This window comes from Cronobacter condimenti 1330 (assembly GCF_001277255.1).
GTDB classification, from domain to species: Bacteria; Pseudomonadota; Gammaproteobacteria; order Enterobacterales; family Enterobacteriaceae; genus Cronobacter; species Cronobacter condimenti.
The window spans coordinates 1-56,897 of sequence record NZ_CP012264.1 but is presented as its reverse complement, the minus strand read 5'-3'; the positions used below and the strand labels follow the sequence as shown (position 1 = coordinate 56,897).

Sequence of the window (56,897 nt, the reverse complement as noted above, 5' to 3'; positions counted from 1 at the left end):
TCACTTCTTCAGGCTGGATGTGCAATACATCGGCCAGCGACTTCACACCTGTGCCTTTGGTGACGCGCTTATCGAGGATTTCAAGAAAGTACGGCGCGCTTTTCAGCACGGTGTATTTCTCTTTCACTTCTTGCGGAATGCGCGTGATGGCTTTGTCGAGGATCTCCGGCTCGTCGATCATCATGACCTTCAGGAAGGTTTTGTTCGGGTCCATTTTTTCCGGCTCGCAGAACACCAGCGGAATAGTGGCGACAAAAGATTCATGAACGGTATAGCGGCTGATATCGCGATTCGCGGTATAGAGCGTGGTGCGGTCCAGCGCGTGGAAATGCGACCCCACCTCGCGCGAAAGTTGCTCCAGGTAACGGTAATCGTCATAGCTGAGCGGCGTTTGCGCGACGGTGCTGCCATCGCTCGCCTTCTGCACCAGCGCGCCGTTATACGTGATGCAGTAATCGCCGGGTTTATCCATATGCAGCTCGCGCAGATAACTTTCCACGCCAGCGTAAGGACGGCCGGTTGTCAGCACCACATTGATGCCTTGTTCACGGGCCGCAGCGATAGCGTTTTTCACGCCGGGTGAAATGGTGTGATCGGGCAGCAGTAACGTGCCATCCATGTCGATTGCAATAAGTTTGATAGCCATGAGGTCCTCTGCATAAATGAGTCTTTTCGCATGCTAACGCGATTCCGCTCAAAAAACAGTAGCAGCCAGGAGGAGAAAAGGGGATGGATCTGCAGGGAAAATGCCGGTTAAGGCAGGCGCATGTCAGGGTGGACGCGCTGCGCTTATTCTCTACGACATAACATTCTACGTCGCATGCAGGCCGGATAAGCAAAGCGCCACCCGCCGTCAGGGATGATTAAAAGAAAAGGTGGGTACGCTGCACGCACCCACCTTACAAAACGACATTCTGCGTCGTACGCCAGGCGGGTCAGCAACGCGCTACCCGCCATCAGGCGTTATCAGATATCGATGTTCGCCGCTTTCAGGGCGTTTTCTTCGATAAAGGCGCGACGCGGTTCAACAGCATCGCCCATTAACGTCGTAAAGAGCTGATCGGCAGCGATGGCGTCTTTTACGGTGACGCGCAGCATACGGCGGCTTTCCGGATCCATTGTGGTTTCCCACAGCTGCTCCGGGTTCATCTCGCCGAGACCTTTATAACGCTGAATAGAGAGACCGCGACGGGACTCTTTCACCAGCCAGTCCAGTGCCTGTTCAAAGCTCGCTACCGGTTGACGGCGTTCGCCGCGCTCGATAAACGCATCTTCTTCAATCAGACCGCGGAGCTTCTCGCCGAGCGTGCAGAGACGACGGTATTCGCCACCGGTCACGAACTCATGATCGAGCGGGTAATCGGTGTCAACGCCGTGCGTACGCACACGCACGACCGGCTCGAAACGACGCGTTTCAGCGTTTTCGCGAATATCGTATTTCCATACGCTACCGTGCTGCTCGTTGTCATTAAGCGTCGTGATAAGCGCAGAGACCCAGCGGGTCACGGTCGCTTCATCCGCAAGCGCCGCTTCCGACAGCGTCGGCTGATAAACCAGCTCTTTTAGCAGCGCGCGTGGATAGCGACGCTCCATGCGGTTGATCATCTTCTGGGCGCCGTTGTACTCAGACACCAGTTTCTCCAGCGCTTCACCGGCGATAGCAGGCGCGCTTTCGTTGGCATGCAGCGTCGCGCCGTCAAGTGCGATAGAAATCTGGTACTGATCCATCGCCTCGTCGTCCTTGATGTACTGTTCTTGTTTCCCTTTCTTCACTTTGTAGAGCGGCGGCTGCGCGATATACACATGGCCACGCTCAATGATTTCCGGCATCTGGCGGTAGAAGAAGGTCAACAGCAGCGTACGGATGTGCGAGCCATCGACGTCCGCATCGGTCATGATGATGATGCTGTGATAGCGCAGCTTGTCCGGGTTGTACTCGTCGCGACCGATGCCGCAGCCGAGCGCGGTGATAAGCGTCGCCACTTCCTGGGAGGAGAGCATTTTGTCAAAGCGCGCTTTCTCCACGTTCAGGATTTTCCCTTTCAGCGGCAGAATCGCCTGATTCTTACGGTTACGGCCCTGTTTAGCAGAACCGCCCGCGGAGTCCCCTTCCACCAGGTAGAGTTCAGAATGCGCCGGGTCGCGTTCCTGACAGTCCGCCAGTTTGCCAGGCAGACCCGCCAGATCCAGTGCGCCTTTACGACGCGTCATTTCACGCGCTTTACGGGCAGCTTCACGGGCGCGCGCAGCGTCGATGATTTTGCCGACCACGATTTTGGCATCAGACGGATTTTCCAGCAGGTATTCCGCCAGCAGTTCGTTCATCTGCTGCTCAACCGCCGATTTCACTTCGGAGGAAACCAGTTTGTCTTTGGTCTGAGAGGAGAATTTCGGGTCCGGCACTTTCACGGAGACGACCGCAATCAGCCCTTCGCGCGCGTCATCGCCGGTGGCGCTGACTTTCGCTTTTTTGCTGTAGCCTTCTTTATCCATGTAGGCGTTCAGCGTACGGGTCATCGCCGCACGGAAGCCTGCCAGGTGCGTACCGCCGTCGCGCTGCGGGATGTTGTTAGTAAAGCAGTAGATGTTTTCCTGGAAGCCGTCGTTCCATTGCAGCGCCACTTCCACGCCAATCCCGTCTTTCTCGGTAGAGAAATAGAAGATGTTCGGGTGGATCGGCGTTTTGTTCTTGTTGAGGTACTCAACGAACGCCTTAATGCCGCCTTCGTAATGGAAGTGATCCTGTTTGCCGTCGCGTTTATCCACCAGACGAATAGAAACGCCGGAGTTCAGGAACGAGAGTTCGCGCAGGCGCTTTGCCAGGATGTCATATTCAAATTCAGTGACGTTGGTAAAGGTTTCGTGGCTTGGCCAGAAGCGAACCTGCGTACCGGTCTGTTCGGTATCGCCGGTCACGGCCAGCGGCGCTTGCGGTACGCCGTGCACGTAAGTCTGCTGGTGGATTTTGCCTTCGCGGCGAATCACCAGTTCCAGTTTCTGCGACAGGGCGTTCACCACGGATACGCCTACGCCGTGCAGACCGCCGGAGACTTTATAGGAGTTATCGTCAAACTTACCGCCTGCGTGCAGAACGGTCATGATAACTTCCGCTGCCGAAACGCCTTCTTCCGGGTGAATACCGGTCGGAATGCCGCGCCCGTCATCCGTTACCGAAACGGAGTTGTCGGCATGGATGGTCACGACGATATCTTTACAGTGACCCGCGAGCGCTTCGTCGATAGCGTTATCTACCACCTCGAATACCATGTGGTGCAGACCGGTGCCGTCATCCGTGTCGCCGATATACATACCCGGGCGCTTACGCACCGCATCCAGCCCTTTCAGGACTTTGATACTGGAGGAGTCATAAGAATTCGACATCAACGTTTCTCGCTCATTTTAACTTGGGTTAATCCGTTATTTTACCCTGATCGACAGCGAACATCTTCGAATTTTTGTCCGTCATGTCGAGAATATGTTCGGCGCTAATCGCGCTGACAAAGACTTGCGACTGCGTGGCCTTCAGGCGCTGCGCCAGAAGCCCACGTCGGGCGTCGTCGAGTTCAGAGGCAAAATCATCTATCAGATAAAGACAGCGGCGTCCGCTTTCGCGGGTGAGAAATTCACCCTGCGCCAGGCGCAGCGCGCACATCAGGAGCTTAAGCTGCCCACGCGATAGCGTATCTTCCACCGGCGCGCCGTCGGCGCGAATGCGGAAATCAGCCTTGTGCGGGCCATGCGCGGTGTAGGTCAACATCCGGTCGCGCTCGAAACCACGTTCCAGAATGTCGGCATAATCACTCTCTTTCTCCCAGCCGCGCTGGAAAGAAAACGTGAGCGTAAATTCCGGCAAAAACTGAGCGCAGGTATCAGCCATATCGTTAGTGATCGCCTCGCTATAGCTGGCGCGCCACTGACTTATCTGTTCGGCCAGCGGAACCAGTTCCCGGTCCCACGGGCGCAGTTGTTCATAGCGGGTCACCTGTCGCAGCGCGGCGTTGCGTTGCTTGAGCAGGCGTTTTAAGTTGCTCCAGGCCACAAAGAAGCCCGGCTCGTTATGGAAGCATCCCCAGTCGAGGAACGCTCTTCTGTATTTGGGGCCGCCGCCGAGCAAAGTAAACCCCTCGGGGGTAATTAATTGCATCGGCATCAGTTGCGCCAGTTCGGCCACTTTATGACCGTCGCTACCGTCGATACGCACCGTGCTGTCGCCGTTGCGATCTTTCGTCAGGCCGACCGAGACTTCGCGTTCGTCGCCCTGCAGCCGCCCATGAAGAATAAAGGAATCCTGTTCGTGGCGAATCACGCGCCCGATTTGCAGGCTGCGAAACGCGCGTCCGTGGCCCAGCGTGTAAATCGCTTCCAGCACGCTGGTTTTCCCGCTGCCGTTCGCGCCAACCAGAAAGTTAAAACCAGGAGAGAGCGCGAGATCCGCATTTTCAATATTGCGGAAATCTTTGATAAGGAGACGCGTCAGTGACATTAAGAACTTTTCCGGTCCAGGGCGTGCATACTCTCAGAGACAGGGGTGTTGGTGTCACAGCCAGTTCGGCCACCGCCAGCGCGCAGAAAGCGGAGCGTACACATAGTACGTGAGCATTTCGAGCACTGCCGGGAGGCGAAATGGCAAGTAAACCAGCCCCTTTTGGAAACTCTACAGACGCATGGGCATAACAACATACGCTGCGGAACTACTCGCCGCGTCTTCAATCTGCACGCTCGACACCGAATCCGTCAGCAGAATGCGCACATTTTCGCACTTCAGCGCGTTCAGCACGTCCAGCACATAACTGACGTTAAAGCCGATTTCCATTTCTGTGCCCGCGTAGGTGACATCAAGGATCTCTTCCGCCTCTTCCTGCTCCGGGTTATTGGCGGTGATTTTCAGCTGGTTTTCACTTACGTAAAGCCGCACCCCGCGGAATTTCTCGTTCGAGAGGATCGCCGCACGGGCAAACGCCTGCTTGAGAATATCGCAGCCTGCCTCCAGCGTTTTGTCCGGGTTTTTCGGCAACACGCGACGGTAATCCGGGAAGCGGCCATCAACCAGCTTGGAGGTGAAAATAAAATCACCAACGTGTGCGCGAATATTATTGCTGCCAATCTGAATACGCAGCGGTGCGTCGCCACCATCCAACATACGCATCAGTTCCAGCACGCCTTTACGCGGCACGATCACCGAATGGTTCGGCAATGGCTGGCCAACCGGCATCGCGCAGACCGCCAGACGGTGGCCGTCGGTCGCAACGGTACGCAGATCTTCGCCTTCGGTTTCAAACAGCATGCCGTTTAAGTAGTAACGCACATCCTGATGCGCCATCGAAAACTGCGTGGCTTCGATAAGACGTTTCATGGTCGCCTGCGGCAGCGTAAATTCGACTTCGCTTTGCCAGTCGTCCAGGTTCGGGAAATCTGCCGCCGGGAGCGTGGAGAGCGAAAAACGGCTGCGCCCTGAGCTCACGCGCATGCGATCGCCATCCAGTTGAACGGCGATTTCCGCGCCTTCTGGCAGACCACGGCAAATATCAAAGAATTTACGGGCCGGTACGGTCGTGGCACCCGGCTCATGCGGTTGCACCAACGCGACGCGCGCCACCATTTCCATTTCCAGATCGGTGCCGGTCAGCGACAGCACACCGTCCGCGACCTGAAGCAACAGGTTGCCAAGAATAGGCAGCGTCGGACGACCGCCCAGCGGGCCGCTGACCTGCTGGAGCGGCTTTAATAAATGTTCACGTTCAACGGTAAATTTCATAGCGTCACGAAGATAATGTTCTGATTAAATTGGAGAAATCTTCTTTGATATCGTGGCTTTCCTCACGCAGCTGCTCTATTTTGCGACACGCGTGCAGCACCGTGGTGTGGTCGCGGCCGCCAAAGGCATCGCCGATTTCCGGCAGGCTGTGGTTGGTCAGCTCTTTGGCGAGCGCCATCGCCATCTGGCGCGGACGCGCGACCGAGCGGGAACGCCGCTTGGAAAGCAAATCCGCCACCTTGATTTTGTAGTACTCGGCCACCGTCTTTTGAATATTGTCGATAGTGACGAGTTTTTCTTGCAGCGCCAGCAGATCGCGCAGCGCTTCGCGTACGAAATCGATAGTAATAGCGCGACCGGTGAAGTTGGCGTTCGCGATAACGCGGTTCAGCGCGCCTTCCAGCTCACGCACATTGGAACGCAGACGCTTTGCAATAAAGAAGGCCACTTCGCCCGGCAGACGGATATCGTTCTCATCCGCCTTTTTCATCAGAATCGCCACGCGTGTTTCCAGCTCTGGCGGCTCAATGGCGACCGTCAGACCCCAGCCAAAGCGCGATTTCAGACGATCCTCAACCCCGTTGATCTCTTTTGGATAACGATCCGAGGTAAGAATTATCTGTTGATTGCCTTCCAGCAGGGCGTTAAAGGTGTGGAAAAACTCTTCCTGGGATCGCTCTTTATTGGCGAAGAACTGAATATCGTCAATAAGCAGCGCATCCACCGAGCGGTAGTAGCGTTTGAACTCTTCAATGGCGTTGTTTTGCAGCGCTTTCACCATGTCCTGTACGAACCGCTCAGAGTGCATATACACCACTTTCGCGTTCGGCTTGCGGGCCATGATGCCGTTACCGACAGCGTGCAACAGGTGCGTTTTACCAAGACCCGTGCCGCCATAAAGGAAGAGCGGGTTGTACGCGCCGCCTGGGTTATCCGCCACCTGACGCGCCGCCGCGCGGGCCAGCTGGTTGGATTTACCCTCAACGAAGTTATCGAAGGTATGTTTGACGTTAACATTAGAACGGTAGGACGGCTCCGCCGGTGCAGGCACGTTGTCCCATGCCGGACGCATGGGCGCCGCGGCTGGCGCAGCCTGGGCAGGCTTTACCGCCTGGCTTGCGGGCGCGGCTGTCGTCTGCGTCAGCGGTTTCGTGCCGACTTCAAAACGCAGCAACGGCGCGTCAGAGCCGCAGAAATCATTCAGTAATCCATTAATATTATTGAGGTATTTGTCCCTTACCCAATCGAGCACAAACCGGTTTGGCGCATACAAAGCCAGCGTGTTATCGCTCAGTTCCGCCTGTAGGGGGCGTATCCACATACTGAATTCAGTGGCTGGTAACTCATCCTGCAATCGGGCAAGACACTGCTGCCAAAGCGAAAGTGACACGGCGGACTCCACTCGAACAAAAGTCGATAAAAGACGAAGACTGAAACATTCATGATTGTTGACACACGCCGACAAGCCCCGAGCCGGGAGGCGTGCGAACCGCTATTTGCGGTTTTTTACCCGATGCCTGAGATCAGGGATCCCGATCGGGACCGCGGATCATAGCCTAAAGCGAGCCAGAGATCTCCTGTTTCTCACAGATTCTTCCTGATTTATCCACAGGCCTGCGTCAGGACGCTTAAGTGTAATCGATCCTTTCATGGCTGCGGCACGATTTACCCGGCATATCGGAAAAATTAATGACGATCGCGAAAATTTTGCTTTATCGATCTAACGAAGATCCTGGACGATCCTTGCGCTTTGCCAACGAGCCCGTATAATTCCCCACCCGGTGCGTAAAGCGCGGTTTATCGCCTGAATTTTGCGCGTTTTTCATCCTCAGACTGAGGGGAAAAGCGCGGGAAATAAGGAAAGTGAATTGACTCCGGAGTGTACAATTATTACAATCCGGCCTCTTTAATCGTCGATTACTTTGGCGTAAGTCGTCCGGCAGGCCGTTCGCGCATACGCAAAGTCAGTGAATTTATTCAAGTTTAGGTAGAAATCGCCATGAAACGCACTTTTCAACCGTCTGTACTGAAGCGCAACCGTTCTCACGGCTTCCGTGCTCGTATGGCTACTAAAAATGGTCGTCAGGTTCTGGCACGTCGTCGTGCTAAAGGCCGCGCTCGTCTGACCGTTTCCAAGTAATAGCTAACCATTTAGTGGTTAAGCTCGCATTTCCCAGGGAGTTACGTTTGTTAACTCCCGCTCATTTCACCTTCGTCTTCCAGCAGCCACAACGGGCTGGCACGCCGCAAATCACCATCCTCGGCCGCCTTAATTCGCTGGGGCATCCCCGCATCGGTCTTACCGTCGCCAAGAAAAACGTTAAACGCGCTCATGAACGCAATCGGATTAAACGTCTGACGCGTGAAAGCTTTCGTTTACGTCAACATGAACTTCCTCCAATGGATTTCGTGGTGGTGGCGAAGCGCGGGATTGCCGACCTCGATAACCGGGAGCTTTCGGAAGCTTTGGAAAAATTATGGCGTCGTCATTGTCGCCTGGTTCGCGGCTCCTGATAGCCCTCATCCGGGTCTATCAACGCTTCATTAGTCCGCTTCTCGGGCCGCATTGCCGTTTTCACCCCACCTGTTCGCAGTACGGAATTGAGGCATTGCGCAGGTTTGGTGTGTTAAAAGGCAGTTGGTTGACAGTGAAACGCGTATTAAAATGCCACCCTTTGAACCCGGGTGGAGACGACCCCGTCCCGCCAGGACCTTTTGATACCAGAGAACACTAACGATGGATTCGCAACGCAATCTTCTTGTCATCGCTTTGTTGTTCGTGTCTTTCATGATCTGGCAAGCCTGGGAGCAAGATAAAGCTCCAAAACCCCAGGTTCAGCAGACCACGCAGACTACGACCACCGCAGCGGGTAGCGCCGCAAGCCAGGGCGTACCGGCCAGTGGCCAGGGGAAACTCATTACCGTTAAGACCGATGTCCTTTCTCTTACCATCAATACCCGTGGTGGCGACATCGAGCAGGCGCTTCTGCTGGCATACCCGAAAGAACTGGGCTCCAGCGAACCTTTCCAGCTGCTGGAAACCACGCCGGAATTTGTCTACCAGGCACAGAGCGGCCTGACTGGTCGTAACGGCCCGGACAACCCGAATAACAATCAGGGTCGCCCGCTTTATAATGTCGATCGCGACACCTACGTTCTGGCTGACGGTCAGGACGAGCTGCTGATCCCGATGACCTTCACCGACGCCTCAGGCAACACCTTCACCAAAACGTTCGCCCTGAAACGCGGCCAGTACGCGGTGTATGTGGGTTATAACGTGAAGAATGCCGGCACGCAGCCGCTCGAAGTCTCTACGTTCGGCCAGCTGAAGCAGACTATCGATCTGCCGAGCCATCGCGATACGGGTAGCAACAACTTTGCTCTGCATACTTTCCGCGGCGCGGCCTACTCCACGCCGGACGAGAAGTATGAGAAATATAAGTTCGATACCATCGCCGACAATGAAAACCTGAACGTGAACGCCAAAGGCGGCTGGGTAGCAATGCTTCAGCAGTACTTCGCGACCGCGTGGGTACCAGCAGGCAACGGCACCAATAACCTCTATACCGCAAACCTGGGTCACGGCGTTGCCGCTGTCGGTTACAAGTCTGAACCGGTTCAGGTTCAGCCAGGCCAGACGGCGTCGCTTTCCAGCACCCTGTGGGTGGGTCCGGAGATTCAGGACAAAATGGCCGCTGTCGCGCCGCACCTTGACCTGACCGTTGACTACGGCTGGTTGTGGTTCATCTCTCAGCCGCTGTTCAAGCTGCTGAAATGGATCCACAGCTTCCTTGGCAACTGGGGCTTCTCGATTATCGCCATCACCTTTATCGTTCGTGGTGTGATGTACCCGCTGACAAAAGCGCAGTACACCTCCATGGCGAAAATGCGCCTGTTGCAGCCGAAGATTCAGGCTATGCGCGAGCGTATGGGCGACGACAAGCAGCGTATGAGCCAGGAAATGATGGCGCTGTATAAAGCGGAGAAAGTGAACCCGCTGGGCGGCTGCTTCCCGCTGCTGATTCAGATGCCTATCTTCCTTGCGCTTTACTACATGCTGATGGGCTCGGTGGAACTGCGTCACGCGCCGTTCGCACTCTGGATCCACGACCTTTCCGCACAGGACCCGTACTACATCCTGCCGATCCTGATGGGCGCGACGATGTTCTTCATTCAGAAGATGTCGCCGACCACCGTGACTGACCCGATGCAGCAGAAGATCATGACCTTTATGCCGGTCATCTTCACGGTCTTCTTCCTGTGGTTCCCGTCCGGCCTGGTGCTGTACTATATCGTCAGCAACCTGGTGACCATCCTTCAGCAGCAGCTGATTTACCGTGGTCTGGAAAAACGCGGTCTGCATAGCCGCGAGAAGAAAAAGTCCTGATCCGGTAGTTGTCCGGATAAGGCGAAGCCGCCATCCGGCAAAGGGAACATCACGTTAAGGGCGGTCTGATGACCGCCCTTTTTATTGGTATTAAAGAGACAGACCATGAGCCATAACGACACTATTGTCGCCCAGGCAACGCCTCCCGGACGCGGCGGCGTGGGCATTCTGCGCGTTTCCGGCCAACAGGCGCGGGACGTGGCGCACGCCGTTTTGGGCAAGCTGCCCAAGCCCCGTTACGCCGATTATCTGCCGTTCAAAGATGCTGACGGCACCGCGCTCGATCAGGGTATCGCGCTGTGGTTCCCCGGCCCCAATTCTTTTACCGGTGAAGATGTGCTGGAGCTGCAGGGCCACGGCGGCCCGGTAATTCTGGATTTGCTGTTAAAGCGCATCCTGACGTTGCCCGGCGTACGCATCGCGCGTCCTGGCGAATTCTCCGAACGGGCGTTTCTGAACGACAAACTCGATCTCGCCCAGGCAGAAGCGATTGCCGACCTTATCGATGCCAGTTCTGAGCAGGCGGCACGTTCAGCGCTAAACTCGCTTCAGGGCGCGTTTTCTGCGCGCGTGAATCATCTGGTAGAGGCGCTGACTCATCTGCGTATTTTTGTCGAAGCCGCAATTGATTTCCCGGATGAAGAGATCGATTTCCTCTCCGATGGCAAAATCGAAGCCCAGCTTAACGACGTTATTGGCGATCTCGACGCTGTACGCGCCGAAGCGCGTCAGGGCAGTCTGCTGCGCGAAGGGATGAAAGTGGTCATTGCGGGCCGCCCGAACGCCGGGAAATCCAGCCTGCTGAATGCGCTGGCAGGCCGCGAAGCGGCGATTGTGACCGACATTGCGGGCACAACCCGCGACGTATTACGCGAGCACATCCATATTGACGGTATGCCGTTGCATATCATCGACACCGCCGGTCTGCGCGAGGCGAGCGATGAAGTGGAACGCATCGGTATTGAGCGCGCCTGGCAGGAAATTGAGCAAGCCGACCGCGTGCTGTTTATGGTCGACGGCACCACGACGGATGCCACCGACCCGGCGCAAATTTGGCCCGACTTTATTGCCCGTCTTCCCGCGAAATTACCGATTACCGTAGTGCGTAACAAAGCAGACGTTACCGGTGAGCAGCCGGGCATGAGCGAAGTAAATGGTCACTCACTTATTCGTCTTTCCGCACGCACCAGCGAAGGCGTTGAAGTATTACGCAGCCATCTCAAACAAAGCATGGGCTTTGATACCAGCATGGAAGGCGGCTTCCTGGCTCGCCGTCGACATCTGCAGGCGCTGGAAGACGCGGCGAATCACCTGCAACAGGGCAAAGCGCAATTGCTGGGCGCCTGGGCAGGCGAACTGCTGGCCGAAGAGCTGCGTCTGGCGCAGCAGGCGTTAAGTGAAATCACCGGTGAATTTACCTCTGACGATTTGCTGGGCCGTATTTTCTCGAGCTTCTGTATTGGTAAATAACGCCGGCGGATTGTCGTCTGTAAGCATCCACTAACCCGTATTAACAGCTTGTTAATGCGGGTTTTTATTGTCAGCCGGGATGCCAGAGAGCCCTGCGGGTTCGCTGTAGAGATTAGCTTTCGTTTATCGCTTCAGAGGCCGCTGCGGCAATTTTTTTGCAAAGCGCGGCGTGCCCCGATGGGCATTGCGTTTTAGCGTTATCCTCTGTCTTTTGCAGATCGTCAGAATCGAGCGTCGAATCAATATGGCTGAGCACCCACTGCTCAAATGCGGGCTGGCGTTTTACGAGGGCATCTAAAGCCGGCAACGTGCGCCACTGGTCAGCTAAAAGACGGATAACGGCTTCCGACTGACCTTCGCCAGGACTGCCCTCATCACATGACGAGTAACGCACATAACTGTCGTATACCGCAGCCCAGGTATTGAGATGATCGACGGCATTTTCTGCGGCTTGCGCTTTCTCTTTCGTGCATTCACTGGCCTGCGTGACAGGGCAAAAAAAGGCAAAAACGAGGCAAAACAGGAGAGATTTGTTCATAGTCCGATACACGCCCATCATACATTCGGGATGCCGCCTCTGAGAGGCGTATTCATCCACGCATTGTTCCCTAAAAACATCACATTACCGCTTACCGGCTTTACAAAAAAGTCTTTCATATTGTGCCTGTTAGCGTCATTACCAACGTTTCAGGAAAAGCTGAAGGGAGCGAAAGCAATGAGGCCTGCTTTTACGCTCGTCTTTCGCTGCTGATGTTCGCCATCCCTGGCTTTGTGTAGTAAGCATTTACTAACCTGCATTAACGCGTTGTTAATGCAGGTTTTACAGGTTTATACCACCACGTCCACGCTGCGTTCTTCAATAAACGTATTGCGCTTTTGCGCCCAGCTATAGAACGCCAGGCCAATAAACAGGCACACCGCGCCGGTTATCACAATACCGCTGCTGACAGGCACCAGCTCAAACAGCATTCCCAGCAGCAAAGAGCCTGCCGCGCCGCCGCACGAGCCGATAGTAAACCAGTAGCTGATCACCTTCCCGACATGTTCCGCCGGGATCTGCTTCTGAATCACCGTCAGCAGCGGGATATCAATGGTCGCGGCCGCGACGCCAATCAGAATCACCGCCGAGAACAGCCAGAGGTAAGTGAACGGCAGCCACAGGCTCAGCGCCAGCAGCAGCAGGCCGCTTCCGAGCAGCACTTCGCAGGAGTAGGTAAACAGCAGCGGACGCTGGAAGAACCGCTTCCCGACCCACAAATTCGCCAGCAGCTCCGCAAGCCCGTTGGCAAACATCAGCGCGCCGTAGAGCCACGGCGGGCTTTCCAGCGTGCGCAGGATAAGGATCGGGATGCAAATTTGCAGGCTGCCGCGCCAGAAGAACGTAAACGCGCCATACAGCCAGACGCGGGTGCGCATCACCGGGTCAACATGCAACACCTGATAACCGTTGCGCAGCTCCTGGAAAAACACGCCGGGCGTCAGGCGGTTCGTGGGGGCGGTGCGCGGCGCGCTCTTCGGCATCGTCCACAGCAGCAGGCTGGAGACGCCGAAAACCACGCCGGTCACCACAAACAGCATCTGAGAAGGAATGCGGTCCTGGAGTACCGCCAGCAGGCCGGAGCCGAGGAAAAACGCGGGCCAGGTAACGGTCTGGATCAGTCCGTTCGCCAGCTGCAGGCGTTCCGTCCCGGCAAGCGTCGGGATCAGCGCTTTGGCCGCCGGTACGGAAATCGCAAACAGCGTGGAGATAAACACGCCGATAGCCGACAGCCCGTAAATATTCAGCAAGCCCGCATAATAGAGCGCCGGGATCGCCAGTACGCTCAGGGTGCGCAACACTTCAAGGCAAATTACGTAGCGGCGGCGGTCGAGCCGGTCGCTAATGACGCCGCCCAGCGGGCCGAGCAGGCCGCGCGTCAGCGTAATAGCAAACACGATGGCCCCAAGCGTCGCCGAAGACGAGCCAATCTTCAGCGCGTAATAGATAAGCGAAACGGAAAACAGCCCATCGCCCAGGTTCGTCAGGATCTGGCTGTAAAAGAACGGAAAGAAGCGTTTTTCGCGCAGCAGCTCCCCGTAGCCTTTTTTCTGTACCGTTGTGGTCATCTCAATGTCCTCGCAGCAGAGTGCGTAATGCCTGTAACAAAGCGCTTTCCTGCTCCTGAAACTGTCGGGCGCGCGTCGCCAGGTCGGCAATATCCAGCCGCTGGGTAATGCGCGCTTTCACCACCAGGCTTTTCAGAATAAAGGCCTGCTGGCCGAGCTGGCGCGCCAGTTCAGTCATGGCGTCCTGGTCGGGATGCTGAAGCGATAAATAGTGAGCGAACAGCGTTCGCGATCCTGATAGTAAACTGAATCCGTCATGTAATAACTGCAATTTAATTTCACGTGCTTCAAAATTATCTTTCAGGTAGTCCTCAATGCCGGATAAAAATTGCTGGCTGTCCTGATAATGGGCGAGGTAATCGCGCAGCGCCTGATGGAAATAGCGTGTTGCATCGTCGCTGTTGTAATGATCAAGCGTAAACCAGCGCGCCAGCCGGTCGCCGTTATTATCAAAAAAGCCCGCCACCTCCTGTAATCCATACTGATACTGGCACAGCACGCTGGCCGGGTTATCATCCGCGACCTGATAACGGTCACGCGCCTCATCCACGCCGTTCAGCACCACCAGATGATGCAAATGTTTCTGCCGGTATTCCGGACAGTGCGGGAAATAAAAGACCGAACCGGAAATAAGCACAAATCCATACTGGCGAATAAGCGCATCGACATCCGGCTTAATTTGCGCAAAGCCCTCGCCCCGTAATTCGTGGGGATAAATGCCCAGCGCGTTTAAGTCCGGCTCGTTAAAGCAGCCATTCACAAAATTATATTTCGGCTTTTTTTGCTGAATGATCTGGCGAAAAATCTCATCGCTGCTTACCAGCGCGCGGTAAAAAAGCAGATCGGTTTGTGCGCGGCGTTCTTTAAGAAACACCACGGCGTGACGCTCGGCGCAGTTCATAAAGCGGCGATCATAAAGCTGCGCATCGTGCGGATAGAGAATATCCGTCATCATGTCACTCTCCTGTGAGCTGATATTTACTGTGCAACAGCGAGGCGAGACGCCCGGCATGCGTAAAGTGGGTCATATCCAGGTCAGCCGGGTCGAAAACGAAATCCAGCTCGCTCTCAAGTTCCGCCACGAGGATCACCACGCCTATCGAATCCACGCCCAGCGACGCGAAGGGAGTCTGCGCGCCGAGCGGCCCTTTATCGGGCAGCTGTAGCGCCAGCTTCTCCAGAATGACCGCTTCCAGCGCGGCGACAGATTGCTCAGACATCTTCTCTCCTTATGCGCCTGCCCGCGCCGTGGCGGTACGCTGGCGCGCTTTACTCACCAGATACGCATTTTGAAACGCCGGCGGCGACAGCAGACGCCCGGTCAGATCGCGGTACTGCCGTTGCAGCATCGGATCCGCCAGAATCGCCTGATACAACTGCTGCTGGCGGGCTTCGTCTTTGGTTATCAGCGAATCGGCGATAATGCCGCGCGCGTGGGCCGGGAAATAGCCGTTGAAGCGCTGCGCGTAAGCCTTCAGCGCCGCAGGCAGGCTCGCCTGCTCGCCCAGCGCCGCCGCAAGCATCGACGCCGCCTGGAGCGCAAAGCTGCATCCCACGCCGCTCATCGGGTCGAGCGAAAGCGCCGCGTCGCCGATAAAGGCGATATCCGCGTGCACCGGCTGACGTACCAGGCTTGGATAATCCTGATAACCGTAAACCGGCGTCTCAAAGCGCGCGTTTCGCACGTCCGGCATCTGCGGCACGGTCGTGAAGTAGCGCAGCAACGCCTGTTCCGCGCCCTCCTCCTGCCAGCGTTTCGCCGTCTCTTTATCCACATAAGCCGACAGCAGCGTGCGCCCGCCCGTTAGCGGATAGAGAAACGCCATGCCGCCCGCGCTGTGGGCAAAGAGCGAGCGCCCCTGCTCCGGCGCGGCGATACCCGAGCAATATGCGAAGAACGTCGCCCGCTGGTTTTCATGCGCCACAGCCTCGTTACCCGTCAGTCGGGCGATGGCGGAGGTGCGACCGTCGGCGGCCACCAGCACCCGGCCCTGCACCAACTGCATCTGCGCGTCTTTCTCAATGGTCAGCGTCCAGCCGTCCGGCGTGCGTTCAAGCGCCGTGACGCGCTCGCCAAACCCGCTCTCCACGCCCGCGTTTTCCGCCTGCTGGCGCAGCGCCGGGTCCAGCACCGACCGCTCAAGATTCAGCGCGTACCCTTCGCTCGCCGGGCCGTAGCCGCCTTCCGGGTCGATATACCCGGCGGCGGTAATAAACGCCGCTTTGGTGCGCACGCTGTAAGGCGGGCTGGCAAGCGCCGCCATGTTGAGCTGCTCCAGCACCGGTATCGCGGCGGGCTGGATAAAATGGGTGCAGAGCTTTTTATAGCGCTGCGCGTCCGGCATTTTTTCGATAAGCCGCACCGTCATGCCCTGCTGGCGCAGCAGGATGGCGCAGGCGCTTCCGCCCACGCCGCCGCCGACAATTAACACGTCATACGTCATGGTCGGCTCCTTATACGGCGATCGGCTGGTCAAGCAGCGCGTCGGCCAGCACGCCTTCGATCGCACGCTGCAGGATGTCGAGTCCGTCGCGCAGCTGCGCCTCGCTGATGGTCAGCGCGGGCATCAGTTTCACCACCTGATCGCGGTCGCCTGCCCGTTCGATAATCATCTTCTGCTCAAAACAGGCGCGCGATATGGCGCGGGCGTGTTCCGGCTGGTGGAACTCAATACCGTAAAACAGCCCGCGGCCACGGGTCGCTTTGATAAAGGGCGCAAAGCGCAGATGGATTTCCGCCAGCCACTGCTTCACCACGCTTTCAAGCTGAAACACATGCTGGCTCAGCGCGTCGTCGGCCCAGAAGGTGGTCAGCGCGGCGCGGGCGGTGACGAATGCCGTCGTGTTGCCGCGAAAGGTGCCGTTGTCTTCGCCAGGGCTCCACTGATCCAGCTCCGGTTTATAGAGCAGCAGCGAAAACGGCAGGCCGTAGCCGCTTAACGATTTAGACAGGCAGACGATATCCGGCTCGATACCCGCGAACTCAAAACTGAAAAACTCGCCGGTACGCCCGCAGCCCGCCTGAATATCATCCACGATCAGCAAAATATTGTGGCGACGGGTCAGCTCGCGCAGCCGTTGCAGCCACCCGGCAGAGGCGACATTCACGCCCCCTTCGCCCTGTACGGTCTCCAGGATAACCGCCGCGGGCACGTCGAGCCCGGAGCTGTTATCCGTCAGCAGTTTTTCCAGATACGCGACAGAATCCAGGCCATCGAGATAGCCCTCATACGGCAGACGAAAGACATGCGCATCGGCCCACGGCTGGCGGTTATCGCGATTGCCGGTCAGCCCCAGCGCCGTTGACGACATGCCGTGAAAGCCATTGGTAAACGCCACGATGGTGGCGCGCTCGCGCGTTTTGCGGGCAAGTTTGATAGCCGACTCCACCACGCTGGTGCCGGTCGGGGAGGTAAACTGCATCCGGTAATCCAGCGCGCGCGGCGCCAGGATCAGCCGGTGAAAGTCGAGGATAAACGCCATCTTGGCTTCGGAATGCAGATCCAGCGCGGCCTGGATGCCGTCATTGGCGACATATTCCAGCAGCGCCTGCTTCAGGGCGTCGGGGTTATGGCCGTAGTTCACCGCCCCGGCGCAGCTTAAAAAGTCGAGCCAGGCGTTATTTTGCGCGTCATACAGATAGCTTCCGCTCGCACGCTGAAACACCACCGGAAAGTTGCGGCAATAGCTGCGCGCCGAGGACTCATGGCGGGCGAAAACCTCGAAAACCGTGTCATGCGTAGTCATATTTTTTACCGTTTCCAGAGAGAAAAGAGAGAGTCAGACCGGCACTTCCTGCTCCTGCAGCAGCGGCGAGAGCGACATCCAGATATCCTTCGCCCGCAGCGACAACAGGCTGAAAGACCCCGCATCGCCATAACCGTGAGAGGACTCACACAGGCCGTTCAGGAACAGCGGCGGCAGCGCGCAACCGGGCCGGGAACTCAGGCTGTAGTCGCGGTTGATTTTCAAAAAGCCGCTCTCCTGGGTTTCAATCATCGGGTAAAGCTCGCTTAACAGCGGCGGGCACAGCTCTTCGCTCTCGCCGTTGCCGAGATTGCGAAAACCGGTCGCCAGCACGACGCCGTCCAGGTCGCTTATGGTTTGCTGGCGGTGAGTGTGGCTGTCGGTCAGGTGCAGCGTGCAGCCCGAGGCCGTTTCGCGATAGCCGGTTATCTGCTGGTTCGCGAGGATCTGCACCCGTTGCTGGCCGGCGAGTTTGTCTTCGTACAGGCCCACATAAAGCTGGTGAATGACGTCTTTATCCGCCGAGGAGTAGTTGGTGTAATGCAGATGGCGGTTGATGTTTTGCTTCGCCGCCGCAGAGCTGGAAAAGTAGTAATCCACGAACTCCGGGAAATAAACATGTTCGCTAAACGGGCTGGTGTCCTTCAGGCGAAACCCATAGCCGCGCTGAATATTGATAACCTCCACCTGCGGCCAGCTCTGGCGCAGATGCAGCAGAATTTCCACCGCGCTCTGGCTGCCGCCGACGACCGCAATCCGGCGCAGCGGACGACACGCATTGAGTTTCTCCAGGCTTTCCAGATAGGACGTCAGATGGAAAACCCGCTCGCGGCTGGCGCGGGTAAATACCTCCGGGATAAGCGGCGTGCGCCCCGGCGCCACCACCAGCGCGCGGGCGCGCCACACGGCGCCATCGGCGGTTTCAATCTGATAACGCTGCGGCGTCGCGCTTTTATCAAGGCTGATTCTGGTGACGTTCTGCCCGTATTTCACCTGATGTGAAAACGCCTGCGCCACCCAGGTGACATATTCCGCAAACTCCCGGCGCAGCGGGAATTCCAGCCCGAGGTTGAGATGCTCAAACAGCCGGTTCTTCTCAAACAAAAAGTTGAGAAAGGTATAGCGGCTGCGCGGGTTGCGCGGCGTCACCAGATCGCGCGCCGGATGGTTCTGGATATCGCTGCCCGACAGCAGCATTTGCGGCTGCCAGCAGGGGCCGTCGCGACGCTCCAGAAACAGGCATTTTCCTTCAAAGCCAAACTCTTCTAAGGCAATCGCCAGCGCTATATTCGCCGGGCCAAAACCGATGCCGATAATATCGTATTCCGTTTCATTACCAGGAATATCCCCGGCGCAATGCATTTGCGTGGTCATCTGCGCGCTCCATTAAATTGACCAGGAAATAACTTCTTCGCTGTGGCCGATATAATCCCAGTGGGAAATAAGATTTTCTTCAAACACCAGAATTTCAAAAATACGACTCTGAAAAGCGACCTGCGTATTTTTATTCACATAGCTCGCGCGCACTTCAACGCAGACGCGATCGCCCTCTTCCATAACGATTTTTTTATCAAGCTGATAATCGCCAAGCACCCGGTAGCGCGGCGTCAGGAATTCATTTAACGCCGCTTTGCCGCGCAGCGTATCCAGCTGGTTATAATTCACCGTCACCTCTTTCGTAAAACACGACATAATTATTTCCATATCCAGCGTGCGGAATTTTTCACATACCGCAGCAACCCGCTGAACATTATTTGCGGACATAGCAACCCCGTCAGAATTAGTCATTAATTCCTGAGAAAAGCGTTATTTTTTAATGAGGCGGAGAAGCGAGGCTTATCCGCCTTGAGAGATTATCAGCAGCCGCAGCTTACCGGTGTGCCGTCGCGGCCCTGATGACCTTCAGTGGCGTAACCGTCGCGTTTCCACCAGTCCAGCCCGCCGATAAGCTCTTTCACCTGGAAACCCAGCGTCAGCAGCTTCATCGCGGTCTTGGTCGAGCCGTTACAGCCGATCCCGTCGCAGTAGCAGATGTAGACTTTGGATTTATCCAGCTCAGTGGTGTTGTTAAAGCACAGCGCTTTATGCGGCAGGTTAATCGCGCCCGGAATATGCTCGCGCTGGTACGCCTCTTCGCTACGGCCATCCACGACCACGATATTTTCCCCGGCGTTGAGCGCGAGATAGAGATCCCATGAATCGGCTTCAAAGGAGAGTTTTTTCTGGTAATACGCCAGCTGTTCAAGGTTTGACATGGCTTTCTTACTCCGTTCGGTTGGTTAGCGCGTCTGCGATAACATCCACAGCACGCTGTGCGCTTGGTAGTTTCCCCGCATACAGACAGAAATCATGCGGCATCGCGGGATGGTGATAATGCGTCAGCGAACATCCCTGCTCGCGGGCCTTCGCGACAAACGCCAGGCCTTCATCCTTCAGAACATCATATCCGGCGGTATGCACCGTACAGGGCGGCAGCGCGCGCCAGGCGAAGCCCGTATCCAGCGGATCGAACCGCTTCGCGTCGCACCACGGCAGCCAGTGGCGGGCGAATCCGCGCATCGTCTGCGCGTCCAGCAGATAGCCCTGGCCGAACGCGTCAAACGACGCGAAATCGTGGTGGCGGGCCAGCACCGGATAAATCAAATGCAGGCTGGAAAATGCGCCGGCGAACGGGCCGCTGGCGAACCAGAGCGCCAGCAGGCCGCCGACGCTGTCACCCACCAGCGCTGGAGGGCGCGCAAGGGTTATCCACTCTGCCAGTTGCCTTTCCAGCGCGTCAACGCAATCCTGCATCGGCGTTTCCGGGGCTTTCGGGTAATCGAACGCATAAATCTCGCGCCCGGTTTGCTGGCACAGCGCGCTTAAAAAAGGCGCGAAAACTGCCGTTGAGTAATAGACCAGTCCGCCGCCGTGCAGATAGAAAATCGGCTGCGGATCGCGCACCACGTCCGGATAAAAGCGCCGTACTCCCGCCTCTTCCCGCATGTCGCAGGCAAGCGGCGCGGACAGGCCCGAAATCCAGCGCGCCACGCGCGCGCGGTCATCATCGGCGTCATTCGCCACGCGGGCCGACATCATCATGTTGCGCACGGCCAGCAGGTTGGCGAAATCTTTCGCCAGCGGTTGCGTCTGCGTCATACCGCCTCCGTGGCAGGCTGCCAGGCGACAAGCCCGTGGCGCGTCACGCGCCAGAGCCGGAAACTGGACGGACGGCTTTCCCGCTGCTCGTCGAAGCGCAGCGGCCCCAGCACTGTCCGGGCAGGCGGTTCCGGGTAGCGCGCCGCGGTCTGCAGCGCCGCCAGCGTTTCCCACAGATACGTCCCCGGCTCGCCGCCCCAGCGTCGCCGCCATGCCTGACGAACGTGACGCGCGGTTTCGCCTGCCGGGTGTGGACAAATGCCTGCAATCAGAATGTCGTGCCGGTCGGGGTCGACGCCGTGCGCCAGCAGATCCGGCACCAGCGCCGTCGAGCCCGCGTCATCGGTGAGGATAAGCCTGCCCGGCAGGTCGGAGTGCGCCCAGCGAATGGCGTAGCGAACCGAGGCCGCGTAGCGCCCGGAAAAAATGCGGGTCGCACCGTAAGGCGTCAGATCAAGCCAGTCCGCCAGCTGCTCTGCGACGCTGATGCCGTGCAGCGAACCGTCATGCTCCGGCGGCGCGACCGCCCACTGCGCCTGCGTCATCAGCTCGCCAAGCCAGGTCACGTAATCCGCGTCGTTGTCGCATAACCGCCAGGTGGTGGCGTTACGCGTCAGATGACTGGCGGTCGCGGCCGGTAAAAACAGCGGCACACCGCGCGCAGCGTATAGCGGCGCGGCAGCGTCAGCCGCCGAAGACGCGAAATGGCCGACCACCGCATCCGGCGCCCATGCCAGCACCTCACGCGCCGCGCGTAACGCGCCCTCCCGGCTGGCGCTGTCGTCAAACAGCCGGAGCTGTACGTGCGGCCCCAGCAGGCAGTGACGCGCCAGCACCACCGCGCGTAAAAACGTGTGCGTATGGATGGAGAATTTCGGGTCGAGACAGGCCACGCAGGCGATACGTTTCATGGATAGAGTCGCTCCTTTAACCGTTCGCTAAAGCGGCGGGCGGCGGCGGGAATGTATTTCGCGCCGCGCCCGGAAAAGCCGCAAAACAGCGCAATGGCCTCGCCTTTTTCAAGGCGCATCTCCGGCAGCAGATCCTGGGTATAGCCGTCATAACCGTCACGCCCGTCGACCACGCTCAACGCGCTGCCGGGCAGCAGACGCTGCGTCAGCTTCTGGTGGTAGCGCTGGTTCGCTTTACTCCATTGCAGTTGCTCCGGCCTCGCGGCGTCATGCTGCGGCGCGCCGCCGACAAACGCGACGTCGCGGCCATCCGGGCGAATATACCCGCCGCTGCGCTCATCCAGCAGACAGACGCCGGGCGCGTCGCCCGTGGCGCTGTACAGACTGCTGAGCGGAATGGTGCGGCTGAACACCGCGCTGTTGGCGGCGAGCGTCACGCTGCTGGCGCCTGCCGCCACCACGGCCAGGCGCGCGCTAAAGGTCTGGCTCCCTGCCGTTACGCTCGCGCCGTCCCGGGTCTGGCTGACCGCGCTGACGCTGGTGCCTTCCAGCACCTGCGCGCCCTGCTGGCGCGCCTCGGCGATAAATGCCTGACAGGCGAAGCGCGGATTCACATACCCGCCCAGCGGCTCCCATAAAATGACGTCGCCCGCCTCTGGCGTCAGCGCAGGCAGCATGTGTCGCGCGCGCGCCGGTTCGATAAGCGCCATCGGATAGTCGTCGCCGGAAAAATCCTCAATGGCGCTGCGGGCGTTGTCGCGGTGTTCCTCTTTCAGCAGATAGAGCACGCCGCAGCGGGTAAAGACGCCAGGCCAGCGCTGCGCCGTGCGCGCCCACTCCGCCACGCCGTCACGGTTCATCTCCATCAGCACCGGATGCTGATCGTAGACGCGCACAATGCCCCGCGAATGCGCCGTGGCCCCGCCTGCGCCCGGCGTGGTGGCATCAAGCACCAGCACGCGCAGGCCGAGACGGCTGGCGTTCGCCGCAAGCGCACTGCCCGCAAGCCCCGCGCCGATGATGATGAGATCCCGCATCGGACTCATCAACGCGCCCCCGCGCCGGTTTCGCGATCCAGGTAAGCCCGCGCGCCTGCCTGGTTCCACCAGATGGTGAAGAAATGGAACGGCGCATCGCCATCGTTACGCACAAAATGGCTGCTGCCGCGCGGGATGAAAATCTGATCGCCTTTGGTCATCGGATACTCCTGATCATCGATAATCACCGTGGCGCGCCCCTCGATGCCGATAAACAGCTCATCTTCATCGGCGGGCTGATTCACATGACGCAGCGTTTCGGTCATTGGCCGCACGATGCAGTACCCAGAGCCTATCGGCGTGTTGACGCCCTCCCACGGAAACGTGCGTATGCCGTCAAGGCCATATTCGTAATGCAGCGTTTGCTCGTGAAAAAACTTCGCCTGCGCGCGCGGCGCGGGCGTCGTCGCCGCCGCGAACTTTCCGGCGAGCGCGGTTAAATCGCCGACCGTCGCCAGCGTGCCGATATCATCGACAAACTGTTCCAGCGACACCTGGTACGTTTCGGCGAGCGCCAGCAGAATGTTGATGGTAGTGAGCGAGTCGACGCCCAGCGTATAAAGCTCGGTATGCGCCTGCAGCGGAACGGCTGGCAGCGCGGCGACGCTTGCGCGGATCGCCTGCTCGACATGTTCAAAGGGGGATTGCGGATTCATAGCCCACTCCGTTTAACGGGATAAAAGTGTCGCCCTCCGGGCGCTGAAAATAGCGGCACGGGGTCGCGTTCGCCGCGTTGAAAAGCTGATCGAGCAGGGTACGTTCATCGGTTTTACCCGTTGAACTGAGGTTGACGTCATCCGCCCAGCCCCAGATAGCGGGCAGCATGTAAGGCGGCAGCTCGCTTCGCAGGTACTCTTCAATATGCGGTAGCCGCGCCACGTTTTTGCCGGTCAGCACCACCGCGATATGCGCTTTGCCGCGCACTTCCATCACGCGTACGGCGGCGCGCTCGACGCCAGCGCTTGAGAGGCATTTCTGGCGGATTTCGCCAAGGTGGATGCGCCGCCCGGCGATTTTCACCTCATCATCTCGCCGCCCGATATAGCGCACGTTGCCATCCGTCTGCATCAGGCAGATGTCGCCGGTGCGGTAGTAGCGCACGCCGTCGCGCACGAAAATCACCTTATCGGTTTCCTGCGGCTGCCCGAGATAGCCCTTCATCACCAGCGGACCGCCGATGCACAGTTCGCCAGGCGTTTCCGGCGGCGCAGGTTCGCCGTCGTCGCCCAGCACCAGGCCGTCGACATCCCGCAGCGGTTTACCGATAGGCCAGCTGGTGAGGCGCTGCGGATCCGCCTGCTCAATGGTGTAACAGAGGCAGACGATCGTGGTTTCCGTCGGGCCGTAAGCATTGATAAGGCGAATTCCCGGCAGATTTTGCTTCCAGAGATTAATGATTTTCGGATCGCAGACTTCCGCGCCGGTCATGACCATTTGCAGCGACGCGAAATGCGCGGATGAAATCTGTTTTCCGCCTTCGGTGATAAGCGTCAGCAGCGTCGAGACGGCAATCAGATGGGTTATCTGCTCGCGGGCGATCGCCGCGCGCATGACCGATCCGGCGTGCAGGCTGGCGAACTGGTAAACATACGCGCCAAGCGAGAGCGGCAGCAGCGTATCTTCAATGGAGACGTCGAAATGAAACGGCGACAAGCTGAAGACGCGCGAGTCCGGCGTAAAACGCAGTACCTCGTTATGCGCGCGGAAATAGTTCTTCATGCTGCCGACGCTGATTTCAACGCCTTTCGGTTCGCCGGTCGAGCCGGAGGTGAAAATGATATAGGCCGTGTCGTCGTCCTGCGGAACAACGCAGGCAAGCGCTGCCACCGGCCCGGTTTCGCACACGTTCATCAGCGCCTCGCCGCTAAGCCAGGTGCCGGTGTCGGCCAGCGGCGCGCGGCTCAGCGAAAGCACGACGCGCCCTGAAAGCCTCGCCAGCAGCTTGCGCAGGCGGTTTTCCGGCAGCTGACCGTCGAGCGGCACATAAACCGCGCCGAGCTTCCAGCAGGCCGCGGCGATAACCGGCATCAGCGCGTGTTTCTCCGACAGCACCGGCACTCGCCCACCAGCGCTGACGCCCTGCGCCGCCAGCCAGTGGGCGAGGCGCGTCGCCATCGCCTCCAGTTGGCCAAAGGTGTAGTGGCGTTTGCCGTCGTTAATCGCAAGCTTATCGGGGTGCAGGGCAACGCCGTAAGCGAACAGCTCGCCGGGCGCGTAGTCGCGCGTCTGCGCGGCATCCGCCTGATGAGCCCAGTAAGGGGAAACTGGCATCGTCTTAATGCTCTCCATGATAGTGAATAACGCGGCGCGGCAGCGGCGAGCGCTGGCCCTGCCGGGCGTGGTTCAGTAGCGCCATCAGCCAGGGAAACTGCAAATCCTGCGGAACATGACCGGCGCCGGTTATCTGATACGTGTCGAATGTCGTCAGCCGTTCGCGCAGCCAGCGCCGCGCCTGCGCGTTGGATACCACCGGATCATCCGCGCCCTGGATCAGGTAAACCGGCATCGGCAGATGGTGATAATCACGGCCGCTGGCGAAGGCTTCGTCTTTGGCGGTGCGCCTGGCGTAATTAAGAAGCGCCCCGGCATCCTGCATCGGCACGCTGAGCGCGCCTGCCATCGCCCGGCGCGGCAAACCGCGCAGCGCCGCCAGATAATCCGCGCCGTGCAGGCGCGAGGTGTCCGGGGCGGCCAGTAATTTGCTGGCCATGACCGCGACCGAGGGCGCCATTTTCGGGTTGCCGAGTACCAGGCTGAACAGCTGTTGAAGTTTGTTCTCATACGCGCTGCCCTCTTCCGGCGCGCTGGCGTCGCGAAGCGTCGGGCAGAGCAGAACCAGCCCTTCGACGCGCTCGCGCAGGCGGCGCGCCAGCTCCAGCGCGATGCGCCCGCCGTTGCACCAGCCGAGCAGCCAGGGCCGCGCGGGAAGCGTCAGAGCGGCGAGCTGTTCCGTGAGGATATCGGCATATTCATGCACGTCCGCCTCGCTGCGCATCCCGCCTTCCAGCAGCGTGCCGCACGGCAGCTCTGGCAGGATCAGCCGCCAGCTTTGCGGCTGTGCGACCAGCCGCTGCCAGGCCTGTAGCGGAATACCCAGCGCGCCAATCACCACCAGCGGCGTTCCCTGCTGCTTGCTGACATATATCGCGCCGCGAGGCGTCTCATGGCGCTCGAACGCGGTTTCCAGTACATGCGGCAGGGAGATACCGGCGACGTCCGGCGCGGGTTTCAGCGTCGTGATCCCGGCTTGCGCTAGCAGCGCGTCGGCAAGGCCGTCCAGCAGCAGCGTAAACAGCGGCGTATCGGCAATCTCCTCGCCGTACGGCCCCTGAAGCGACAGACGCAGGCGCTCAATACTTTCCCTGCGCGTCGGCGCAGGCAGTTTGCGCATGACCGGGCTGCGCGCCAGCAGCGCCGCATCGATATCCTCCGGCGACAGCGACAGACGCAGGCGGCTTAACGCCTGCTCGTCACGGGCGGTCAGCTCTTCCAGCAGATTGTCGATAAGCGACGCGCTTAGCGTTCCCATAATCCGACGCCCTGATTAAGATGAAACCGGCGTTTCGGCAGCGACTGCGCGCCGATAGCCTGATAAAACCCGATGCCCGACAGATTGTCCGGCGGCGTTTGCCACTGGATCTGGCGGCAGCCGTGTTCACCGGCGAATGCCGCAAGCGTCGCTAACAGCTTGCGGCCCCACCCCTGGCCGCGCATCGGCTCCTGCAAATAGAGGCAATCCATATAGGCAAACGGCGCTGCCGACCAGGTGGAGTAATCGAGCGTGGCGGAGAGATAACCGCGCAATTGCTGCCCGTCGGCCACCACCCAGACATACAGCCGCGCCGGTTCGCCGAACACGGCCTGCTGCAGCCGCTCCGCCTGGTTGTCCGGCACATAGTCGAGCTTTTCGTAGGCGGCATGGTCGGCGCACAGCGCCACCAGCTGCGTTAAATCTTCCGGCTGCAACCGGCGAATCATCAGACCCATCCTTCATATCCTTGCGTGAGGTAGCGCTGGACGCCGGCCGCGCTGTACGCCGTCTGTGCCATCGCCTCCTGGATCCAGAGGTTGCGCTCGTGCCAGATAATCGCGAGTTCCCAGACGCAGGCGATGATGCGGCTGGCGTCCAGCGGCTCAAGGCGGCCTTGAGGCGAGATCATAAACACGCGGTGGCGCAGCATATTGGCGTCGCACCAGCTGCTGACCAGCAGGTAAGCGCCATCGTTGGCGAAGTGAAAAATCGCAAAGCCAATCTGATGATCGGTCGGCCAGCAGTCTTCGCGCAGCGCCTCGCGTAACAGCGCGCGCTGACGATCGCGTTCGGGCAGCGGCACACCTGCCTGTTCCTGGCTCGCGATGCGGTAGATTTTCAGCCGCCGGTCGTCGAACTCCAGCACGCCGTGAAACACGGCGCTGCGTGGTTGATAGAGAAACGGGTTCATGCCGCGATACTCCGCTTAACCGAATGCTGCATGTTTTGCGCAAGCCCCGGACAGAGCGGCGAGGCCATCTCCGCCAGCATTTCCCACGCCTGCGCGGACGCGGCGAACGCCGGTGTCGTCTGGATAAACGCCGTCAGTTCCAGCAGCGCTTCCGCCATCGCGGAAATGGAAAACGCGTTGAGCGTCGATGCCTCAAGCCACTTCAGGCGTGCCGGATGGTCACGCAGCTGCGCCTCCTGCGCTGGCGTCAGCGACGCACTGAACGGCGCGGCATCGGCGATATGCGCCGCCAGCGGCAGAAACTGCGTCTGATACCAGTGCTGGAAATCAGCGCGGCTGAAGTTTTTCACTTCGGTTTCCGGCGCGTAGCGCGCGCAATAGAGGCGGATCGCATCGGCGGGATAGAGGCCCGTCAGATCTTTTATCCAGATGGCATGCCCGCGGCTGGTGGAAAAATCCTCACCGTCCAGTTTCAGGAAGCGGTTGGTCAGAAACGCGCCGGGACGCGGCCCGGTGTCATCGGCCAGCAGCTGGCTGCTGTAAGCGACCGCATGGCTGTATGAGCAGTCGAACCCCAGGAAGTGCACCAGCTCCGTCTGCGGCGACCACCACTCGGCAAAACTGCCGCGTGCGGGGTTTTCTTCAAGATAAGACATCACGCTCGCGCGATAGCCCGCCATGCCTAAAAACCAGGTGTGGAGCGGGTAGTAGTCGAGCGCGGCGACCGGCAGACCCGCGTCGCCGGGGCGCGTGATATGCCACTGCGCGCGGGTGTCGGCCAGTACCTCGTCAAGGAACTGGGTCAGGCAGGCGCGCTGCGGACGCGGGCGCAGCGCCGCGGCGACCGCCGGATAGTTCTGCCCGATATCCCAGACGTGCAGTTTCACGCGCACGGGCGTCATCGGCCCCTGGCAGGACATACACGTCATGCTCTCAATCTGTTCGACATCCGGCACGCGGGCGCAATGTTCGCACTGGCTGGTGTCGGACGAGGTGCCGCACCAGTTGCAGTGGGTGCGGCCAAAGCCTTCATAGCCATAGCGATCGCAGGCTGCGCAGTGAAACGTTTTCGCCGGGCGCAGCGAGACCTGATGCGACACGCAGGCAGCGTAGTGCTCGCCGGAAAGCCGGTAAGCGCTGCTGTCGGCGGCCTGCATAAAGTGATCGAGGTGAATATCCGCAAGCTCGAGCGAAAGGCTCATGGCGCGGCGCATCAGGCGGCCATAATCAAACGGCTGGCGCATTAGCACGCTGGTTTTGCGCGGTAAATAACTCTGATAATCATCGCTGTAGCAGACAAATAAGACGTCGTGCCCGCGGTCGCGCAGCGTTCTGCGCATCACATCCGCCGCCAGAAACGGCCCGGAAAGATGCCCCAGATGCAGATCGCCATTCGGCGTAGGCGGGGTGATTGTCACAATGTATTTCGCCATCGGGAATTATCCTGAATCCGTGGTAAAGCAAGCCTGAGCCCGTCGCCCGTTAATACCTGGCGACAACGTAATCACTGCTAAAAAAACGCTGAATTATCCAAAGAGAAAATGGCTGGCGAGTACCTGACAGATAACGCCCACCACCACACTGACAATTAAGTTTTTGGTAAACCACGCGGTTAATACGACCGGGACCGCCGCCAGAACGCTGGCGTTATACAGACTGAACCCGCCGCTTTGTGGAAAGAACAGCGCCGGGATCGTAATGCTGGAAATAACCGCCGCCGGAATGTACTCAATTACCGCATTAATAAAGCGCGGCGTGCGCTCCGGGCTCAGGTGCAGCGGAATCAACCGGATAGCGAACGTCACCGCCATCATTGAGAAGATGACAATCAGGAGGAAGATTTCTTGAGACATACGCCCACTCCGCAGCCGACCGCCGTCGCCACAAAGACGTTAAGCGGTGAAATATGGATAAAATTCATGCCGATGGTGGTCGCGATGGAGACCAGCGCAACGATGCGCTTACCGGTGGTGTTGCACAGCGCCACCAGCACAAACAGCATCATGGCCGTCAGCGCGTAATCGAGCTTGAAGCTGATAAATTTCGCCAGATATTCCGAGGCCACGGCACCCGCGAATCCGCCCGCTATCCACGACAGATGGCAAAAGGCGTTAAAGCTCAGCAGATAGCTCGCCGTGGTGGCGATGCGGCTTTCCAGGCGCTGGCTGTGCATCGCGAAGGATTCATCCGTCAGCCCGAACGCGTAGAGCGATTTTTTCACGCCTGACATGCCGACCGGGCCGAGTTTCTTCGACATATACATCGACATTAAAATATGGCGGGAATTAATAAGCACCGTCGAGAGCACGATGGGCAGCAGCGAGGCGCCCGCGGTGAGCATCGCCAGCGCGGCGAACTGCGCCGTGCCCGCGTACACAAACAGGCACATCGCCGCCGGGAACCAGACCGGCAGCCCGGCATTCAGGCACATCACGCCGAAAACAAACGCGACGACGAAATACCCCGCCATAATGGGCGAGGCGTTAATCAGGCTCTCTTTAAAATCGCTACGCTCGGCGTAATTCAGGTTTTTTAAAGATCCAGTTCGCACGTCGTTTCTCCTGTGGTCGGTTGAAACCCCTGGGAGCGCCAGAAATTGAACGCGACCTGGTTTTTATCTTCAATAAACAGAAAGACACGTTTAATACCGCTAAGATAAAAATCATTCAGAATGGTTTTCGTCAGCACGGTGCCAATCTTGTTTTTGCGGAAAATCGGCGAAATAGCGATGTGATTTAACGTAGCGCGGGTGCCGAGCATACCGCCGATAATGGCGCCCACCAGAGCGCCGCTTTCATCTTTGGCTAAATAACAGCGTGCGTTTTCCGCCGCGACGATTTTGCGAATATGCTCTTCATCCTGCCATTCGCAAAACGCCACTTCTTTAAAGAATTTTAAAAAGCTGACGATATCGCAGGCATCATTTAATGTGGCTTTGGAAATAACCAGCCCTTCTGGCGCGGCGGTTTTATCTGCCTCAGAGGAAATAAGCTGGAGATTATTTGATGATATCATATTCCGTCCCCGGTCTTGAAAACGACACCGCGATAATCTGGCGAAAGCCCATTGCATTCTCGGTTGGGTTAAACGCCGTCGTGACGTAATGCAGCATTTCGCGATCGAGGAAGAACGTGGTATCCAGAATATTGCGGTACGTCCCGGAATCCACCAGCGTGCCGTCTTTCTTAAAGACCTGGCTCATGGCGCCTTCGACGTTATACCGGCCCCAGAAATGCACGCCGCTGAACGGATAACCGTCGCAGTGGATGCCTTCTGGCGTTATCTCAAGCTCACAGCCCGGCTTAATTTCAATACGGATTTGGTGGATCTGGCACTGCCAGATTTCATTATGCAGTTCCGGCGGCAGCACTTCTTTATAAACGTTGAAATCCAGCTCCACCAGCGAACGTAATACCGGAGAATGTAATACCTCAGTGGTAATATCATCAAAGTGACGTTCAATACCGCCGACATATTTATTGTGCTCGACCGACTGCTCATAGGCGCGATGGCCAAGCGGCGTTAATGTTTTGGTGACCGGGTTATAGTCAAAGTCGCTGTAGCGGCGATAACGTGTACCGCGATCGGCCTGCCCGTAGAATTTATCCACGCCCATAGTTTCCCAGCTTTGGGTGAATTTAACGAAATCGCTAAATCCGCCGGAAAGTGAAAAATCAGAACCCAGAACATTTACCGCTTTATTTTTTCTCAGGTCGTCGCCGATGTTTTTATTGAGCTGTAACATATATTCTATATTCATCCGAGGGGTTAGGTTGGTTTCGATTTAACCTACCAGCTAATTAAGTTATTTATATTCAATTCTTTTTCAGGCGCCTTAATAACCATTTTAATCAGGGGTGTTTGAGGACTATCCGACCAAAAAAAGCGGATAAGCTGGTGTTTTCAACCAGCGTAACGGCGGGCCATCAATTGATAATTCTTATAGCCGTTGATATAAAGGAAAGACCGGCACGTCAGGAGGTGGTCATGGATGTTAAAGTATTGAGAAATCTGCTAAAAACCGCGCAGCTCGGATCGTTAACCTGCGCCGCAGAAGAGGCCAGCCTGACCATTCAGGCGCTGGCGGCGCAGCTCAACAAAGCGGAAGAATATTTCGGATTTAAAATATTCAACCGCACCAATAAAGGCGCCGTATTGACGCCGGAAGGGAAACATCTGCTGCCCTATATTATGAATGTCGTCAAAACCTCCGAACATTTGCGCCTGAAAGCTGAGCAGCTGAAAAAGAGTACGTCCACGCCGATTCGCATCGCCTTAAACAGCACCTTTTCTGTCGATACCAACAAGAAAATCATCAACTTTATGATCGACAAACTGAGCGATTACAGCGTGATTTTCAGTACGTCGGAGTCGCCGGAAAACCTGGTGAAAATCGCCAAAGACGAGACGGATATCGCGGTGGTATTGGGCGCAAATGTGCCGCCGGGTTTTTACAGCATTAAATTGACCGGCCTGCATATTAAAGTGATTGCCGCCTGCTCGGCAGAAAGCGCGGCGGCGGCCTCCACGCTGGTTCAGCCGCTGGCGGAGTGCCCGTATTCAGCGAGCTTCGATAAATTCACCGCCCGGCATAAACCGCTGCTTCAGGAGGCGAGCGTGATTTTCTCCGGGAGCGAGCTGATTACCGTCTCGCTGATGAAAAGCTTCAGCAGCATCGGGATAATCTCTCAGGACCTGGCGCAGGCGAACGGCCTCACCATTCTGCCAGGCTTTGAAGACATTCTTGATGTGAATCTGATAATGAAAGAACCGATCCTGACCGAGCACGATCTGGAGTCGTTCTATAACAACGTGGTGCATCTGCCTGAGATCCCACTGACCGCGTAAACGGCCACCGGCTGGCCTGTGCCAGCCTTCGCGAAGGCCCAGGACGGTGCCTTTATGCCGGTGCGTTGCCCCGGCGTGCGACAGTTTTGTAAAAGTCCGCGTAGCGCTCTTTTCACCGGCCCAATTAGGCATTAAAACCTAAACATTATCGGACTGATTAGATGCAGATTACGCATTTGTAATTTTGATAACTACCCGTTACTGACCATTATCACGGAGCGAAAAATGGCAACGCATTTTGCAAGAGGGACGCTTAGCCCCGAATTTAGTATCTCCCCCCGGCTACCCGCCGACGCGCTAAAAGCCGCGCATCATCTGCCGGAACACCGCCGCAGCCGCTTTCTGGCATCGCGCTCGCTGCTGGCCGAACTGGTGTTTATGCTGTATGGCATCCCGGTACTGCCCGAAATTGTCGTGAATGCGCAAGGCCGTCCGCGCTTTGCCGACGCCGGGCTTGCTGATTTCTCGCTCGCTTATGCCGGCAATATGTTGGGTGTGGCGATTACGACAGAAGGCTGTTGCGGGCTCGATATGGAGTTGCAGCGCGCTACGCGCACCTTTACGCACCCGCTTGCGCCGCAAACCGGCCATACGCTCAGCAAAAATGAAACGATCTGGATAGATAATCAGAACGACCCGATGGAGGCGCGTACCCAACTGGTGACACTGCGTCGCAGTTTGCTGAAACTCACGGGTCTGCAAAACGATGACGGGAACCAGTTCCAGCTACTGCCGGGCTCCGGCAAGCTACGCGTGGCGCAATTCCCACTGGTGGAAGCGGCGTGTGACGCCGAAGACGTGTTGATCTGGACCGTCGCGGTATCGCCTGCTATTGAAAAACTCTACCTGTGGGAATATGACAGCGTGCAGGGCTGGCACAGCCTGCCGGATATGCGCACGCGCAGCACCAGCCCGGATACACGTCTGATGCGCTTTACCAGCCTGCCTTCTGAAAAAGCGATGATTATCAACTAATCTGCGTAGACACACCCAGGAGGTTTTCTATGTCTGAAACACTAAACGTCGTCACGCTCATTGGCAGCCTGCGTAAAGGCTCCTTCAACGCGATGGTGGCCCGCACGCTGCCGAAACTGGCACCTGCCGGTATGTCGGTCGCGGAGCTGCCTTCCATTCGTGATATCCCGATATACGATGCCGATATTCAGCAGGAAGAGGGCTTTCCTCAAACGGTAGAGGCGATAGCCGCGCAGATCCGCGAGGCGGATGGTGTGGTGATCGTCACGCCGGAATATAACTATTCCGTGCCGGGCGGTTTGAAGAACGCTATCGACTGGCTGTCGCGTCTGCCTGATCAACCGCTCGCAGGCAAACCGGTACTCATCCAGACCAGTTCTATGGGCGCCATTGGCGGCGCGCGTTGCCAGTATCATCTGCGCCAGATTCTGGTGTTTCTTGATGCGATGGTGATGAACAAGCCAGAGTTTATGGGCGGGGCGATTCAGAACAAGGTGGATACACAGACTGGCGAAGTGGTGGACCAAAGCACGCTGGATCACCTGACCGGTCAGCTGACCGCGTTTGCAGACTACATCAAGCGGGTGCGCCGCTAACAGAAAAAAGGCCAGCGAATCGCTGGCCTTTTTGCTTAGTGGGCGTCGATAAAGACGATTTTCAGCAGGAACAGCAGCGCCACGACAATCACGCACGCATTCAGATCGCGCAAGCGACCGGTGAAAATCTTCATCACGCAGTAAGAGATAAAGCCCAGCGCAATACCTTCGGTGATTGAGAAACTGAACGGCATCATAACGGCGGTAATAAACGCCGGCACGGCTTCGGTCAGATCGTCCCATTTCACGCGCGACAGGCTGGAGGTCATCAGCACGCCGACATAAATCAGCGCGCCAGCAGCTGCGTAAGGCGGCACCATGCCCGCAAGCGGCGACAGGAAAATGACGCCCAGGAACAGCAGGCCGACAACAACTGCGGTCAGGCCTGTACGTCCGCCAATTGAAACGCCGGACGACGATTCGATATACGCGGTAACGGATGAGGTGCCAATGAACGAACCCGCTACAGACGAGATACTATCCACATACAGCGCCTGTTTCATACGCGGGAATTTGCCGGTTTCGTCAGCGAGCCCGGCTTTATCGGTCACGCCGATGAGCGTACCGGAGGAGTCGAACAGGTTCACCAGCATAAACGAGAAGATAACGCCCGCAAGGCCGATATCCAGCGAGCCCGCGAGATCGACATGACCAAGCACTGACATTACGCTTGGCGGCTCTGAGACAACGCCTTTGAACTGCACATCGCCGAACGCCAGGCCCAGCAGCGTCGTGACCACGATAGAAACCAGCACCGCAGCGTGAATGTTACGGGAGGCGAGAATGGCGATAATAAAGAAGCCCAGCACGCCCAGGAGCGTCGTGTGGGAGGTGAGATTACCGATAGTGACCAGCGTTTCCGGGTTCGCGACGATAACACCCGCGTTTTTAAGCCCCATCATGCCGATAAACAGGCCGATACCGCTGGTGATGCCGATACGCAGGCTTACAGGAATATTGGCGATCATCCAGTAACGCACGCGGAAAATAGTCAGCAGCAACAGGCCAACCGCTCCCCAGAAAATCGCGCCCATGCCCACCTGCCAGGAGAGCCCCATCGCGCCCACAACCACAAACGCAAAGAAAGCGTTCAGGCCCATTGCAGGCGCCAGCGCCACAGGCAGGTTCGCGAGCAGGCCCATCAGAATGCTGCCGAACGCAGCGATAAGGCAGGTCGTTACAAATACGGCGCTGGTGTCCATGCCAGCCGCGCCGAGGATCTGCGGGTTAACAAAAACGATATACACCATCGTCAAAAAAGTGGTGATCCCGGCAATGACCTCGGTGCGGGCCGTGGTGCCGTGCGCGCGTAATTTAAACACGCGCTCAAGCAATCCCTGCCCTTCGGCCTGGGACGTCGGTTGTTGGCTCATTCTCTAATTCCGTACAAGGAGGGGAAAAATTCGTCGCTATCCTATACCAAAACGCCCGGTCGTTGATGGTTGTCACACACTTTTTTTCATTGAATTTGCTTATACGGCATCGATTGCGTGACGCAAAGCGCTTAGAGTAAACGTTCAACTTGCAACAACAGGAAACGGCATGTCCCGAATTGAAGCGGTATTCTTCGACTGCGACGGTACGCTGGTGGATAGTGAAATTATCTGCTCCCGCGCGTATGTGCATATGTTCGCCAGGGCGGGCATTACCCTTGAACTGGAAGAGGTGTTTAAGCGCTTCAAAGGCGTGAAGCTCTACGAGATCATTGATACGATCAATGATGAGTATGGCGTGAACCTGCAAAAAGCCGATCTCGAACCGGTATATCGCGCGGAAGTGGCGCGGCTTTTCGAGGCGGAGCTTGAAGAGATTCCCGGAGCCGCCGCATTACTTGAACAGATGGCCGTGCCGATGTGTATCGTCTCTAACGGACCGGTCAGCAAAATGCAGCAGTCGCTTGGCAAAACCGGGATGTTGCGTTATTTCACCGATAAGCTTTACAGCGGCTACGATATCCAGCGCTGGAAGCCTGATCCGGCATTGATGCATTTCGCAGCCGACGCCATGCAGGTGAACGTTGAGCGCTGCATTCTGGTTGATGATTCCGCCGCAGGCGCGAAGGCAGGCATTGCCGCTGGCATGCAGGTCTTTTATTTCTGTGCTGACCCCCATAATCCGCCGCTCGAGCACCCCAATGTCACCGTATTTACTGAACTGGCGCAACTGCCCGCTTTATGGCGGGCGCGCGGTTGGGATATCACACGCGACACATCCAAAGCATGAGTGGAACGGCAGGTGGCGCTTCGTTTGCCCGCCTCAGGCGGTAAGTTTTATACCGACGGCCCCCTCCCTGAAAGGGAGAGGGCGAAAAGGCGCTACGCCAGGCCGCCCAGGGAGATGCAGTTAACGGTGACATGTAAGGTGTGTTTACCCATCGCCCACACGCCAGAACTAGTTAAAAATCTTCTGCACCCACTCGGCATAAGCCGGCCGCCATACGGCCATCTCATGGCCAAGCCCCGGATACACGTGGTAATCGAATTTTACGCCATCGCGCTCAAGCTCGGTTTTCAACCCCGCGATATCCCGGCCTGTCACGCTGTCTTTATCGCCGACCACCAGCGTAAAGTTACGCAACTGACTGTTCACCTCATCGGCGCGCGAAAGCTGTTTCGTGACGTCGTCGTTCGGCACAGTGGCGGTGGTGACGCCGCTTAACGACGCGAGCCAGCCGAAGCTTTGCAGATGCGTCATGCCGGACACCAGCGCCTGATAGCCGCCCTGCGACAGCCCGGCCAGCGCGCGGCCCTGCGCATCCTGGCGCACGTTAAATCGCTGCCCGATCAGCGGAATGATGTCATTCATCAGCTCTTTATCCGCCGCGCGGGCGTTAAGCGGGTAAAAGTCTTTGCGTCGCTCGGCGGGTGGGAAGTTTTCCGGCACCGCGCTGGCAATATCCGTTTCGGTATCCGGGATAACCACCAGCATGGGCTTGATTTTGCCCTCCGCCAGCAGATTATCCATCATCTGCGGAATGCGACCCTGGGTGACGGCGGAAAGCCCGGTATCGCCAAAACCGTGATAGAAGTAGAGCACCGGCAGCGGCTCGCTGTCGTGGCTGTAACCCGGCGGCGTCCAGACATACACCCGCCGCTCCGATTTCAGCGCGCCGGAATGGTATGTGAGCGTGCGTAATTCGCCGTGCGGCACCGCCCGGTCATCAATAAGGCTGCCCGGCACCAGAATCAGCGAGGTATTGGGCTGGCGCTGCGGCTTCACGTACGGGTTGCCGGTATCAATAGAGCGAAAGCCGTCGACATCAAAAAAATACTCATGGAGATCGGCAGTCAGCGGCGCGCTTTTCCAGCTCCAGACGCCATTCGCCTCTTTGCGCATCTCATGCGATACCTGGCTGTCCGCCGTCGCGCCCAGCACCACCGCTACGCGTTTCGCATCGGGTGCGAAAAGACGAAAGGTGACCGATTTATCAGAATTTACCTGAGTAAGATAATGGCTGACCGGAATGGACTGGTCCGGCGTGGCGGGCAGCGGTGCGCTGAACGCGGGAAGACTGGCGCAGCCTATCAGGGCGGCCATAGCGAGAGCGGTACGGGCAGGTAATTTCACGGATTCATCCTTTTTATAACGAGCTCGGTAACGCGTTATAGTATTGATTAAAATCCGTAAAAGGGGCGACACATGCCCCAAAAAAGCCCTCGCGCGGGACGAGGGCGGCAGGCTTATTCTTTCGGATTTTTACCGGCGAGCAGTTTATCCAGCTCGTCGCCGCCGACATGGCGGAAATCCTGGCCTTTCACGAAATAGAAAATGTATTCGCAGATATTCTGACAGCGATCGCCGATGCGCTCGATAGAGCGTGCGCAGAACAGCGCGGTCAACACACTTGGGATCGTACGTGAATCTTCCATCATGTAGGTCATCAGCTGACGCACGATGCCTTCATACTCCTGATCCACTTTCTTATCTTCACGATAGATACGCACGGCTTCATCGAGGTCCATACGCGCAAAAGCGTCCAGCACATCATGCAGCATTTGTACGGTATGACGACCGAGCGACTCCAGGCTGACCAGCAGCGGCTGATGTTGCTGAGAGAATTTTTCCAGCGCGGTGCGGCAAATTTTGTCCGCCACGTCGCCGATACGCTCCAGCTCGGCGATGGTTTTGATAATGGCCATCACCAGACGCAGATCGCTCGCCGTCGGCTGACGCTTGGCGATGATGCGCACGCAGGCTTCATCAATCGCCACTTCCATCATGTTGACCTTTTTGTCGCCGTCGATGACGCGTTTGGCCAGTTCGCTGTCCTGGTTGTGCATGGCGGTGATCGCATCGGAGAGCTGCTGCTCCACCAGCCCGCCCATAGTCATCACCTGGGTGCGAATGTATTCCAGCTCAGCGTTAAACTGACCGGAAATATGTTTATTCAGATTCAGATTATCCATTTAGCACTCCACATGCCCGATAAATTCAAAAGCGGCCCACATGACATATCAGGGCATATCAACCGTAGCGACCGGTAATATAGTCTTCGGTTTGTTTCATTTTCGGCTTGGTGAAGAGATCGTCGGTATTACTGAACTCGATCAGCTCGCCGAGGTACATAAACGCCGTGTGATCAGAACAGCGCGCGGCCTGCTGCATGTTATGCGTCACGATAACCACGGTGTAATCCTGCTTAAGCTCGGTGATGAGCTCTTCGATACGACCGGTAGAAATCGGGTCCAGCGCGGAGCACGGCTCATCAAGCAACAACACTTCAGGGCGAATCGCGATACCGCGAGCGATACACAGACGCTGTTGCTGACCACCGGAGAGAGAGTATCCGCTCTGGTGCAGTTTATCCTTGGTTTCATTCCATAATGCGGCTTTGGTCAACGCCCACTGCACGCGCTCGTCCATATCGGCGCGGGAGAGTTTCTCAAACAGACGCACGCCGAAGGCGATATTGTCGTAAATTGACATCGGGAACGGCGTTGGTTTCTGGAAGACCATGCCTACTTTGGCGCGCAGCAGCGCAATATCCTGAGCCTGGTTCAGAATATTTTCGCCATCCAGCAGGATCTCGCCTTCCGCACGCTGCTCCGGGTAGAGCTCGAACATTTTGTTAAAGGTGCGCAAAAGCGTCGATTTGCCGCAGCCTGACGGGCCGATAAACGCGGTCACTTCGTTCTTCGCGATATCCAGGCTGATGTTTTTCAGGGCATGGAATTTCCCGTAGTAAAAGTTCAAATCGCGAACCTGAATCTTGTCCGGGGTCGTATTAACCATACTCATCTCAATCTTTTCCTTATCCGGCGTCGCGATGCGCCACGCCGTCAAAAAATTAACCGTGTTTACGTTTGGCGAACAGCACGCGCGCCAGGATGTTCAGCAACAGTACGCAAAGCGTGATAATCAGTACGCCCGCCCAGGCGAGCTGTTGCCATTCGGCAAACGGACTCATGGCGAATTTGAAAATCGTCACCGGCAGGTTGGCGATAGGCTGCATCATATCCGTGCTCCAGAACTGGTTAGAAAGCGCGGTAAAGAGCAGCGGCGCGGTTTCGCCCGCAATACGCGCCACCGCCAGCAGTACGCCGGTCAGAATGCCGGAGACAGAGGCTTTAAGCGTAATGGCGGAAATCATCTTCCACTTCGGCGTACCCAGCGCGTAAGCCGCCTCACGCAGGCTGTCTGGCACCAGCTTGAGCATGTTCTCGGTGGTGCGGATAACAATCGGCACCTGCAACAGGGCGAGGGCAATGACGCCAGCCCAGCCGGAGAAGTGCTCCATCTGCGCGACCACGATGGTGTAGACGAACAGGCCGACGACGATAGAAGGCGCAGACAGCAGAATGTCGTTAATAAAACGAATAACCTCGGCGAGGAACGACTTACGGCCATATTCCGCAAGATAGATGCCCGCCATGATGCCAAGCGGCGTCCCAATGACCGTTGCCCACAGAATAAGCAGGCCGCTGCCCGCCAGCGCATTTGCCAGCCCACCGCCTGCGGTGTTTGGCGGCGGCGTCATTTCGGTGAACAGCGCCAGCGACATACCGTCAAAGCCGCGTGAGACCGTAGAGATTAAGATCCAGATAAGCCAGAAGAGACCGAACGCCATGGTCGCCATAGAGAGCGTCAGCGCGATGCGGTTTTTCATGCGTCGCTTCGCCTGCATCTTACGGCGCGATTCCGCAAGCTGAGTGGTGGTTTGCAGTTCCATCGTCGCCATCAGCGCGCCCCCTCGTTTTTCGCCAGACGCATAATCATCAGACGGGAAATCGCCAGCACGATAAAGGTAATCACAAACAAGATCAGGCCCAGTTCCATCAGCGCCGCTACATGCAGGCCGGATTCCGCCTCGGCAAACTCGTTTGCCAGCGCAGAGGTAATGCTGTTACCGGGCATATAGAGCGACGGGCTGTCGAGCTGGTAGGTGTTACCGATGATAAAGGTGACCGCCATGGTTTCGCCAAGTGCACGGCCAAGTCCGAGCATGACACCGCCAATCACACCATTTTTGGTGAACGGCAGAACGATGCGCCAGATAACTTCCCAGGTGGTGCAGCCAATGCCGTAGGCCGACTCTTTCATCATCACCGGGGTCTGTTCGAACACATCGCGCATAACGGCCGCGATGTAAGGGATTATCATGATGGCGAGAATCACACCCGCCGCCAGAATACCGATACCGAACGCCGGGCCGGAGAACAGCGCGCCGATAAACGGGATGGCAGAAAGGACGTTGCCGACCGGCTCCTGAAAATAGGTCGCGAACAGCGGGGCGAAGATAAACAGCCCCCACATGCCGTACACGATACTTGGAATGGCCGCCAGCAGTTCAATAGCGATACCCAGCGGGCGTTTCAGCCAGCCTGGCGCCAGTTCGGTCAGAAACAGTGCGATGCCGAAGCTCACGGGAACCGCGATCAGCAAAGCGATAAAGGAGGTCACCAGCGTGCCGTAAATGGGCACCAGCGCGCCAAAGTTTTCATTGGGCGCATCCCATTCCTTGTTCCAGAGGAAGGAAAAACCGAATTTTTCCATGCTCGGCCAGGAAGAGATGATAAGCGACACAATAATCCCGCCCAGCAGCAATAGCACAATCAGCGCAGCCAGTCGGACCAGCGCGCTGAAAATCATATCGCCCTTTTTACCTGGGGGGTTAAATACAGGCTTGGTGGCAGCCATATTTCACTCTTTAAGTTTGGGCCAGAAAGCGCGCATTTTATCGCGCTTCCTGGCTAACGTAATGCTATACCCTAAATAATTCGAGTTGCAGCAAGGCGGCAAGCTTGTGAAGCCCCAGGCGCACAGATTCACGATGTGACTGGGGTGAACAAGCGCAGCCAATACAGCTGCGGCTCGAAATATGACGGGTATTTAGTACAGTGCTTTACCGCTGCTGTCTTTCACGTTGGTTTTCCATGCGGCACGAACCTGCTCAACCACGCTGTCCGGCAGTGAGGCGTAATCCAGGTCGTTAGCCTGTTTCGCGCCTGACTTGTAGGCCCAGTCGAAGAACTTCAGCACTTCAGCACCCTGCTCAGGTTTCTTCTGCTCTTTGTGGACCAGAATGAACGTGGTGGAAGTGATAGGCCACGCCTCGTCACCTTTCTGGTTGGTCAGGTCCTGAGCGAAAGATTTGCTCCAGTCAGCGCCTTTGGCAGCATTCGCGAAGCTTTCTTCGGTCGGAGACACCGGTTTGCCGTCAGCAGAAACCAGTTTGGTGTAGGTCAGGTTGTTCTGTTTGGCGTATGCGTATTCCACGTAGCCGATAGAGCCTGGCAGACGCTGTACGAACGCAGCGATGCCGTCGTTGCCTTTACCGCCGAGGCCGGTTGGCCAGTTAACGGTAGAGCCGGAGCCGATTTTGGATTTCCACTCGTCGTTAACTTTCGCCAGATAGCTGGTGAAAACGAAGGATGTACCGGAACCGTCAGCACGACGCACCACGGCGATGTTCTGAGAAGGCAGTTTTTTGCCCGGGTTCAGTTTGGCAATCGCCTCGTCATCCCACTTTTTGATTTTGCCGAGGTAGATGTCGCCGAGGGTTTTGCCATCGAGCACCAGCTCGCCAGATTTGAAGCCCGGCAGGTTAACCGCCAGCACCACGCCGCCGATCACGGTCGGGAACTGGAAAAGACCTTCTTGCTGCAGTTTTTCGTCAGAAAGCGGTGCGTCAGAAGCACCAAAATCAACCGTGTTAGCAATGATTTGTTTCACGCCACCGGAGGAGCCGATACCCTGGTAGTTTACCTTGTTACCCGTTTCTTTCTGGTAGGTATCCGCCCATTTGGCATACACCGGCGCCGGGAATGTTGCGCCCGCGCCAGTCAGACTTGCTGCCGCGAAAGCGGAGAAAGCGCTCAGGTAAAAGGTCGCGGCGACAACAGTTGCGACGGTGGTACGCATAACTTTCATAATGTCTCCTGCTGGTGTTCGTAATTTATTGTTTCGTGGCTACGTTGAGCAAAATAGGACAGTTTGGTGACAGATAAATGTACGAATTATGACAGTTTTATGACAGCGCAGGACGCGTGAGTTTAACTTAAATAAAAAACATTAAATTCAACAAATTACGCTATTTTATGACACAGATATGAAAGAAAAATTTTCTTTTTATGACACGTTAAACGTAGCCTAAAACGGCAATTTGTCATAAATGCGGCCGCATTATCGGCTCCGCATTTCACGGTTTTTTCTTCGCTTTAACACACGTTTTTCTGAAGGGCGCTGAAGCGCTGTGGTATGGAAGCGGCGCATTTTTATAGCCAGGCACCAGTGGATAAGGTTAAACATTTCGCGACTGTTCATCAGCCGCCAGGCTATCCAGACCATCAGCGCGCCGCTGCCCCAGCATAGCCAGAACATCCAGGAAAGTGGCCAGCAAACAAGCCCAACCGCGAGCGCCGTCAGGTTTAAGATGAGATGGAAAAACCAACCGTACAGGAACAAAACCATCCCCGCGCGTCGACCTTTCTCAATCGCCACCGAAATGCCTACCAGCACGATAAGCCATGCTGCCCCGCCGATAACCCACAGGATGGAAAACGCCGGGCGTAGCGCCGCGATATTCAGCGCCGCGCTAAAAAACATCACGTATGCGCAGCCCACCAGTACATGATAAAACGACGAGGTGCCGATCAAGCGGGCTTTCGGCAGGTGATGACGCTGTGCCATTTTGAGCTTCAGCTGGTGCAGCCTGCGGTGGGCGATATCGTCATCCACCTCTGCGCTATAAGTGATGAGCTGATAAAAACGTGTGTCGGCGAGGCGTTGCATGAACGACATAACCCATCCGTTTCATAATGTTGTGAAAAAAAAGAGGCTGCCTCCCGGCAACCTCTTCAGAGCATAACACGTATGCAAATGGGTTATTCCACGGTGACGGACTTCGCCAGGTTACGCGGCTGGTCAACGTCGGTGCCTTTGATGAGCGCGACGTGGTAAGCCAGAAGCTGCAGCGGAACCGTGTAGAAGATTGGCGCGATAACGTCTTCAACATGCGGCATCGGGATGATGTTCATGTTGTCGCTGCTGCTGAAACCGGCGTCCTGGTCGGCGAAGACATACAACACGCCGCCACGGGCGCGAACTTCTTCGATGTTAGACTTCAGCTTCTCAAGCAGTTCGTTATTCGGCGCCACAACGATAACCGGCATATCGGCATCGATGAGTGCCAGCGGGCCGTGCTTGAGCTCGCCTGCCGCGTAAGCTTCGGCGTGAATGTAGGAGATCTCTTTGAGCTTCAGCGCGCCTTCCAGCGCAATCGGGTACTGATCGCCACGGCCCAGGAATAGCGCATGGTGCTTGTCGGAGAAATCTTCCGCCAGCGCTTCAATGCGTTTGTCCTGAGACAGCATCTGTTCAATACGGCTCGGCAGTGCCTGCAGACCATGAACAATATCGTGCTCAATGGCGGCGTCTGCGCCTTTCAGGCGGCTTAGCTTCGCCACCAGCATCAACAGCACGGTCAGTTGCGTGGTGAACGCTTTGGTCGACGCCACGCCGATTTCCGTCCCGGCTTTGGTCATCAGCGCGAGCGAGGACTCACGCACCAGCGAAGAGCCAGGCACGTTGCAGATAGCAAGCGAGCCGAGATAGCCCAGCTCTTTGGACAGACGCAGCGCCGCCAGGGTATCGGCGGTTTCGCCAGACTGCGACAACGTGATCATCAGGCTGTTGCGACGTACGGCGGATTTGCGGTAGCGGAATTCCGATGCGATTTCGACATCGCACGGCACGCCAGCCAGCGCTTCAAACCAGTAGCGGGAAACCATACCGGAGTTGTACGACGTGCCACACGCGACGATCTGAATGTGCTCAACCTGCGACAGCAGTTCATCAGCATTCGGGCCCAGCTCGCTTAAATCCACTTCGCCGTGGCTAATACGCCCGGCCAGGGTGTTTTTGATCGCGTTCGGCTGCTCGTAGATCTCTTTTTGCATGTAATGACGGTAGATGCCTTTGTCACCCGCGTCATACTGCACGTTGGATTCGATTTCCGGACGTGAAACCGTTTCGCCCTGAGTGTTGAAGAGCGCGACAGAGCGACGCGTCACTTCCGCGATATCGCCCTCTTCGAGGAAGATAAAGCGGCGGGTCACCGGCAGCAGCGCCAGCTGGTCAGAGGCGATAAAGTTTTCGCCCATGCCAAGGCCAATCACCAGCGGGCTGCCGGAACGGGCCGCCAGCAGGGTGCTCGGATCGCGATTGTCCATGATAACGGTGCCGTAAGCGCCGCGCAGCTGAGGAATAGCGCGCAGCACTGCCTCACGCAGCGTGCCGCCCTGATCCAGTTCCCAGTGAACGAGGTGCGCGATCACTTCGGTGTCGGTTTCAGTCACAAATTCGTAGCCGCGCGTTTTCAGCAGTTCGCGCAGCGGTTCGTGGTTTTCGATAATGCCGTTATGCACAACCACGATCGGCCCGGAGACATGCGGGTGCGCGTTGCCTTCAGAAGGCTCGCCGTGGGTCGCCCAGCGAGTATGTGCAATACCGGTGCCGCCGTGCAGCGGGTGCTCTTCCGCCGCCTGAACCAGCATCTGAACTTTGCCCAGACGGCGCAGACGAGTCATCTGCCCGGCGCTGTCCACCACGGCGAGACCGGCGGAGTCATAGCCGCGGTACTCAAGACGACGTAAACCTTCGAGAAGGATTTCAGCAATATCACGTTGCGCTACAGCGCCAACAATTCCACACATAATTAATTTCCTGACAATGGCATTTCGCCATGCGTTGTCGACGACCTGTGTTTACCCGTTTTCCGGGCGCCCCGAGCCTTGTAGAGAGTGGGGTTATTGTTATAGGTACTACATGTGGGCGGGAAATATATCGTTATCTCCTCACCCGGGTTTGCCTGATGACGGCGATGCGTTATCAGACAGACTCAATGATGGGGCGGGTGAACCTAACGCCACCCGCCGCGTGGTTACTTTTTCTTCACCGGACGACGCCAGCCCTGTTTGTGCACCTGAGGCACACGCGTCAGCACCAGTTCGTTTTCGGCGACGTTGCGCGTCACGGTAGTGCCCGCAGCAATGGTCGCGCCTTTCGCAACCGTGACGGGCGCCACCAGCTGGGTGTCGGAGCCGACAAAGACATCGTCACCAATAATGGTTTTATGCTTGTTAGCGCCGTCGTAGTTACAGGTGATGGTGCCTGCGCCGATATTAACGTTATCGCCAATCTCGGCATCGCCCAGATAAGTCAGATGGCCCGCTTTAGAACCTTTGCCCAGTCGCGCTTTTTTCATCTCAACAAAGTTGCCGACATGCGCGCCCTCGAGCAGTTCGGCGCCAGGACGCAGACGCGCAAACGGACCGATGGTGCAGGCGGCGTCCAGACGTGCGTCTTCCACCACGCTGTAAGGGCTGATCTCACAGCCTTCGCCAATCACGCTGTTTTTAATGATGCAGCCTGCGCCGATTTTCACACGATCGCCCAGCACGACATCGCCTTCGATAATTACATTAGCGTCGATCTCGACATCACGCCCATGTTTCAGGGTGCCGCGCAGATCAAAACGCGCCGGATCGCGCAGCATAACGCCTGCGAGCAGCAGTTTTTCCGCCTGCTCAGCCTGATAAACGCGCTCAAGACGCGCCAGTTGCAGGCGGTTGTTCACCCCTTCAACTTCGCTCAAGCGTTGTGGATGCACAGCGGCTATTTCACGGCCTTCGTTCCAGGCCATCGCGATGATATCGGTGATGTAAAACTCACCCTGCGCATTGTTGTTATCAAGCTTTGACAGCCAGCGTTTCAGGTCTGCGCCGTTGGCGACCAGAATGCCGGTATTGATTTCATTAATCAGGCGCTGTTCGTCACTCGCGTCTTTATGCTCCACGATACCGGAGACCTTGCCATTTTCACGAGTAATGCGTCCGTAGCCGGTGGGATCGTCGAGCTTAACGGTTAACAGGCCGATACCGCCCTGCGGTTTTGTCGCGCAGAGCTGTTGCAGCGTATCGACAGAGATCAGCGGCACGTCGCCATACAACATCAGCACATCTTCATCATCGTTGAAGAAGGGCGCCGCCTGTTGCATCGCGTGGCCAGTCCCGAGCTGTTCTGCCTGCAATACCCAGTTCAGTGACGCGTCTTTCAGCGTGTTTTGGAGCAGCGAACCGCCGTGACCGTATACCAGATGGATGTTCTGTGCGCCGACATGCTTAGCGGCGTCGATAACATGTTGCACCATCGGCTTCCCGGCCAGAGTGTGCAGCACTTTAGGGAGATCAGAGTACATGCGAGTGCCTTTGCCAGCGGCAAGGATCACAACGCTCATAGCATGATTAGACATAGGCGTCCTGTCTTATGAAAGTGAGTGAAGTAAAGCGATTTACTGCCCAGAATTCTACATATTTTTCAGCATAAAACGGGGCTATGGCAAATCGCTGCTTTTCTTCTGTTTTACCACGTTACATAGACGCTTAATGCATGATGAAGGGCTAAAAAAAGGGCAATCAATGCATTCATATGCTTTATCACTTATGAAAACAAAGGGATGCTGTTTTTTTGCGGCTGGAATAAAGCTATGAGGAGATACGTCAGTGCCTTCACAAGAGAAGTCTCCTGCTAAAAGCAGTGGAAAGATGGGGAGAAACCTGAAACCAAAAAGGCCGCTTCTCAGCGACCTTTTCGTTTATGCCGTGCAGGAAACGCACTGGCAAAACAGAAGCGTTACAGATTGAAAGTACCGAAAGATACGCTCATGTTATTGAAATAAGAAATAATTTTATTGATAAGTTTCATATGTCCTCCAGACTCATTTTTGTGACTTACTTCACAAAAATGAGTTTACGCTGCTTTTTTAAACCGATCAAGATTTTCGTGACAGATATCACAAAAATAATAAAACCGTGTTTCATCAGAATAAGGAAGACATAAAAAAAGCCAGCCGGGTCGCCCAGGCTGGCTTTCAACTTTCAAGCCGGTGTTACATCGCTTTTTTGGTCAACTCGATAACGCGCAGTTTGGCGATCGCCTTGGCCAGCTCAGCGGAAGCCTGAGCGTAGTCCACGTCACCGTGGGAGCTACGGATATGCTCTTCCGCTTTACGCTTCGCTTCCAGGGCTCGCGCTTCGTCGAGATCCTGGCCGCGAATCGCGGTGTCAGCCAGTACGGTTACGTTGCCCGGCTGCACTTCCATCACGCCGCCGGAGAGATAGATATACTCTTCGTGGCCGTGCTGTTTCACGATGCGGATCATACCAGGCTTAATGGCGGTGAGCAGCGGCGCGTGGCCCGGGTAAATCCCCAGCTCGCCTTCGCTACCCGTAACCTGGATTTTCTCGACCAGACCAGAGAACATCTGTTTCTCTGCGCTGACGACATCCAGGTGGTAAGTCATTGCCATGTCACCCTCCGATTAAGGCGTTAAAGTTTTTTGGCTTTTTCCACGGCTTCATCAATGGAGCCAACCATGTAGAACGCCTGCTCCGGCAGATGATCGTATTCACCTTCCATAATGCCTTTAAAGCCACGGATGGTGTCTTTCAGCGACACATATTTGCCCGGAGAACCGGTAAATACTTCTGCCACGAAGAACGGCTGAGACAGGAAGCGCTGGATCTTACGCGCGCGAGCTACCACCAGTTTGTCTTCTTCAGACAGTTCGTCCATACCGAGGATGGCGATGATGTCTTTCAGTTCCTGGTAACGCTGCAGAATAGACTGCACGCCACGCGCGGTGTCGTAGTGTTCCTGACCAACAACCAGCGGGTCCAGCTGACGGCTGGTAGAATCCAGCGGGTCAACGGCCGGGTAGATACCCAGGGACGCAATCTGACGGCTCAGTACCACGGTTGCGTCAAGGTGCGCAAAGGTGGTGGCTGGTGACGGGTCAGTCAAGTCATCCGCCGGTACGTATACCGCCTGTACGGAGGTGATAGAACCGGTTTTAGTGGAGGTGATACGCTCCTGCAGAACGCCCATCTCTTCCGCCAGGGTCGGCTGGTAACCTACTGCTGAAGGCATACGGCCCAGCAGTGCGGATACTTCAGTACCGGCCAGGGTGTAACGATAGATGTTATCGACGAACAGCAGAACGTCACGACCTTCATCACGGAATTTCTCAGCCATGGTCAGGCCGGTCAGCGCAACGCGCAGACGGTTTCCCGGCGGCTCGTTCATCTGGCCGTACACCAGGGATACTTTATCCAGAACGTTGGAGTCGGTCATTTCGTGGTAGAAGTCGTTACCTTCACGGGTACGCTCACCTACGCCTGCAAACACAGAGTAACCGGAGTGCTCGATCGCGATGTTACGAATGAGCTCCATCATGTTTACGGTTTTACCTACACCCGCACCACCGAACAGACCGACTTTACCGCCCTTCGCGAACGGACACATCAGGTCGATAACTTTGATGCCAGTTTCCAGCAGTTCCTGAGAGCTGGACAGCTCTTCATAGGACGGCGCTGCGCGGTGAATCGCCCAACGCTCTTCTTCACCGATGTCGCCTTTCATGTCGATCGGCTGACCCAGGACGTTCATGATACGACCCAGCGTCGCTTTACCTACCGGCACTTCAATCGGGTGCTCAAGGTCTGCAACAGGCAGACCACGACGCAGACCGTCGGAAGAGCCCATCGCGATGGTACGCACGATACCGCCGCCGAGCTGCTGCTGGACTTCCAGCACCAGACGCTCATTACCATTCGTTACCTCAAGGGCATCGTACACTTTCGGTACGGCATCCTGAGGGAACTCGACGTCCACCACGGCGCCGATTACCTGGACAATCTTTCCAGTAGCCATCTTGAATCCTCTACGAAATAACCTGGTTAAACCGCGGCGGCCCCCGAGACGATCTCGGTGAGTTCCTGAGTAATGCTGGCCTGACGAGCTTTGTTGTACACCAACTGCAGCTCTTTAATCAGGCTGCCGCCATTATCGGTTGCGGCTTTCATCGCCACCATTCGTGCGGCCTGCTCGCTGGCCAGGTTTTCAACCACACCCTGATAAACCTGCGATTCGACATAGCGACGCAGCAGAGTATCCAGCAGCGCCTTCGGATCGGGTTCGTACAGGTAATCCCAGGATTTGTGCTTCAACTCACCGTCTTCTGATGCCGGCAGCGGCAGCAGCTGAGTGATGGTCGGAGCCTGAGACATGGTGTTAATAAATTTGTTGCTGACAATGTAAAGCTTGTCCAGACGGCCTTCATCGTAAGCCTGCAACATCACTTTTACCGGGCCAATCAGATCGGACAGGGAAGGGTTGTCTCCCATGCCAGTGACCTGCGCCACAATGTTGCCGCCTACTGAGTTAAAGAAAGAAACGCCTTTAGAGCCGATCATTGCGAGGTCGCACTGAACACCTTTATCAGACCATACTTTCATATCCGCCAGCAGCTTCTTGAACAGGTTAATATTCAAGCCGCCGCACAGACCACGGTCAGTCGACACCACCAGGTAGCCCACGCGCTTAACGTCGCGTTCTTCCAGGTAAGGGTGCTTATATTCCAGATTACCGGTAGCAAGGTGACCAATCACTTTGCGCATGGTATCTGCATAAGGACGGCTGGCCGCCATGCGATCCTGCGATTTACGCATTTTGGAAGCGGCGACCATTTCCATCGCTTTAGTGATCTTTTGCGTGTTCTGGACGCTTGCGATCTTACTACGTATCTCTTTTGCGCCGGCCATGAGCTTCTCCTCAATGCCTTGCGGCTTGCCTTACAGCAAGCCGCCAGACGTTACCAGGACTGGGTTGCTTTGAAGGAGTCGAGGAGGCCTTTCAGCTTGCCTTCGATCTCGTCGTTGTAACCACCGGTCTGGTTGATTTCCTGCATCAGCGGAGCGTGTTCACGGTCAGCGTAAGCCAGCAGCGCGGCTTCGAAGCTACCGATTTTCGCCAGTTCCACATCTTCAAGGTAACCGCGTTCAGCCGCGAACAGTACCAGACCCTGCTGTGCAACAGACATCGGCGCATACTGTTTCTGCTTCAGAAGCTCGGTCACTTTCTGACCGTGGCTCAGCTGTTTACGGGTTGCTTCGTCCAGATCGGAAGCGAACTGAGAGAACGCAGCCAGTTCACGATACTGTGCCAGCGCGGTACGGATACCACCGGACAGTTTCTTGATGATCTTAGTCTGAGCAGCACCACCTACACGGGATACAGAGATACCCGGGTTAACCGCCGGACGAATACCGGAGTTAAACAGGTTGGTTTCCAGGAAGATCTGACCATCGGTAATAGAAATTACGTTGGTCGGAACGAACGCAGAAACGTCACCCGCCTGGGTTTCAATGATTGGCAGTGCGGTCAGGGAGCCGGTTTTACCTTTCACTTCACCTTTGGTGAAGTTTTCCACGTATTCCGCGTTAACGCGGGATGCGCGCTCCAGCAGACGGGAGTGGAGGTAGAACACGTCACCCGGGAATGCTTCACGTCCAGGCGGACGACGAAGCAGCAGGGAAACCTGACGGTAAGCTACAGCCTGTTTAGACAGGTCATCGTAAACGATCAGTGCATCTTCGCCACGGTCACGGAAGTACTCACCCATGGCACAACCGGCATACGGTGACAGGTACTGCAGCGCAGCAGATTCAGATGCAGTCGCAACAACAACGATAGTGTTGGCCAGCGCACCGTGCTCTTCCAGTTTACGTACCACGTTAGAAATGGTGGACGCTTTCTGGCCGATAGCTACGTATACGCATTTGATGCCGGAATCACGCTGGTTGATGATGGCATCAACAGCCATTGCGGTTTTACCGGTCTGACGGTCACCGATGATCAGCTCACGCTGACCACGACCGATTGGGATCATGGCGTCAACAGACTTATAACCGGTCTGTACAGGCTGATCTACGGACTGACGATCGATAACGCCCGGCGCGATAACTTCGATTGGGGAGAAGCCATCGTGTTCAACCGGACCTTTACCGTCGATCGGTGCGCCGAGGGTGTTAACCACACGGCCCAGCAGGCCACGGCCAACCGGCACTTCAAGAATACGGCCAGTACACTTCACCTTCATGCCTTCGGCGAGGTCAGAGTACGGACCCATAACGACTGCACCTACGGAGTCGCGCTCCAGGTTCAGTGCGATAGCGTAACGGTTACCCGGCAGAGCGATCATCTCACCCTGCATACAATCGGCCAGGCCGTGAATGCGGATAACACCGTCGCTTACAGAAATGATAGTACCTTCGTTATGAGCTTCGCTCACAACATTGAACTGAGCAATGCGCTGCTTGATCAGTTCGCTGATTTCGGTGGAATTCAGTTGCATGCTCCAGTCCCCTTAAGACTGCAAGACGTCTGCAAGGCGCTCAAGACGGCCGCGCACGCTGCCGTCAATGACCATATCACCCGAACGGATGATAACGCCTGCCATTACAGACTTATCAATTTTGCAATTCAGCTTCACTTTGCGTGACAGACGTTTTTCCATCGCGGCGCTGATTTTCGAAAGCTGTTCATCGCTCAGCGCGCTGGCAGAAGTCACTTCGACTTCAACGGTAGCCTCAAGGGCTGCGCGTAACTGAATGAACTGCTCAAGAACGTCAGGAAGCACCTTCAGACGACCATTTTCTGCCATTACCTTAATCAGGTTCTGGCCGTTGGCGTCTAACTGGTCACCACAGATTGCGATAAACGACTTAGCGAGCGTTTCTGGCGCCAGGGCGCCAGAGAGAAGCTCAGCTATCTGTTCGTTTTTGGCCACTTCAGCGGCAAACGCCAGCATTTCCTGCCAGCGGTCGAGGCTTTGGTGTTCGACGGCAAAGTCAAAAGCTGCTTTGGCGTAGGGGCGAGCTACCGTTACAAATTCAGACATCAGCCCCTCCCTCCTTACAGTTCAGCGACCAGTTTATTCACGATGTCGCTGTTAGCAGCTTCATCCACGGAACGTTCAATGATCTTCTCGGCGCCAGCGACAGCCAGGATAGCAACTTGCTTGCGCAGCTCTTCACGGGCACGTTTACGCTCGGCTTCGATTTCGGCCTGAGCCTGCGCCACGATTTTGTTACGTTCCTGCTCTGCTTCAGCTTTCGCTTCGTCCAGGATCTGAGCGCGGCGTTTGTTTGCCTGCTCAATAATCACCTGGGCTTCCGCTTTCGCTTTTTTCAGCTGGTCGGTCGCGTTGGACTGTGCAAGCTCCAGATCCTTTTTAGCGCGTTCTGCAGAAGACAGACCGTCAGCAATTTCTTTCTGACGTTTTTCGATGGCAGCCATAATTGGCGGCCATACGTACTTCATACAGAACAGAACGAACAGGACAAACGCGATGGCCTGGCCGAGGATTGTTGCGTTAAGATTCACAGCACAATGCCTCTTATCTGGTTAATGTTCTGATATTGCCTGGTAATTCAGACAACTTCTGTTTACTACGCGACGGCGAACATCACGTACAGACCCAGACCCACAGCGATCATCGGGATAGCATCCACCAGACCCATTACGATAAAGAACTGAGTACGCAGCAGAGGAATCAGATCAGGCTGGCGCGCAGCGCCTTCCAGGAATTTACCCCCGAGGATGCCGATACCGATCGCAGCACCGATTGCCGCCAGACCCATCATCACAGCGGCAGCCATGTACAGCAGATCCATATTCAGGTTTTCCATGACAGTCTCCAGTTTGTTTCAGTTAAAACGCAGTAGTGTTGAGTAAAAAATCAATGCTCTTCAGATGCCATCGACAGATAGACAATCGTCAGAACCATGAAAATGAAGGCCTGCAACGTAATGATCAGGATGTGGAAAATGGCCCATGGCACATTCAGAATCCACTGTGACCACCAAGGCAGAAGGCCCGCAATCAGAATGAAAATCAGCTCACCGGCATACATGTTGCCGAACAGTCGCAGACCGAGAGAAACCGGTTTGGACAGCAGGCTTACACCTTCCAGAATCAGGTTGATCGGGATAAATACCGGGTGATTGAACGGCTGCAGCGTCAGCTCTTTAGTAAAGCCGCCAACGCCTTTCATTTTGATGCTGTAGAAAAGAATGAGGATAAATACGCCAAGCGCCATGGAAAGAGTGATATTCACGTCCGCAGACGGCACCACGCGCAGGGCAGGCAGGCCAAATACGTGCTCGCCGATATACGGCAGCAGGTCGATAGGCAGCAAATCCATCAGGTTCATCAGGAATACCCAGACGAAAATCGTCAGGGCCAGCGGCGCAATGAGCTTGCTTTTGCCGTGGTACATGTCTTTCACGCTACCATGCACAAAACCGATAATCAGCTCTACCGCGGTCTGGAATTTGCCCGGCACGCCGCTGGTCGCATGTTTCGCGACTCTACGGAACAGAACCAGGAATAACAGGCCCAGCACCACCGAGAAAAACATCGAGTCGATGTTGAGCGTCCAGAAGGTGGCCGGGGGGTTATGCGGATCTACCAGCGAGAATGTACGCAGGTCAATCTGAAGGTTGCTCAGATGATGGCCAATGTACTCCTGCGGCGTCGAGATTTCTCCTGCAGACATGATGCCTCTTACCCTTTGTTGTTAATTACAGCTGGCGCCAGTATCTGCACAACCAGCACCGAAACCCACGTCACTATCAGCGGTAAAAAAACCGCCTTCAAACACGCCAGCGCCACCACCAGCAGGGTAAAGGTCGCAACCACCTTAAACGCTTCGCCGAAGGCGAAAGACCAGGCCACGCGGCCTTTAGCGGGTGTATGCGCCTGATGACGCCAGGCAAAATTCATAAACAGCACATTCGGCAACCACACTGCCAGCCCCCCGCATACTGCAGAGTACCCCCAGAAAGGGTCTTTGAGACAAAACAGTAATCCTGCTGCCACAACCGCGATTAACTGGATAAGCAGAAGCTTGCGGGCCACTTTTTTACTCATGAGCGACGCAGACATTTTTTGCTACTGCTCCCTTCGAGGTATGTCGCGTGTCGTATAAAACGTTCTTTGACGCTCTGAGTCAAGCCTCAAAAAGCGCTCAAATTATACGGGGCGAGCACGTGATTTCAAACTATAAGTAGCCAAAAGGTGAATAAATGTTTAAATAATTTTCAGAACCACTTTTTTTCAACTTTCCCGCAAACTGCGAAGTAAAAGCGAAAACTGCAAATTGCGCGTGAACCTTGCGAATAAAGCGTGCACAAGATCACATTATAAACAATTACTGCTCAAGCTTTGTCACATCATTTAGTAATGAGCTAATAGCAACTTTTTGAATTTAAATAACTTTAACGCCTACTTTTTTTAAAACACCCCGAAACACCCTAAAAACCTTTCATTGACATCTACAGGAAACAATTTACGTCTTGTTATCACTACAAGACGCCAGCATAGCACCCTTATATTTTCGTGCGTGACTATTAAGTTTTTAGCGCAAATGGTGCTTCGTTATATCTAAGCTGCAAACAAGTTAATAAAAAGTGAAATAAGATGTTGTTATTACGGCCTGCCGTTCTGTTTTTACAAGCTTAAAACCCGCCTCTTAATTCCACTTTTTTTGATAAATATTAAGTTCTGTTTGCTTTAAGGATAACCAGATGGCGTTCACCATCGAGACGGGGAACAGACAAGCGGATGATTTCTTCAACACCAAACCCTTCCGGCAGGACAGCGATTTCATCATCGGGACGCTGTCCTTTCAGCGCATAAAAACGACCCGCGTCGCCCGGCAGATGATGGCACCAGTTCACCATATCGGAGAGCGATGCAAACGCCCGGCTGATAACGCCATCAAATGCCGGCTCGGCAGGAAACGCTTCGACGCGGCTCTGCACGGGCGTGATGTTTTCAAGCTTCAGTTCATGCTGCACCTGACGTAAAAAGCGCACGCGCTTACCGAGGCTGTCCAGCAGCGTGAAATGGCTGTCAGGACGTACAATCGCCAGCGGAACGCCTGGCAAACCCGGGCCAGTGCCGACGTCGATAAAGCGAGAGCCCTGCAGGTGCGGCTCCACGACAATACTGTCCATGATGTGACGCACCAGCATCTCGCCGGGATCGCGCACGGAAGTCAGGTTATAGGCTTTGTTCCACTTGTTCAGCATATCGACATAAGCCACCAGCTGGGCTTTCTGGTGTTCGGGCAGCGAAATTCCTGCGTCATCAAGCAGGCGGGTCAGTGTATTCAGCACGACGGTTTTTCCATGTAAAAAGGGCCAGACATAAGCTGGCCCGAAAAGAATCCCAACTCAGGCACTGCGGCGCAGCAACCCCTGTTTTTTCAGCCAGACCAGCAAAATAGAGATGGCGGCAGGCGTGATCCCGGAGATGCGTGATGCCTGGCCTATCGATGCCGGTTTATGATCGTTAAGCTTCGCGATAACCTCGTTGGAGAGGCCAGAAACCTGGCGATAATCAAGCGTCGCCGGCAGTAGCGTACTTTCGTTGCGCTGCTGTTTTTCGATCTCATCCTGCTGACGGGCAATGTAGCCTTCGTATTTCACCTGAATTTCAACCTGCTCTGCCGCCTGTGAGTCTTCCAACGCCGGAGCAAATGCCGACAGCGTGGTCAACTGAGCATAGGTCATTTCCGGGCGTCGCAGCAGATCTTCGCCGCTGGCTTCACGGGAAAGCGGCGCGGTAAGTGTTGAGTTAATCTCTCCCACGGTCGCCGAAGACGGCGTTACCCAGGTGCTTTTCAGGCGCTGACGCTCGCGTTCGATATTTTCCAGCTTCTCGTTGAAACGCGCCCAGCGTGCATCGTCGACCAGTCCCATTTCGCGCCCGACTTCCGTCAGGCGTAAATCGGCATTGTCTTCACGCAGCATCAGGCGGTATTCCGCACGTGAGGTAAACATACGATACGGCTCTTTCGTGCCCAGCGTGCAAAGGTCGTCAACCAGGACGCCAAGATAGGCCTGAGAGCGACCGGGCGCCCAGCCCTCTTTCTCAGCAGAATAACGTCCGGCGTTCAGACCCGCCAGCAGGCCCTGCGCGGCGGCTTCTTCGTAACCGGTTGTGCCGTTGATTTGGCCGGCAAAGAAAAGACCCTGGATATATTTGCTTTCCAGCGTCGGCTTAAGGTCACGCGGATCGAAAAAGTCGTACTCAATGGCGTAGCCAGGACGAACAATTTTCGCGTTTTCCATGCCATTCATGGAACGGACAATTTGCATCTGCACATCGAACGGCAGGCTGGTTGAGATACCGTTCGGATAAATTTCATTGCTGGTCAGCCCTTCAGGCTCCAGGAAGATCTGGTGTGCATTGCGATCGGCAAAGCGCATAACTTTATCTTCGATCGACGGGCAATACCGTGGACCGATCCCTTCGATAACGCCGGCGTACATTGGGCTGCGATCGAGGTTATTGCGGATCACGTCATGGGTTTTTTCGTTGGTATGGGTGACGTAGCACGGCACCTGGCGCGGATGTTGATCCGCCGATCCCATAAACGAGAAAACCGGCATCGGGTTGTCACCATGCTGTTGATCCAGCACGCTGAAATCAATGGTACGCGCATCGATACGCGGCGGTGTGCCGGTTTTCAGACGGCTCACGCGCAGCGGCAGTTCACGCAGTCGACGCGCCAGCGGTACGGAAGGCGGATCGCCTGCACGACCACCGCTGTAGTTATCAAGGCCGATATGGATTTTGCCATCGAGGAAAGTACCGACGGTCAGCACGACGGCTTTAGCGCGGAATTTCAGGCCCATCTGCGTGACGGCGCCAACGACGCGATCGTTTTCCACGATCAGGTCTTCTACCGCCTGCTGGAAGATCATCAGGTTCGGTTGATTCTCAAGTGCCGTACGCACGGCCTGCTTGTACAGAACGCGATCCGCCTGAGCGCGGGTGGCGCGCACCGCCGGTCCTTTGCTCGCGTTTAGTATCCTAAACTGGATACCCGCATGGTCGATCGCTTTCGCCATAAGCCCGCCGAGGGCATCAACTTCCTTAACCAGATGTCCTTTACCAATACCGCCGATCGCCGGGTTGCAGGACATCTGGCCCAGCGTGTCGATATTGTGTGTCAAAAGCAGGGTCTGTTGACCCATGCGTGCAGCGGCCATTGCGGCCTCGGTACCTGCATGACCCCCGCCAATGATAATGACGTCAAAAGGATCCGGATAAAACATGTTGGTATGACCTCGCG

The 56,897-nt window shown here is 56.4% G+C and carries 58 protein-coding genes (1 of these 58 running past the window's edge); 10 read left to right on the top strand and 48 right to left on the bottom strand.

Going from position 1 to position 56,897, the window contains the following annotated elements:
- From yidA to dnaA, 5 genes are all read right to left on the bottom strand, one after another.
- Positions 1–646, bottom strand: the 5' portion of a protein-coding gene (yidA, locus tag AFK62_RS00275) for a sugar-phosphatase (RefSeq protein WP_007674724.1). 167 nt of this gene lie to the left of the window's left edge; only the first 646 of its 813 coding nucleotides appear in the window; its start codon is at positions 644–646; its stop codon lies off the left edge, out of view.
- A gap of 320 nt (positions 647–966) precedes the next feature.
- Positions 967–3,381: a DNA topoisomerase (ATP-hydrolyzing) subunit B gene (gene gyrB, locus AFK62_RS00270; protein WP_007674721.1), complete on the bottom strand. Its 2,415-nt coding sequence runs from the start codon at positions 3,379–3,381 to the stop codon at positions 967–969.
- Positions 3,382–3,409: 28 nt separating this feature from the next.
- Positions 3,410–4,483, bottom strand: a complete 1,074-nt coding sequence (gene recF / locus AFK62_RS00265; RefSeq protein ID WP_007674706.1) for a DNA replication/repair protein RecF — start codon at positions 4,481–4,483, stop codon at positions 3,410–3,412.
- Positions 4,484–4,654: 171 nt separating this feature from the next.
- Complete coding sequence (gene dnaN, locus AFK62_RS00260; RefSeq protein ID WP_007674703.1) at positions 4,655–5,755, bottom strand: DNA polymerase III subunit beta; 1,101 nt, start codon at positions 5,753–5,755, stop codon at positions 4,655–4,657.
- Between the two features lie 4 nt (positions 5,756–5,759).
- On the bottom strand, positions 5,760–7,145 hold the full coding sequence (gene dnaA / locus AFK62_RS00255; RefSeq protein ID WP_007674701.1) for a chromosomal replication initiator protein DnaA: 1,386 nt from the start codon (positions 7,143–7,145) through the stop codon (positions 5,760–5,762).
- A 299-nt stretch (positions 7,146–7,444) separates the two neighbouring features.
- Here dnaA and AFK62_RS23125 point away from each other — a divergent pair, with 299 nt between their 5' ends.
- From AFK62_RS23125 to mnmE, 6 genes are all read left to right on the top strand, one after another.
- The gene (locus AFK62_RS23125; protein WP_420864768.1) at positions 7,445–7,525 is read left to right on the top strand and encodes a hypothetical protein; all 81 of its coding nucleotides are present in this window, start codon (positions 7,445–7,447) and stop codon (positions 7,523–7,525) included.
- Positions 7,526–7,754: 229 nt separating this feature from the next.
- Complete coding sequence (gene rpmH / locus AFK62_RS20635; protein ID WP_000831330.1) at positions 7,755–7,895, top strand: 50S ribosomal protein L34; 141 nt, start codon at positions 7,755–7,757, stop codon at positions 7,893–7,895.
- 14 nt (positions 7,896–7,909) lie between these two features.
- Positions 7,910–8,269: a ribonuclease P protein component gene (gene rnpA, locus AFK62_RS00250; protein ID WP_004386002.1), complete on the top strand. Its 360-nt coding sequence runs from the start codon at positions 7,910–7,912 to the stop codon at positions 8,267–8,269.
- Positions 8,233–8,490, top strand: a complete 258-nt coding sequence (gene yidD, locus AFK62_RS20630) for a membrane protein insertion efficiency factor YidD (protein ID WP_004386003.1) — start codon at positions 8,233–8,235, stop codon at positions 8,488–8,490. Before rnpA ends, yidD begins: the two co-directional genes overlap by 37 nt.
- A gap of 2 nt (positions 8,491–8,492) precedes the next feature.
- The gene (gene yidC, locus AFK62_RS00245; protein ID WP_032984494.1) at positions 8,493–10,142 is read left to right on the top strand and encodes a membrane protein insertase YidC; all 1,650 of its coding nucleotides are present in this window, start codon (positions 8,493–8,495) and stop codon (positions 10,140–10,142) included.
- A 105-nt stretch (positions 10,143–10,247) separates the two neighbouring features.
- Positions 10,248–11,612 (top strand): tRNA uridine-5-carboxymethylaminomethyl(34) synthesis GTPase MnmE, encoded by a 1,365-nt coding sequence (mnmE, locus tag AFK62_RS00240; protein ID WP_007674693.1) that lies wholly within the window; start codon positions 10,248–10,250, stop codon positions 11,610–11,612.
- Positions 11,613–11,724: 112 nt separating this feature from the next.
- On the opposite strand, the gene AFK62_RS00235 is transcribed toward mnmE, so the two are convergent.
- The 22 genes from AFK62_RS00235 to AFK62_RS00130 all read right to left on the bottom strand — a co-directional run bounded on the left by AFK62_RS00235 (position 11,725) and on the right by AFK62_RS00130 (position 30,738).
- On the bottom strand, positions 11,725–12,150 hold the full coding sequence (locus AFK62_RS00235) for a hypothetical protein (RefSeq protein ID WP_032984493.1): 426 nt from the start codon (positions 12,148–12,150) through the stop codon (positions 11,725–11,727).
- Between the two features lie 290 nt (positions 12,151–12,440).
- Positions 12,441–13,718: an MFS transporter gene (locus AFK62_RS00230; RefSeq protein ID WP_007674684.1), complete on the bottom strand. Its 1,278-nt coding sequence runs from the start codon at positions 13,716–13,718 to the stop codon at positions 12,441–12,443.
- Between the two features lies 1 nt (position 13,719).
- A complete protein-coding gene (locus AFK62_RS00225) occupies positions 13,720–14,673 on the bottom strand; it encodes a cysteine peptidase family C39 domain-containing protein (protein ID WP_053531653.1) in 954 nt (317 codons plus the stop codon).
- Position 14,674: 1 nt separating this feature from the next.
- Positions 14,675–14,938, bottom strand: coding sequence for an acyl carrier protein (locus AFK62_RS00220; RefSeq protein ID WP_007677858.1), 264 nt, complete (start codon positions 14,936–14,938; stop codon positions 14,675–14,677).
- Positions 14,939–14,947: 9 nt separating this feature from the next.
- Positions 14,948–16,162: an NAD(P)/FAD-dependent oxidoreductase gene (locus tag AFK62_RS00215; RefSeq protein ID WP_007677849.1), complete on the bottom strand. Its 1,215-nt coding sequence runs from the start codon at positions 16,160–16,162 to the stop codon at positions 14,948–14,950.
- 10 nt (positions 16,163–16,172) lie between these two features.
- Positions 16,173–17,465 (bottom strand): diaminobutyrate--2-oxoglutarate transaminase, encoded by a 1,293-nt coding sequence (gene ectB / locus AFK62_RS00210; protein ID WP_007677847.1) that lies wholly within the window; start codon positions 17,463–17,465, stop codon positions 16,173–16,175.
- A 33-nt stretch (positions 17,466–17,498) separates the two neighbouring features.
- A complete protein-coding gene (locus tag AFK62_RS00205; RefSeq protein ID WP_007677845.1) occupies positions 17,499–18,839 on the bottom strand; it encodes a SidA/IucD/PvdA family monooxygenase in 1,341 nt (446 codons plus the stop codon).
- 12 nt (positions 18,840–18,851) lie between these two features.
- Complete coding sequence (locus tag AFK62_RS00200; protein ID WP_053531652.1) at positions 18,852–19,229, bottom strand: nuclear transport factor 2 family protein; 378 nt, start codon at positions 19,227–19,229, stop codon at positions 18,852–18,854.
- Between the two features lie 92 nt (positions 19,230–19,321).
- On the bottom strand, positions 19,322–19,720 hold the full coding sequence (locus tag AFK62_RS00195; protein ID WP_007677840.1) for a rhodanese-like domain-containing protein: 399 nt from the start codon (positions 19,718–19,720) through the stop codon (positions 19,322–19,324).
- 7 nt (positions 19,721–19,727) lie between these two features.
- Positions 19,728–20,603: an alpha/beta hydrolase fold domain-containing protein gene (locus AFK62_RS00190; RefSeq protein ID WP_007677839.1), complete on the bottom strand. Its 876-nt coding sequence runs from the start codon at positions 20,601–20,603 to the stop codon at positions 19,728–19,730.
- Positions 20,600–21,514 (bottom strand): type 1 periplasmic-binding domain-containing protein, encoded by a 915-nt coding sequence (locus AFK62_RS00185; RefSeq protein WP_007677838.1) that lies wholly within the window; start codon positions 21,512–21,514, stop codon positions 20,600–20,602. The genes AFK62_RS00190 and AFK62_RS00185 overlap by 4 nt, the downstream gene beginning before the upstream one ends.
- Positions 21,511–22,560 carry an NAD(P)/FAD-dependent oxidoreductase gene (locus tag AFK62_RS00180; RefSeq protein ID WP_032984724.1) on the bottom strand — a complete coding sequence of 350 codons (1,050 nt, stop codon included), beginning with the start codon at positions 22,558–22,560 and terminating at the stop codon, positions 21,511–21,513. The genes AFK62_RS00185 and AFK62_RS00180 overlap by 4 nt, the downstream gene beginning before the upstream one ends.
- Positions 22,560–23,207 (bottom strand): cupin domain-containing protein, encoded by a 648-nt coding sequence (locus tag AFK62_RS00175; RefSeq protein WP_007677832.1) that lies wholly within the window; start codon positions 23,205–23,207, stop codon positions 22,560–22,562. The genes AFK62_RS00180 and AFK62_RS00175 overlap by 1 nt, the downstream gene beginning before the upstream one ends.
- Positions 23,185–24,822, bottom strand: coding sequence for an amino acid adenylation domain-containing protein (locus AFK62_RS00170; protein ID WP_007677827.1), 1,638 nt, complete (start codon positions 24,820–24,822; stop codon positions 23,185–23,187). Before AFK62_RS00170 ends, AFK62_RS00175 begins: the two co-directional genes overlap by 23 nt.
- 4 nt (positions 24,823–24,826) lie before the next feature.
- On the bottom strand, positions 24,827–26,080 hold the full coding sequence (locus AFK62_RS00165; protein ID WP_007677824.1) for an alpha/beta hydrolase: 1,254 nt from the start codon (positions 26,078–26,080) through the stop codon (positions 24,827–24,829).
- Complete coding sequence (locus AFK62_RS00160) at positions 26,068–26,538, bottom strand: GNAT family N-acetyltransferase (RefSeq protein WP_007677821.1); 471 nt, start codon at positions 26,536–26,538, stop codon at positions 26,068–26,070. The genes AFK62_RS00165 and AFK62_RS00160 overlap by 13 nt, the downstream gene beginning before the upstream one ends.
- On the bottom strand, positions 26,529–26,993 hold the full coding sequence (locus tag AFK62_RS00155; protein ID WP_007677819.1) for a hypothetical protein: 465 nt from the start codon (positions 26,991–26,993) through the stop codon (positions 26,529–26,531). The genes AFK62_RS00160 and AFK62_RS00155 overlap by 10 nt, the downstream gene beginning before the upstream one ends.
- Positions 26,990–28,426: a methionine--tRNA ligase gene (locus tag AFK62_RS00150; RefSeq protein ID WP_007677817.1), complete on the bottom strand. Its 1,437-nt coding sequence runs from the start codon at positions 28,424–28,426 to the stop codon at positions 26,990–26,992. Before AFK62_RS00150 ends, AFK62_RS00155 begins: the two co-directional genes overlap by 4 nt.
- Before the next feature lie 93 nt (positions 28,427–28,519).
- Complete coding sequence (locus AFK62_RS00145) at positions 28,520–28,846, bottom strand: AzlD domain-containing protein (RefSeq protein WP_007677815.1); 327 nt, start codon at positions 28,844–28,846, stop codon at positions 28,520–28,522.
- Positions 28,822–29,544, bottom strand: coding sequence for an AzlC family ABC transporter permease (locus tag AFK62_RS00140; RefSeq protein ID WP_007677813.1), 723 nt, complete (start codon positions 29,542–29,544; stop codon positions 28,822–28,824). Before AFK62_RS00140 ends, AFK62_RS00145 begins: the two co-directional genes overlap by 25 nt.
- Positions 29,526–30,008 (bottom strand): GNAT family N-acetyltransferase, encoded by a 483-nt coding sequence (locus AFK62_RS00135; RefSeq protein WP_007677811.1) that lies wholly within the window; start codon positions 30,006–30,008, stop codon positions 29,526–29,528. The genes AFK62_RS00140 and AFK62_RS00135 overlap by 19 nt, the downstream gene beginning before the upstream one ends.
- Positions 29,992–30,738, bottom strand: a complete 747-nt coding sequence (locus tag AFK62_RS00130; RefSeq protein WP_007677810.1) for a 2OG-Fe dioxygenase family protein — start codon at positions 30,736–30,738, stop codon at positions 29,992–29,994. The genes AFK62_RS00135 and AFK62_RS00130 overlap by 17 nt, the downstream gene beginning before the upstream one ends.
- 242 nt (positions 30,739–30,980) lie before the next feature.
- Between AFK62_RS00130 and AFK62_RS00125 the strand changes: the two genes are divergently transcribed.
- From AFK62_RS00125 to AFK62_RS00115, 3 genes are all read left to right on the top strand, one after another.
- Positions 30,981–31,841, top strand: coding sequence for a LysR family transcriptional regulator (locus tag AFK62_RS00125; RefSeq protein ID WP_007677808.1), 861 nt, complete (start codon positions 30,981–30,983; stop codon positions 31,839–31,841).
- Positions 31,842–32,066: 225 nt separating this feature from the next.
- Positions 32,067–32,816 carry a 4'-phosphopantetheinyl transferase family protein gene (locus tag AFK62_RS00120; protein ID WP_007677806.1) on the top strand — a complete coding sequence of 250 codons (750 nt, stop codon included), beginning with the start codon at positions 32,067–32,069 and terminating at the stop codon, positions 32,814–32,816.
- A gap of 29 nt (positions 32,817–32,845) precedes the next feature.
- The gene (locus AFK62_RS00115) at positions 32,846–33,412 is read left to right on the top strand and encodes an NADPH-dependent FMN reductase (protein ID WP_007677805.1); all 567 of its coding nucleotides are present in this window, start codon (positions 32,846–32,848) and stop codon (positions 33,410–33,412) included.
- Positions 33,413–33,447: 35 nt separating this feature from the next.
- On the opposite strand, the gene AFK62_RS00110 is transcribed toward AFK62_RS00115, so the two are convergent.
- Positions 33,448–34,785: an NCS2 family permease gene (locus AFK62_RS00110; protein ID WP_007677804.1), complete on the bottom strand. Its 1,338-nt coding sequence runs from the start codon at positions 34,783–34,785 to the stop codon at positions 33,448–33,450.
- Positions 34,786–34,954: 169 nt separating this feature from the next.
- Here AFK62_RS00110 and yieH point away from each other — a divergent pair, with 169 nt between their 5' ends.
- Complete coding sequence (yieH, locus tag AFK62_RS00105; RefSeq protein ID WP_007677803.1) at positions 34,955–35,635, top strand: 6-phosphogluconate phosphatase; 681 nt, start codon at positions 34,955–34,957, stop codon at positions 35,633–35,635.
- A 168-nt stretch (positions 35,636–35,803) separates the two neighbouring features.
- Here the strand turns inward: yieH and AFK62_RS00100 are convergent, their stop codons facing one another.
- From AFK62_RS00100 to mnmG, 20 genes are all read right to left on the bottom strand, one after another.
- Positions 35,804–36,949 (bottom strand): alpha/beta hydrolase-fold protein, encoded by a 1,146-nt coding sequence (locus AFK62_RS00100; RefSeq protein ID WP_050555045.1) that lies wholly within the window; start codon positions 36,947–36,949, stop codon positions 35,804–35,806.
- Between the two features lie 143 nt (positions 36,950–37,092).
- Positions 37,093–37,818, bottom strand: a complete 726-nt coding sequence (gene phoU / locus AFK62_RS00095; RefSeq protein ID WP_007677797.1) for a phosphate signaling complex protein PhoU — start codon at positions 37,816–37,818, stop codon at positions 37,093–37,095.
- Between the two features lie 58 nt (positions 37,819–37,876).
- Complete coding sequence (pstB, locus tag AFK62_RS00090) at positions 37,877–38,650, bottom strand: phosphate ABC transporter ATP-binding protein PstB (RefSeq protein ID WP_032984723.1); 774 nt, start codon at positions 38,648–38,650, stop codon at positions 37,877–37,879.
- A gap of 49 nt (positions 38,651–38,699) precedes the next feature.
- Positions 38,700–39,590 carry a phosphate ABC transporter permease PstA gene (gene pstA / locus AFK62_RS00085; protein WP_007677791.1) on the bottom strand — a complete coding sequence of 297 codons (891 nt, stop codon included), beginning with the start codon at positions 39,588–39,590 and terminating at the stop codon, positions 38,700–38,702.
- Positions 39,590–40,549, bottom strand: a complete 960-nt coding sequence (gene pstC, locus AFK62_RS00080) for a phosphate ABC transporter permease PstC (protein ID WP_007677788.1) — start codon at positions 40,547–40,549, stop codon at positions 39,590–39,592. The genes pstA and pstC overlap by 1 nt, the downstream gene beginning before the upstream one ends.
- A 192-nt stretch (positions 40,550–40,741) precedes the next feature.
- Complete coding sequence (gene pstS, locus AFK62_RS00075; RefSeq protein WP_007677784.1) at positions 40,742–41,782, bottom strand: phosphate ABC transporter substrate-binding protein PstS; 1,041 nt, start codon at positions 41,780–41,782, stop codon at positions 40,742–40,744.
- A gap of 252 nt (positions 41,783–42,034) precedes the next feature.
- Positions 42,035–42,652, bottom strand: a complete 618-nt coding sequence (locus AFK62_RS00070) for a hypothetical protein (RefSeq protein WP_007677782.1) — start codon at positions 42,650–42,652, stop codon at positions 42,035–42,037.
- A gap of 83 nt (positions 42,653–42,735) precedes the next feature.
- Positions 42,736–44,565: a glutamine--fructose-6-phosphate transaminase (isomerizing) gene (gene glmS / locus AFK62_RS00065; RefSeq protein WP_007677776.1), complete on the bottom strand. Its 1,830-nt coding sequence runs from the start codon at positions 44,563–44,565 to the stop codon at positions 42,736–42,738.
- 227 nt (positions 44,566–44,792) lie between these two features.
- Positions 44,793–46,163: a bifunctional UDP-N-acetylglucosamine diphosphorylase/glucosamine-1-phosphate N-acetyltransferase GlmU gene (gene glmU / locus AFK62_RS00060; protein WP_032984722.1), complete on the bottom strand. Its 1,371-nt coding sequence runs from the start codon at positions 46,161–46,163 to the stop codon at positions 44,793–44,795.
- A gap of 636 nt (positions 46,164–46,799) precedes the next feature.
- Positions 46,800–47,219, bottom strand: a complete 420-nt coding sequence (locus AFK62_RS00055) for a F0F1 ATP synthase subunit epsilon (protein WP_032984721.1) — start codon at positions 47,217–47,219, stop codon at positions 46,800–46,802.
- A gap of 20 nt (positions 47,220–47,239) precedes the next feature.
- A complete protein-coding gene (gene atpD / locus AFK62_RS00050; protein ID WP_007677766.1) occupies positions 47,240–48,622 on the bottom strand; it encodes a F0F1 ATP synthase subunit beta in 1,383 nt (460 codons plus the stop codon).
- A gap of 26 nt (positions 48,623–48,648) precedes the next feature.
- Positions 48,649–49,512, bottom strand: coding sequence for a F0F1 ATP synthase subunit gamma (gene atpG / locus AFK62_RS00045; protein ID WP_007677763.1), 864 nt, complete (start codon positions 49,510–49,512; stop codon positions 48,649–48,651).
- Between the two features lie 50 nt (positions 49,513–49,562).
- Positions 49,563–51,104 carry a F0F1 ATP synthase subunit alpha gene (gene atpA / locus AFK62_RS00040; RefSeq protein ID WP_007677761.1) on the bottom strand — a complete coding sequence of 514 codons (1,542 nt, stop codon included), beginning with the start codon at positions 51,102–51,104 and terminating at the stop codon, positions 49,563–49,565.
- 12 nt (positions 51,105–51,116) lie between these two features.
- Positions 51,117–51,650: a F0F1 ATP synthase subunit delta gene (gene atpH, locus AFK62_RS00035; protein ID WP_007677759.1), complete on the bottom strand. Its 534-nt coding sequence runs from the start codon at positions 51,648–51,650 to the stop codon at positions 51,117–51,119.
- 14 nt (positions 51,651–51,664) lie between these two features.
- Positions 51,665–52,135: a F0F1 ATP synthase subunit B gene (atpF, locus tag AFK62_RS00030; protein ID WP_004386171.1), complete on the bottom strand. Its 471-nt coding sequence runs from the start codon at positions 52,133–52,135 to the stop codon at positions 51,665–51,667.
- 65 nt (positions 52,136–52,200) lie between these two features.
- Positions 52,201–52,440, bottom strand: coding sequence for a F0F1 ATP synthase subunit C (atpE, locus tag AFK62_RS00025; RefSeq protein ID WP_000429386.1), 240 nt, complete (start codon positions 52,438–52,440; stop codon positions 52,201–52,203).
- Between the two features lie 50 nt (positions 52,441–52,490).
- Positions 52,491–53,309, bottom strand: a complete 819-nt coding sequence (atpB, locus tag AFK62_RS00020; RefSeq protein ID WP_007677757.1) for a F0F1 ATP synthase subunit A — start codon at positions 53,307–53,309, stop codon at positions 52,491–52,493.
- Between the two features lie 8 nt (positions 53,310–53,317).
- Positions 53,318–53,698, bottom strand: a complete 381-nt coding sequence (gene atpI, locus AFK62_RS00015) for a F0F1 ATP synthase subunit I (protein WP_007677754.1) — start codon at positions 53,696–53,698, stop codon at positions 53,318–53,320.
- Between the two features lie 611 nt (positions 53,699–54,309).
- Complete coding sequence (gene rsmG, locus AFK62_RS00010) at positions 54,310–54,933, bottom strand: 16S rRNA (guanine(527)-N(7))-methyltransferase RsmG (protein ID WP_007677753.1); 624 nt, start codon at positions 54,931–54,933, stop codon at positions 54,310–54,312.
- 57 nt (positions 54,934–54,990) lie between these two features.
- A complete protein-coding gene (gene mnmG, locus AFK62_RS00005; RefSeq protein ID WP_007677752.1) occupies positions 54,991–56,880 on the bottom strand; it encodes a tRNA uridine-5-carboxymethylaminomethyl(34) synthesis enzyme MnmG in 1,890 nt (629 codons plus the stop codon).
- Between the last annotated feature and the right edge of the window lie 17 nt (positions 56,881–56,897).

Coding starts and splice junctions, on each gene's coding strand:
- gyrB (WP_007674721.1), bottom strand. CDS start 3,381: ATGTCGAATTCTTATGACTCCTCCAGTATCAAAGTCCTGAAAGGGCTG.
- recF (WP_007674706.1), bottom strand. CDS start 4,483: ATGTCACTGACGCGTCTCCTTATCAAAGATTTCCGCAATATTGAAAAT.
- dnaN (WP_007674703.1), bottom strand. CDS start 5,755: ATGAAATTTACCGTTGAACGTGAACATTTATTAAAGCCGCTCCAGCAG.
- AFK62_RS23125 (WP_420864768.1), top strand. CDS start 7,445: ATGACGATCGCGAAAATTTTGCTTTATCGATCTAACGAAGATCCTGGA.
- rpmH (WP_000831330.1), top strand. CDS start 7,755: ATGAAACGCACTTTTCAACCGTCTGTACTGAAGCGCAACCGTTCTCAC.
- yidD (WP_004386003.1), top strand. CDS start 8,233: ATGGCGTCGTCATTGTCGCCTGGTTCGCGGCTCCTGATAGCCCTCATC.
- yidC (WP_032984494.1), top strand. CDS start 8,493: ATGGATTCGCAACGCAATCTTCTTGTCATCGCTTTGTTGTTCGTGTCT.
- mnmE (WP_007674693.1), top strand. CDS start 10,248: ATGAGCCATAACGACACTATTGTCGCCCAGGCAACGCCTCCCGGACGC.
- AFK62_RS00235 (WP_032984493.1), bottom strand. CDS start 12,150: ATGAACAAATCTCTCCTGTTTTGCCTCGTTTTTGCCTTTTTTTGCCCT.
- AFK62_RS00230 (WP_007674684.1), bottom strand. CDS start 13,718: ATGACCACAACGGTACAGAAAAAAGGCTACGGGGAGCTGCTGCGCGAA.
- AFK62_RS00225 (WP_053531653.1), bottom strand. CDS start 14,673: ATGATGACGGATATTCTCTATCCGCACGATGCGCAGCTTTATGATCGC.
- AFK62_RS00220 (WP_007677858.1), bottom strand. CDS start 14,938: ATGTCTGAGCAATCTGTCGCCGCGCTGGAAGCGGTCATTCTGGAGAAG.
- AFK62_RS00215 (WP_007677849.1), bottom strand. CDS start 16,162: ATGACGTATGACGTGTTAATTGTCGGCGGCGGCGTGGGCGGAAGCGCC.
- ectB (WP_007677847.1), bottom strand. CDS start 17,465: ATGACTACGCATGACACGGTTTTCGAGGTTTTCGCCCGCCATGAGTCC.
- AFK62_RS00205 (WP_007677845.1), bottom strand. CDS start 18,839: ATGACCACGCAAATGCATTGCGCCGGGGATATTCCTGGTAATGAAACG.
- AFK62_RS00200 (WP_053531652.1), bottom strand. CDS start 19,229: ATGTCCGCAAATAATGTTCAGCGGGTTGCTGCGGTATGTGAAAAATTC.
- AFK62_RS00195 (WP_007677840.1), bottom strand. CDS start 19,720: ATGTCAAACCTTGAACAGCTGGCGTATTACCAGAAAAAACTCTCCTTT.
- AFK62_RS00190 (WP_007677839.1), bottom strand. CDS start 20,603: ATGACGCAGACGCAACCGCTGGCGAAAGATTTCGCCAACCTGCTGGCC.
- AFK62_RS00185 (WP_007677838.1), bottom strand. CDS start 21,514: ATGAAACGTATCGCCTGCGTGGCCTGTCTCGACCCGAAATTCTCCATC.
- AFK62_RS00180 (WP_032984724.1), bottom strand. CDS start 22,560: ATGAGTCCGATGCGGGATCTCATCATCATCGGCGCGGGGCTTGCGGGC.
- AFK62_RS00175 (WP_007677832.1), bottom strand. CDS start 23,207: ATGAATCCGCAATCCCCCTTTGAACATGTCGAGCAGGCGATCCGCGCA.
- AFK62_RS00170 (WP_007677827.1), bottom strand. CDS start 24,822: ATGCCAGTTTCCCCTTACTGGGCTCATCAGGCGGATGCCGCGCAGACG.
- AFK62_RS00165 (WP_007677824.1), bottom strand. CDS start 26,080: ATGGGAACGCTAAGCGCGTCGCTTATCGACAATCTGCTGGAAGAGCTG.
- AFK62_RS00160 (WP_007677821.1), bottom strand. CDS start 26,538: ATGGGTCTGATGATTCGCCGGTTGCAGCCGGAAGATTTAACGCAGCTG.
- AFK62_RS00155 (WP_007677819.1), bottom strand. CDS start 26,993: ATGAACCCGTTTCTCTATCAACCACGCAGCGCCGTGTTTCACGGCGTG.
- AFK62_RS00150 (WP_007677817.1), bottom strand. CDS start 28,426: ATGGCGAAATACATTGTGACAATCACCCCGCCTACGCCGAATGGCGAT.
- AFK62_RS00145 (WP_007677815.1), bottom strand. CDS start 28,846: ATGTCTCAAGAAATCTTCCTCCTGATTGTCATCTTCTCAATGATGGCG.
- AFK62_RS00135 (WP_007677811.1), bottom strand. CDS start 30,008: ATGATATCATCAAATAATCTCCAGCTTATTTCCTCTGAGGCAGATAAA.
- AFK62_RS00130 (WP_007677810.1), bottom strand. CDS start 30,738: ATGTTACAGCTCAATAAAAACATCGGCGACGACCTGAGAAAAAATAAA.
- AFK62_RS00125 (WP_007677808.1), top strand. CDS start 30,981: ATGGATGTTAAAGTATTGAGAAATCTGCTAAAAACCGCGCAGCTCGGA.
- AFK62_RS00120 (WP_007677806.1), top strand. CDS start 32,067: ATGGCAACGCATTTTGCAAGAGGGACGCTTAGCCCCGAATTTAGTATC.
- AFK62_RS00115 (WP_007677805.1), top strand. CDS start 32,846: ATGTCTGAAACACTAAACGTCGTCACGCTCATTGGCAGCCTGCGTAAA.
- AFK62_RS00110 (WP_007677804.1), bottom strand. CDS start 34,785: ATGAGCCAACAACCGACGTCCCAGGCCGAAGGGCAGGGATTGCTTGAG.
- yieH (WP_007677803.1), top strand. CDS start 34,955: ATGTCCCGAATTGAAGCGGTATTCTTCGACTGCGACGGTACGCTGGTG.
- AFK62_RS00100 (WP_050555045.1), bottom strand. CDS start 36,949: ATGGCCGCCCTGATAGGCTGCGCCAGTCTTCCCGCGTTCAGCGCACCG.
- phoU (WP_007677797.1), bottom strand. CDS start 37,818: ATGGATAATCTGAATCTGAATAAACATATTTCCGGTCAGTTTAACGCT.
- pstB (WP_032984723.1), bottom strand. CDS start 38,650: ATGAGTATGGTTAATACGACCCCGGACAAGATTCAGGTTCGCGATTTG.
- pstA (WP_007677791.1), bottom strand. CDS start 39,590: ATGGCGACGATGGAACTGCAAACCACCACTCAGCTTGCGGAATCGCGC.
- pstC (WP_007677788.1), bottom strand. CDS start 40,549: ATGGCTGCCACCAAGCCTGTATTTAACCCCCCAGGTAAAAAGGGCGAT.
- pstS (WP_007677784.1), bottom strand. CDS start 41,782: ATGAAAGTTATGCGTACCACCGTCGCAACTGTTGTCGCCGCGACCTTT.
- AFK62_RS00070 (WP_007677782.1), bottom strand. CDS start 42,652: ATGTCGTTCATGCAACGCCTCGCCGACACACGTTTTTATCAGCTCATC.
- glmS (WP_007677776.1), bottom strand. CDS start 44,565: ATGTGTGGAATTGTTGGCGCTGTAGCGCAACGTGATATTGCTGAAATC.
- glmU (WP_032984722.1), bottom strand. CDS start 46,163: ATGTCTAATCATGCTATGAGCGTTGTGATCCTTGCCGCTGGCAAAGGC.
- AFK62_RS00055 (WP_032984721.1), bottom strand. CDS start 47,219: ATGGCAATGACTTACCACCTGGATGTCGTCAGCGCAGAGAAACAGATG.
- atpD (WP_007677766.1), bottom strand. CDS start 48,622: ATGGCTACTGGAAAGATTGTCCAGGTAATCGGCGCCGTGGTGGACGTC.
- atpG (WP_007677763.1), bottom strand. CDS start 49,512: ATGGCCGGCGCAAAAGAGATACGTAGTAAGATCGCAAGCGTCCAGAAC.
- atpA (WP_007677761.1), bottom strand. CDS start 51,104: ATGCAACTGAATTCCACCGAAATCAGCGAACTGATCAAGCAGCGCATT.
- atpH (WP_007677759.1), bottom strand. CDS start 51,650: ATGTCTGAATTTGTAACGGTAGCTCGCCCCTACGCCAAAGCAGCTTTT.
- atpE (WP_000429386.1), bottom strand. CDS start 52,440: ATGGAAAACCTGAATATGGATCTGCTGTACATGGCTGCCGCTGTGATG.
- atpB (WP_007677757.1), bottom strand. CDS start 53,309: ATGTCTGCAGGAGAAATCTCGACGCCGCAGGAGTACATTGGCCATCAT.
- atpI (WP_007677754.1), bottom strand. CDS start 53,698: ATGTCTGCGTCGCTCATGAGTAAAAAAGTGGCCCGCAAGCTTCTGCTT.
- mnmG (WP_007677752.1), bottom strand. CDS start 56,880: ATGTTTTATCCGGATCCTTTTGACGTCATTATCATTGGCGGGGGTCAT.